General features: G+C 35.4%; 49 protein-coding genes, 2 tRNA genes and 1 other annotated feature (2 of these 52 cut by a window edge). Of the genes, 18 read left to right on the top strand and 33 right to left on the bottom strand.

Features of this window, described 5'->3' with window-relative positions; genetic code table 11:
* The 3 genes from G6O73_RS09875 to G6O73_RS13085 all read right to left on the bottom strand — a co-directional run.
* Nucleotides 1-749 carry the 5' portion of a methyl-accepting chemotaxis protein gene (locus tag G6O73_RS09875; RefSeq protein WP_057884871.1) on the bottom strand. Its footprint begins 232 nt before the window's first position, so 749 of the gene's 981 nt are visible here — the first part of the coding sequence; it begins with the start codon at nucleotides 747-749; its stop codon lies beyond the left edge, outside the window.
* Nucleotides 749-1,798 carry an FIST signal transduction protein gene (locus G6O73_RS09880; RefSeq protein ID WP_057884872.1) on the bottom strand — a complete coding sequence of 350 codons (1,050 nt, stop codon included), beginning with the start codon at nucleotides 1,796-1,798 and terminating at the stop codon, nucleotides 749-751. The genes G6O73_RS09875 and G6O73_RS09880 overlap by 1 nt, the downstream gene beginning before the upstream one ends.
* A 156-nt stretch (nucleotides 1,799-1,954) precedes the next feature.
* Entirely contained in the window at nucleotides 1,955-2,209 is a 255-nt protein-coding gene (locus G6O73_RS13085) for a MoaF-related domain-containing protein (RefSeq protein WP_390624794.1), read from the bottom strand.
* Between the two features lie 443 nt (nucleotides 2,210-2,652).
* Here G6O73_RS13085 and leuB point away from each other — a divergent pair, with 443 nt between their 5' ends.
* From leuB to G6O73_RS09905, 4 genes are read left to right on the top strand one after another with little or no spacing between them, the layout of a single operon-like run.
* Nucleotides 2,653-3,705, top strand: coding sequence for a 3-isopropylmalate dehydrogenase (gene leuB, locus G6O73_RS09890; protein WP_057884873.1), 1,053 nt, complete (start codon nucleotides 2,653-2,655; stop codon nucleotides 3,703-3,705).
* An 8-nt stretch (nucleotides 3,706-3,713) separates the two neighbouring features.
* A complete protein-coding gene (leuC, locus tag G6O73_RS09895; RefSeq protein WP_057884874.1) occupies nucleotides 3,714-5,090 on the top strand; it encodes a 3-isopropylmalate dehydratase large subunit in 1,377 nt (458 codons plus the stop codon).
* Nucleotides 5,091-5,092: 2 nt separating this feature from the next.
* Nucleotides 5,093-5,674, top strand: coding sequence for a 3-isopropylmalate dehydratase small subunit (gene leuD, locus G6O73_RS09900; RefSeq protein ID WP_057884875.1), 582 nt, complete (start codon nucleotides 5,093-5,095; stop codon nucleotides 5,672-5,674).
* A gap of 22 nt (nucleotides 5,675-5,696) precedes the next feature.
* Nucleotides 5,697-7,046 carry an MFS transporter gene (locus G6O73_RS09905; protein WP_057884876.1) on the top strand — a complete coding sequence of 450 codons (1,350 nt, stop codon included), beginning with the start codon at nucleotides 5,697-5,699 and terminating at the stop codon, nucleotides 7,044-7,046.
* Between the two features lie 191 nt (nucleotides 7,047-7,237).
* On the opposite strand, the gene G6O73_RS09910 is transcribed toward G6O73_RS09905, so the two are convergent.
* A complete protein-coding gene (locus G6O73_RS09910; RefSeq protein ID WP_057884877.1) occupies nucleotides 7,238-9,346 on the bottom strand; it encodes a putative ornithine decarboxylase in 2,109 nt (702 codons plus the stop codon).
* A gap of 244 nt (nucleotides 9,347-9,590) precedes the next feature.
* On the opposite strand from G6O73_RS09910, the gene G6O73_RS09915 reads away from it, so the two are divergent.
* Together G6O73_RS09915 and G6O73_RS09920 are read left to right on the top strand one after the other, a co-directional pair.
* Nucleotides 9,591-11,030 carry an APC family permease gene (locus G6O73_RS09915; RefSeq protein WP_057884878.1) on the top strand — a complete coding sequence of 480 codons (1,440 nt, stop codon included), beginning with the start codon at nucleotides 9,591-9,593 and terminating at the stop codon, nucleotides 11,028-11,030.
* A 143-nt stretch (nucleotides 11,031-11,173) separates the two neighbouring features.
* Nucleotides 11,174-11,830, top strand: a complete 657-nt coding sequence (locus tag G6O73_RS09920; RefSeq protein WP_057884879.1) for a histidine phosphatase family protein — start codon at nucleotides 11,174-11,176, stop codon at nucleotides 11,828-11,830.
* Here G6O73_RS09920 and G6O73_RS09925 read toward each other — a convergent pair.
* From G6O73_RS09925 to yycF, 12 genes are all read right to left on the bottom strand, one after another.
* The gene (locus G6O73_RS09925; protein ID WP_057884880.1) at nucleotides 11,820-12,941 is read right to left on the bottom strand and encodes a DUF3114 domain-containing protein; all 1,122 of its coding nucleotides are present in this window, start codon (nucleotides 12,939-12,941) and stop codon (nucleotides 11,820-11,822) included. The two genes, G6O73_RS09920 and G6O73_RS09925, sit on opposite strands and share 11 nt — an antisense overlap.
* A gap of 182 nt (nucleotides 12,942-13,123) precedes the next feature.
* Nucleotides 13,124-13,864, bottom strand: a complete 741-nt coding sequence (gene yaaA / locus G6O73_RS09930; protein ID WP_057884881.1) for a peroxide stress protein YaaA — start codon at nucleotides 13,862-13,864, stop codon at nucleotides 13,124-13,126.
* Between the two features lie 1,009 nt (nucleotides 13,865-14,873).
* On the bottom strand, nucleotides 14,874-15,716 hold the full coding sequence (locus G6O73_RS09935) for an alpha/beta hydrolase (protein ID WP_057884882.1): 843 nt from the start codon (nucleotides 15,714-15,716) through the stop codon (nucleotides 14,874-14,876).
* Entirely contained in the window at nucleotides 15,709-16,962 is a 1,254-nt protein-coding gene (locus tag G6O73_RS09940; protein ID WP_157056635.1) for a hypothetical protein, read from the bottom strand. Before G6O73_RS09940 ends, G6O73_RS09935 begins: the two co-directional genes overlap by 8 nt.
* A 634-nt stretch (nucleotides 16,963-17,596) precedes the next feature.
* Nucleotides 17,597-18,076, bottom strand: a complete 480-nt coding sequence (gene rlmH / locus G6O73_RS09945) for a 23S rRNA (pseudouridine(1915)-N(3))-methyltransferase RlmH (protein WP_057884884.1) — start codon at nucleotides 18,074-18,076, stop codon at nucleotides 17,597-17,599.
* A gap of 406 nt (nucleotides 18,077-18,482) precedes the next feature.
* Nucleotides 18,483-19,937, bottom strand: a complete 1,455-nt coding sequence (locus tag G6O73_RS09950) for an amino acid ABC transporter substrate-binding protein/permease (protein ID WP_057884885.1) — start codon at nucleotides 19,935-19,937, stop codon at nucleotides 18,483-18,485.
* Nucleotides 19,938-20,122: 185 nt separating this feature from the next.
* Entirely contained in the window at nucleotides 20,123-21,412 is a 1,290-nt protein-coding gene (locus G6O73_RS09955; protein ID WP_057884886.1) for a S1C family serine protease, read from the bottom strand.
* A 139-nt stretch (nucleotides 21,413-21,551) separates the two neighbouring features.
* Entirely contained in the window at nucleotides 21,552-22,364 is an 813-nt protein-coding gene (locus G6O73_RS09960; protein WP_057884950.1) for an MBL fold metallo-hydrolase, read from the bottom strand.
* A 39-nt stretch (nucleotides 22,365-22,403) separates the two neighbouring features.
* Nucleotides 22,404-23,204 carry a two-component system regulatory protein YycI gene (locus G6O73_RS09965; RefSeq protein ID WP_057884887.1) on the bottom strand — a complete coding sequence of 267 codons (801 nt, stop codon included), beginning with the start codon at nucleotides 23,202-23,204 and terminating at the stop codon, nucleotides 22,404-22,406.
* Nucleotides 23,205-23,215: 11 nt separating this feature from the next.
* Nucleotides 23,216-24,565 (bottom strand): YycH family regulatory protein, encoded by a 1,350-nt coding sequence (locus tag G6O73_RS09970; RefSeq protein ID WP_057884888.1) that lies wholly within the window; start codon nucleotides 24,563-24,565, stop codon nucleotides 23,216-23,218.
* Nucleotides 24,555-26,414, bottom strand: coding sequence for a cell wall metabolism sensor histidine kinase WalK (gene walK, locus G6O73_RS09975; RefSeq protein ID WP_057884889.1), 1,860 nt, complete (start codon nucleotides 26,412-26,414; stop codon nucleotides 24,555-24,557). The genes G6O73_RS09970 and walK overlap by 11 nt, the downstream gene beginning before the upstream one ends.
* Before the next feature lie 32 nt (nucleotides 26,415-26,446).
* Nucleotides 26,447-27,163 carry a response regulator YycF gene (yycF, locus tag G6O73_RS09980; RefSeq protein ID WP_057884890.1) on the bottom strand — a complete coding sequence of 239 codons (717 nt, stop codon included), beginning with the start codon at nucleotides 27,161-27,163 and terminating at the stop codon, nucleotides 26,447-26,449.
* Nucleotides 27,164-27,385: 222 nt separating this feature from the next.
* Here yycF and G6O73_RS09985 point away from each other — a divergent pair, with 222 nt between their 5' ends.
* From G6O73_RS09985 to G6O73_RS10005, 5 genes are all read left to right on the top strand, one after another.
* The gene (locus tag G6O73_RS09985) at nucleotides 27,386-28,240 is read left to right on the top strand and encodes a PfkB family carbohydrate kinase (RefSeq protein ID WP_057884891.1); all 855 of its coding nucleotides are present in this window, start codon (nucleotides 27,386-27,388) and stop codon (nucleotides 28,238-28,240) included.
* Nucleotides 28,241-28,253: 13 nt separating this feature from the next.
* Complete coding sequence (locus G6O73_RS09990; RefSeq protein ID WP_057884892.1) at nucleotides 28,254-28,808, top strand: ECF transporter S component; 555 nt, start codon at nucleotides 28,254-28,256, stop codon at nucleotides 28,806-28,808.
* A gap of 97 nt (nucleotides 28,809-28,905) precedes the next feature.
* Nucleotides 28,906-28,978: transfer RNA gene (locus G6O73_RS09995), tRNA-Lys, on the top strand.
* 465 nt (nucleotides 28,979-29,443) lie between these two features.
* Entirely contained in the window at nucleotides 29,444-30,283 is an 840-nt protein-coding gene (locus G6O73_RS10000; protein ID WP_057884893.1) for an aldo/keto reductase, read from the top strand.
* Nucleotides 30,284-30,402: 119 nt separating this feature from the next.
* Nucleotides 30,403-30,474, top strand: a tRNA-Asn gene (locus tag G6O73_RS10005).
* Nucleotides 30,475-30,725: 251 nt separating this feature from the next.
* Here G6O73_RS10005 and nhaC read toward each other — a convergent pair.
* Entirely contained in the window at nucleotides 30,726-32,132 is a 1,407-nt protein-coding gene (gene nhaC, locus G6O73_RS10010) for a Na+/H+ antiporter NhaC (protein ID WP_057884894.1), read from the bottom strand.
* 126 nt (nucleotides 32,133-32,258) lie between these two features.
* Nucleotides 32,259-32,456 (bottom strand) — a binding site (T-box leader).
* A 160-nt stretch (nucleotides 32,457-32,616) separates the two neighbouring features.
* Between nhaC and G6O73_RS13090 the strand changes: the two genes are divergently transcribed.
* Nucleotides 32,617-33,108, top strand: a complete 492-nt coding sequence (locus tag G6O73_RS13090) for an acyl-CoA thioesterase (protein WP_083478431.1) — start codon at nucleotides 32,617-32,619, stop codon at nucleotides 33,106-33,108.
* A gap of 357 nt (nucleotides 33,109-33,465) precedes the next feature.
* Here the strand turns inward: G6O73_RS13090 and G6O73_RS10020 are convergent, their stop codons facing one another.
* From G6O73_RS10020 to dnaA, 13 genes are all read right to left on the bottom strand, one after another.
* A complete protein-coding gene (locus G6O73_RS10020; RefSeq protein ID WP_057884895.1) occupies nucleotides 33,466-34,758 on the bottom strand; it encodes an adenylosuccinate synthase in 1,293 nt (430 codons plus the stop codon).
* Between the two features lie 171 nt (nucleotides 34,759-34,929).
* Entirely contained in the window at nucleotides 34,930-36,312 is a 1,383-nt protein-coding gene (dnaB, locus tag G6O73_RS10025) for a replicative DNA helicase (RefSeq protein ID WP_057884896.1), read from the bottom strand.
* 34 nt (nucleotides 36,313-36,346) lie between these two features.
* Nucleotides 36,347-36,796: a 50S ribosomal protein L9 gene (rplI, locus tag G6O73_RS10030; RefSeq protein ID WP_057884897.1), complete on the bottom strand. Its 450-nt coding sequence runs from the start codon at nucleotides 36,794-36,796 to the stop codon at nucleotides 36,347-36,349.
* Nucleotides 36,797-36,815: 19 nt separating this feature from the next.
* Nucleotides 36,816-38,825: a DHH family phosphoesterase gene (locus tag G6O73_RS10035; protein WP_057884951.1), complete on the bottom strand. Its 2,010-nt coding sequence runs from the start codon at nucleotides 38,823-38,825 to the stop codon at nucleotides 36,816-36,818.
* A gap of 167 nt (nucleotides 38,826-38,992) precedes the next feature.
* The gene (gene rpsR / locus G6O73_RS10040) at nucleotides 38,993-39,229 is read right to left on the bottom strand and encodes a 30S ribosomal protein S18 (RefSeq protein ID WP_057872175.1); all 237 of its coding nucleotides are present in this window, start codon (nucleotides 39,227-39,229) and stop codon (nucleotides 38,993-38,995) included.
* 18 nt (nucleotides 39,230-39,247) lie between these two features.
* Entirely contained in the window at nucleotides 39,248-39,787 is a 540-nt protein-coding gene (ssb, locus tag G6O73_RS10045) for a single-stranded DNA-binding protein (RefSeq protein ID WP_057884898.1), read from the bottom strand.
* A 32-nt stretch (nucleotides 39,788-39,819) separates the two neighbouring features.
* Nucleotides 39,820-40,107, bottom strand: coding sequence for a 30S ribosomal protein S6 (gene rpsF / locus G6O73_RS10050; RefSeq protein WP_057884899.1), 288 nt, complete (start codon nucleotides 40,105-40,107; stop codon nucleotides 39,820-39,822).
* 181 nt (nucleotides 40,108-40,288) lie between these two features.
* The gene (gyrA, locus tag G6O73_RS10055; protein WP_057884900.1) at nucleotides 40,289-42,784 is read right to left on the bottom strand and encodes a DNA gyrase subunit A; all 2,496 of its coding nucleotides are present in this window, start codon (nucleotides 42,782-42,784) and stop codon (nucleotides 40,289-40,291) included.
* A gap of 56 nt (nucleotides 42,785-42,840) precedes the next feature.
* Nucleotides 42,841-44,793, bottom strand: a complete 1,953-nt coding sequence (gene gyrB / locus G6O73_RS10060) for a DNA topoisomerase (ATP-hydrolyzing) subunit B (RefSeq protein WP_057884901.1) — start codon at nucleotides 44,791-44,793, stop codon at nucleotides 42,841-42,843.
* Nucleotides 44,790-45,935, bottom strand: a complete 1,146-nt coding sequence (recF, locus tag G6O73_RS10065) for a DNA replication/repair protein RecF (RefSeq protein ID WP_057884902.1) — start codon at nucleotides 45,933-45,935, stop codon at nucleotides 44,790-44,792. The genes gyrB and recF overlap by 4 nt, the downstream gene beginning before the upstream one ends.
* Nucleotides 45,935-46,165, bottom strand: coding sequence for a S4 domain-containing protein YaaA (yaaA, locus tag G6O73_RS10070; RefSeq protein WP_057884903.1), 231 nt, complete (start codon nucleotides 46,163-46,165; stop codon nucleotides 45,935-45,937). The genes recF and yaaA (G6O73_RS10070) overlap by 1 nt, the downstream gene beginning before the upstream one ends.
* A 273-nt stretch (nucleotides 46,166-46,438) precedes the next feature.
* Nucleotides 46,439-47,575 (bottom strand): DNA polymerase III subunit beta, encoded by a 1,137-nt coding sequence (dnaN, locus tag G6O73_RS10075; RefSeq protein WP_057884904.1) that lies wholly within the window; start codon nucleotides 47,573-47,575, stop codon nucleotides 46,439-46,441.
* 163 nt (nucleotides 47,576-47,738) lie between these two features.
* Nucleotides 47,739-49,094, bottom strand: a complete 1,356-nt coding sequence (gene dnaA / locus G6O73_RS10080; RefSeq protein WP_057884905.1) for a chromosomal replication initiator protein DnaA — start codon at nucleotides 49,092-49,094, stop codon at nucleotides 47,739-47,741.
* Nucleotides 49,095-49,614: 520 nt separating this feature from the next.
* Here dnaA and rpmH point away from each other — a divergent pair.
* Genes rpmH through yidC form a run of 3 tightly spaced genes read left to right on the top strand, consistent with a single transcriptional unit; the run spans nucleotide 49,615 to nucleotide 51,018 of the window.
* Nucleotides 49,615-49,749, top strand: coding sequence for a 50S ribosomal protein L34 (rpmH, locus tag G6O73_RS10085; protein ID WP_003701411.1), 135 nt, complete (start codon nucleotides 49,615-49,617; stop codon nucleotides 49,747-49,749).
* A 59-nt stretch (nucleotides 49,750-49,808) separates the two neighbouring features.
* Nucleotides 49,809-50,168 (top strand): ribonuclease P protein component, encoded by a 360-nt coding sequence (gene rnpA, locus G6O73_RS10090; RefSeq protein WP_057884906.1) that lies wholly within the window; start codon nucleotides 49,809-49,811, stop codon nucleotides 50,166-50,168.
* 16 nt (nucleotides 50,169-50,184) lie between these two features.
* Entirely contained in the window at nucleotides 50,185-51,018 is an 834-nt protein-coding gene (yidC, locus tag G6O73_RS10095; RefSeq protein WP_057884907.1) for a membrane protein insertase YidC, read from the top strand.
* 42 nt (nucleotides 51,019-51,060) lie between these two features.
* Here the strand turns inward: yidC and G6O73_RS10100 are convergent, their stop codons facing one another.
* Both G6O73_RS10100 and G6O73_RS10105 read right to left on the bottom strand, forming a co-directional pair.
* Nucleotides 51,061-52,965 (bottom strand): M13 family metallopeptidase, encoded by a 1,905-nt coding sequence (locus G6O73_RS10100; RefSeq protein ID WP_057884908.1) that lies wholly within the window; start codon nucleotides 52,963-52,965, stop codon nucleotides 51,061-51,063.
* A gap of 102 nt (nucleotides 52,966-53,067) precedes the next feature.
* Nucleotides 53,068-53,922, bottom strand: a complete 855-nt coding sequence (locus G6O73_RS10105; RefSeq protein WP_057884909.1) for an aldo/keto reductase — start codon at nucleotides 53,920-53,922, stop codon at nucleotides 53,068-53,070.
* A gap of 309 nt (nucleotides 53,923-54,231) precedes the next feature.
* Here G6O73_RS10105 and G6O73_RS10110 point away from each other — a divergent pair, with 309 nt between their 5' ends.
* Nucleotides 54,232-54,693, top strand: coding sequence for a MarR family winged helix-turn-helix transcriptional regulator (locus G6O73_RS10110; protein ID WP_057884910.1), 462 nt, complete (start codon nucleotides 54,232-54,234; stop codon nucleotides 54,691-54,693).
* A 57-nt stretch (nucleotides 54,694-54,750) separates the two neighbouring features.
* Nucleotides 54,751-55,380 (top strand): TetR/AcrR family transcriptional regulator, encoded by a 630-nt coding sequence (locus tag G6O73_RS10115; RefSeq protein WP_083478426.1) that lies wholly within the window; start codon nucleotides 54,751-54,753, stop codon nucleotides 55,378-55,380.
* 464 nt (nucleotides 55,381-55,844) lie between these two features.
* Here G6O73_RS10115 and G6O73_RS10120 read toward each other — a convergent pair whose 3' ends face one another.
* Nucleotides 55,845-56,165 (bottom strand): ArsR/SmtB family transcription factor, encoded by a 321-nt coding sequence (locus tag G6O73_RS10120; protein ID WP_057884912.1) that lies wholly within the window; start codon nucleotides 56,163-56,165, stop codon nucleotides 55,845-55,847.
* A gap of 774 nt (nucleotides 56,166-56,939) precedes the next feature.
* Here G6O73_RS10120 and gltB point away from each other — a divergent pair.
* Nucleotides 56,940-57,671, top strand: partial view of a glutamate synthase large subunit gene (gene gltB / locus G6O73_RS10125; protein ID WP_057884913.1) — the start only. It continues 3,738 nt past the right edge of the window; only the first 732 of its 4,470 coding nucleotides appear in the window; it begins with the start codon at nucleotides 56,940-56,942; its stop codon lies off the right edge, out of view.

A 57,671-nucleotide genomic window follows, 5' to 3' on the forward strand; every position in this document is an offset into this window, starting at 1 on the left:
GCTTCACTGATGGTTTCCATATCCTGATTAGAACGACTAACCATCTGATTAGCTTCAGTAACGCTAGTTTTACCCTGTTTAACCTGTTTTTCTAATCCGCGAACTAATCCTGCTAACTGTTCCATTCCATCGAGGATTTCCTTTGAAAAATCTTGTGTTTCCTGTGAAAGTGCAGTCGTTTCACGAGCTACAACAGCAAATCCTCTACCAGCCTCACTTGCTTTGCTAGCCTCAATCGAAGCATTTAAAGCTAATAATGAAGTACTCTCAGCTATTTCGCTAATGTTTTTTACTTTATCTTCAATTTGATTAAACTCTGTTCCTAACTTAGTAATAATTGTTGAGAAGCCCAATAAAATATCAGTTAGTTGATTAAAATGTTCTAGTGTCTGATTAAAATTTTGTTGGGAAGATTCAACTGTTTCACTAGTTAAGTCCAATTGGTCAGACATGTTAGCAATTTGTTGTTGCAAGTGATCGTTTCCTTGAGAAACTTGAATAACTTGTTGAGAAACATTTTTAATTTCACTAACAGTTTGTTGGTTGCCGTTTGATAATTCATTCAATCCTAACGAGGTAACGCCTTCTTTGTCTAATAATTCTTTAAACTGTTGTTGAGTTTGATTTGCTAATTCTTGAACTGCCAATAAATCTACTGAATCAGCAATTTTTTTCTTGGTTAATTCTGGTGTCACTGTTACCTGATTAGCTACTGCAGGAACCTTTTTTTGATTAGCGTGAAATAACATTAATCATCACCCATTTCTGTATTTTCTTTAATGGCTAATAAGACCATTGTTTGATTAAGATGTTGCCAATTAAACTGTTCACCATTACTGACAAAACCAATTTGTTGTGTTGCAACTTGGTTTAATGAGGCCAAAACCTTCCCCCATTGCTGACTTTGGGTTAAGTAACGACTTCTCAAGGTACAATGAATTGAGAAAAGCAATTCTGCCTGACCTATTTGTTGACGTGTTTTCGTCAGAATCTGATCGATCTTTCCAGGAGTTAAAATTTCCACAAAAGTGTTGGGAATAATCTGTGCATAAAAACTAATTGAATGATCATCATTTATTCTTTGAGGGGAATTGATATAAATATCCTCACCGCGTTTCTTACCTATCGGATGGCGAATAAAACTAGCTGTCAATTCAGCAACACTAATTCCTAATTGGTTAGCGTATTCTTCAGCCGCCGGTCGGCCGTTAAATGTGTAAACTACTCTTTTTAGAGGATCCGCTTTCGTAACCAACAGTCTTTTTCCAATTGGTAAGTAAAGATTTTCTTTAATAAGCAAAGTTTTAGCTGGTAGACTAAAGAAAATTGCTAAATTCGGAATTTTTTTATTTCCTAGAGAAATTACAGTTTGACCTTTATTTTCGTCAGCTGCACTACCGCCAATCATCTTAAAGTGCGGATCTAAAAAATAAAAACTAGTTAAAATCATTTCTTCATGTGCTTGACAACCATCACATAATAATAGCAAAAATGCATTGGGATCTGCTGCGACTTGCTGATAGGCCTGCTGCAAACTAGCTAATGATAAAATTGGTGGCTCGTCGATTGGAACCAATTCAGTATATTGACTGGCAACAACTAAACCAGAAAAACCCGTTTCACTAACTCCCGTACTCGATACCAGTCTTTCAGTTGAACAAAGAACAACATTTTCTGGCATTAACTCAATTGCAGTCGTAACTAATTGATTTTTTCCGAAAAGAATTAATGTTTGGTCACAATGTTTTAAAGCATACTCTTTAATAGAAACCGCATTAGAAAATGAGATCGTTTTCATCATTATCTCCTATCGTCTTATTCTTGATTTATCTTTTATATCGTCTAATATCAATAAAATTAAATATTTTCTCTTAAATTAATTTAAGCCAAACAAAATAAATTAAAAAAATAGAACCGAATAAATTTTTATTTGTCCAGTTCTAACTTCAACTATCTAATGTTTAATTGTTCCCTTTAACCGCCAAAATTGATTATCCGGCACATTTGTAATATTGGTATATGCTACTTTCGCAGTAAAGTCGTCAACATGACTAACTGTATTCCCGCTATCAGGCTCTGTCCAAGTCAATAAATACAGATCATCACGAACCTCTGTCATTTCAATCGTAAAATGATTAACTATGCCAGATTTAAAATAGCTATCAGCTACAACTTTAACTTCAAGCTCAGTTTCACTTTTAAACTTAATTTGGCATTCTCTCCAAAATCAAAAAGATATTCATGACCAACAATTTTATATTTTCCCATTAGATAACCTTCTTTAGTTTAATTTACTATTTTTTATTATACTACTGATTGTTTTATTAGCTGGCTTTAATGAAAACGCTATCTAGACTTTTTTGGAATTTTTATTAATTAATTGTTGACACTAAATTAAAAATGCGTTAAATTATCCTTAAATAAAGCGGAAGGGAGTTCTTCAAATGGTAGTCAATACAACTAAAAACTTTATAATTGTATTTGCCCTACTACTATAGCTGAGGACTCTGACATTTTAGTCGAGTCCTATTTAAGTTATAGAGTGGGGCTCGAGCAAACAGCAAGCGTCTCATTCTGAATGAATGAGGCGTTTTTCTTTTTGTCTTAGCCGTTTTTAATTATCCAAGAAAGTTTAATTTAGAAAGGAACTTAATTGTGAATACTAAGAATATTGCAATTTTACGCGGTGACTATATTGGACCGGAAATCATGGATGCCGGTTTAGCCGTCTTAGCTGCTGCCGCTAAGAAAAGTAGTTTTTCATACCAAACAATTGATTATCCCTTCGGAGGAGCCGCAATTGATCAAACCGGAACTCCTTTACCAATTGCAACTATTGAAGGCTGTCAAGCAGCTGATGCCGTCTTGTTGAGTGCAATCGGTGGTCCAAAATGGGAGCAAGCTTCCAAGCGACCAGAAGCAGGTTTGCTGGAGATCAGAAATAAACTTGGTTTATTTGCTAATATTCGTCCAACTAAGATTAATTCCATTTTAGCGAAACGTTCACCAATTAAAGCTGAAGTTATTGCAGGAACTGATTTTGTCATTGTTCGTGAATTAACTAGCGGAATTTATTTTGGCAAACCAAGAAACCAAACTGCCACTGCAGCAATTGATGCTTCTACTTACACTGTTGAAGAAATCGAACGAATTGTTCGCGTAGGTTTTAAAATGAGTCAGCATCGGAAGCAGCATGTCACAATTGTCGACAAAGCTAATGTTTTGGCAACTTCAAAGCTTTGGCGCCAAGTCGCTGCCAAAGTCGCTCAGGACTATCCTGAGATTACCTTAGACTATTGCTATGTAGACGCTGCTGCTATGAAAATCATCTCTCAGCCAACCTTCTTTGATGTTATTATTACTGCTAACTTATTTGGAGACATTTTAAGTGATGAAGCTTCTGTTTTAACTGGTTCACTAGGAACTATCCCATCAATGAGTGCTGGAAGTACTGGGCCAAACCTCTATGAACCAATTCACGGTTCCGCGCCTGATATCGCTGGAAAAGGTATTGCTGATCCAATCTCAATGATTCAAAGCATTGAAATGATGCTTCGTGAGTCATTCCAGGAAAACCAATTAGCAGACCAAATTGCTCAAGCTGTTCAAAAAACTATTGCAGCTGGAATTTTAACTCCTGATCTTGGTGGAACTGCCACCACTCAAACAGTCACCACAGAAATTATTAGAAACTTGGAAGGATGAATTTTAAAATGGGAAAAACTTTATTTGATAAGCTTTGGGAAAAACATGTGATTAGTGGGCAACCGGGTGAACCACAGTTAATTTATGTTGATCTGCATTTAGTGCATGAGGTTACCTCGCCGCAAGCTTTTGAGGGTTTACGAACCAATCAACGCCAAGTTCGTCGACCAGATAAAACTTTCGCAACAATGGACCATAATGTACCAACAAAAGATATTTTCAATATTCAAGACCAAATCTCCAAAAAACAAATTGAAACTTTGCAGCGTAACTGCCAAGAATTTGGACTTCGATTAGCAGATATGGGCAATGCTGATCAAGGAATTGTCCATGTCATCGGTCCACAACTAGGTTTAACTCAGCCTGGCCAAGTAGTGGTCTGCGGTGACTCACATACAGCGACTCATGGAGCTTTTGGTTCAATTGCTTTTGGGATTGGAACTTCAGAAGTTGAACACGTCTTAGCTACCCAAACAATTTGGCAGCTGAAACCTAAAACGATGGGAATTCATCTTCATGGTAAGTTGCAACCTGGGGTAGCAGCTAAAGATATTATTATGGCTTTAATTGCTCAAAATGGGGTCGATTTTGGAACTGGTTATGCGGTCGAATTTTTTGGAGATACTTTACAGCAATTATCAATGGAAAATCGGATGACTATTTGCAATATGGCAATTGAAGGTGGTGCCAAAATGGGCATGATGAAACCCGACCAAACAACCTTTAATTACCTGCGTGGACGTAAATATGCCCCCAAAAATATGGATAAAGCTATCGAGTATTGGCAGCAATTTTACACTGACAACCCCAACGATTATGATCGCGTAATTGATTTTGATGTCAGTCAATTAGCTCCATATGTTTCATGGGGAACAAATCCAGCGATGGCTGTCCCAGTGACTGGAACCTTACCCCAAATAACAGATATGAATGTCCAAAGAGCATATGACTATATGGACTTAAAACCCGCTAGCAAAGCGACGGATATTCCAATTCAATGGATCTTTATTGGTTCTTGTACGAACGGCCGATTATCTGATATGAAAGAAGCAGCACAAATTTTAAAAGGCAAAAAAATTGCTGCTGGGGTTACTGCTTGGATCGTTCCCGGATCACGCGCTGTCAAAAATGCAGCCGAAGATCTTGGCTTAGACAAAATTTTTAAAGCTGCTGGTTGTGAGTGGCGTGATCCTGGCTGTTCTGCTTGTCTGGCAATGAATCCTGATAAAGTTCCAGCTGGAATTCACTGTGCGTCTACCACCAATCGGAATTTTGAAGGACGCCAAGGAAAAGATGCACGAACTCACTTAGCTAGTCCTGCCATGGTGGCTGCAGCAGCAATTCATGGTCATTTCGTTGATATTCGCCAGAAGGAGGCAATTTAAACATGGAAGCTATTACGATTCATCAAGGAACAACCATCCCGTTAATGAACAATAATATAGATACCGATCAGATTATTCCTAAACAATTTCTGAAAAACATTTTAAAAATTGGCTATGGCAAACACCTTTTTAATGATTGGCGTTATTTGGATGATGGAACGCCAAATCCTGATTTTATTTTAAATGCACCTGAGCGGAAAAATTCCACCATTTTAATCACTGGTGATAACTTTGGTTGCGGTTCTTCTCGTGAACATGCTGCCTGGGCTTTAAAGGATTGGGGCTTCAAAATTATTATTGCTGGAAGTTACAGTGATATTTTCTTTATGAATTGTACTAAAAATGGATTGTTGCCAATTACTTTGCCACAATCCGCTCGAGATTATTTAGCACAATTAGCTCCTGATCAAACAATTACCATTGACTTGCCACACCAAAAAGTCAGTTGTCCCAGTAAGACCTATTCTTTTGACATCGATGCTACTTGGAAAGAAAAATTCATTCAAGGAATTGATGACATTGACCTAACTTTGCAACATGCTCAAGAAATTCATGATTTCGAGAAAAAAATTCGAGTCTTTTAAGCATCCAGGGGGGAGTAATGTTATGGAAGAAACAATCGACTTTCAAACTAGTACTAGTTCAATTCAAGCATTTGAATTAAAAAAACGGATGGACCAAATCCAACCGACTAAAACTTTTTATCGAATCTTTATATTAGTTTCAGCTGGAATGTTTCTCGATGCAATCGATGTTTACTTAGCTAGTGGTGTCAGCAGCTATCTACTTAAATCTAGCTGGTCAACTTTGCAATTTAATTCAATTTTTCTGTCTGTTGGTTTTTTCGGCTTGTTCTTGGGTTCCGTTTTTGCTGGACTAATTGGCGATTTCTTCGGTCGAAAAAAAGCTTATCAATTAAATTTGTTAGTTTTTGGATCATTTACGTTGTTAGGCTCATTTGCATCAAATATGTACTTCTTAATTGTTTGCCGCTTAATTGCTAGCATTGGTTTAGGGACTGAAATTGTCACTGGTTTTTCAATAATTAATGAATTTGCTCCGATTAAAAGTCGTGGTCGCTGGTGTGCATTAACTTCCTTTATCGCTAACTGCGGAGCCCCAATTACGATGCTCTTATGTACGGTGTTGATCCCCTTGTTTTCTTGGAGAATTATGTTTGTAATTTCTGGAGGTGCTGCTTTAATTTTGTGGTATTTTCGTCGTAACTTACCTGAATCTCCCCGTTGGAGCATCACACATCAAAAATATCAAGACGCTCAGGATGTCATTGCTAAATTGGAAACTGAAATGACCTCAGCTGGAATTGCTAAAGCAGCTTTGCCAAATGAGAAAAATGCCGAACAAACCGCTAAAAATGTTAATGCTCATTTTGGACGAAACTTATTCGTTGCAATTTTCGCTGTTTCAGCAGCTATCGTCTGTCAGTATACCTTCACTTCTTGGGTACCAACTCTGTTAGTCAAACAGGGAATTAATATTGTTTCTTCTTTAGGTTTTACAACTGTCATGATGCTGGGTGCACCCGTTGGCGCATTTTTAGGCTCACAATTAGTTGATCGAGTCGGCCGCAAACCAACAATCGTTACGGCTTTTGTTGCTGCAGCAGGACTAGGGTTACTTTACTCGCACCAAACTAGTGCTGCAATAGTCATGTTCTTAGGCTTTTTATTAACAACTTGTTTTTATGTTTTAATGGCCTCAGTTGTTGGTGTCTATGTTTCTGAACTATTCACCACCAAGTATCGGTTTCGTGGATCGGGAATTGCTAATGGAATTTCCAAGTTAATCACTGTTGGAATGCCATTAGTTGTTTCTTGGCTGTTAAGTGTATCTAATCCTAGTATGATTTTCACTTTAATTAGTGGATTTGCAATAATTGCTGCTTTAATTGTTTTCTTTTTTGGACCTGAAACCAACAATCAAATTCTGGAATAGAAATTTGATTCTAGAAAAAAATAGTATCAGCACGTAATTTTGTGCTAATACTATTTTTTTCACTTTATTTGGTTAATTTCGATTTTTGACTGCCAACTTTGACTGGAAAAAGCCATGAAAACAGCAGTCCCATTAATAAACCAAAGAAAATTCCCAATCCATTTTTCATTTATTAATACCAACTTTCTATATCACTCATCTAAAACATAAATTTTTGCTTTGGTTGGCTCAGTTAATTGATAATATACTCCTTGGACTTCCGGTTCAAAACCTGGAAACTTGGCTGCTGCTCCTAATAGAACTTCAAAATAATGTTGGGCCGCTAGCGACCAACGCTCACCTGGTGCAACTACAAAAACACCAGGTGGATAAGGCAATGCTCCTTCTAGAGCAATTTTTCCAGCTGCCTCACTCAATAAACATAATTTACCATGGTTACCCTTAAATTGCTGTTCAGCTGCTTGCGGTGAAAGGACATAGTTTGGTTCAAAAGCAGCTGCTTGAAACAAATATTTTTGTAATTTAAAGGTTTCGGCATCCCGATAGTACTGATGCATTTCTTGACATAATTGTTGAAGTCCGTAGTTCTGGTAACGTTTTTGATTTGCCTGATATAATCTTGGTAAAACTTGCTTGATTGGTGTATTAGCAAAATACAGTCGTTCAAATTCCAATAGTTTTTCTAACAACTGCTGAAATTGTAGTTGATCATCTCCAGGTGTTAATAAAAACAAAAGTGAATTCAAATCATCCTTTCCTCTAACAATTCCATTTTCCATTAAAAACTCTGCTACAATCGCTCCTGAAATTCCTTGATTCCGATAAGTTGCATGTTGATAATCAATTCCAGGTGTTGTGATAGTTAATTTAAATGGATCTAACCGAACTTGGTTAGTCGCCACCATTTTAAATCCATGCCATTTATCATTTGGGTCAATTGACCAATATTTTTTCTTCTGCGCTAACTCAGTTGTTGAAATATTTTCCCATGATTGACCTGCAACTTTTTCTGGAACCCATGGACGAAATAATTGTGACTTGTTTAATAATTCTTTTCGCCAGTTAATTCCACGGATTAATAACTGTTGCCACCACTGAGAATTAGCTTGACTGGTGGCCATCGCTGCATTAACCGTTAATGAAGCATACAACGGATAAGAATAGCTAGATGTCACATATTTTAAGTAGGCATGATTAAAATGCTTATGATCAATATAACGTTGCTGTCCTATTAAATGACGGTCTTTTTTTAAGATTTGCGATGTCTGTCCCATACCAGCTTGTTGTTTATGAATTGATTGAGTAACTAAAATTCCCGGATCTTGCGCCTGATAATGACGATTTAATGGAGAAAGATCTTCCAACAAAGGTGAAAACTGTTCGTAACCACCCCAAGCACAATCAAAAAGAATATAATCACACAGATGTCCAATTTTTTTAAGAATCCAGTCTGCTTGATAAAAAACACCATCATAAGTTTCTAACTGTAAAATTGCTAACCGAAATGGTCGTTTAGCTTGGGCTTTTTGCGGAGCTTTTTTGGCAATTTGTTGACGCAGCTTCTCTTCAACGAAAGCTTGAGGATCAGTTTCACCAATCAACCCCAAAGAATTACGATCTGTTGGCAAATAAACCGGCAAGGCTCCGTTCATCAGCAAAGCGCTATTATATAAAGATTTGTGATTGTTGCGATCAAACAAAACTACATCTCCTGGGCTTAACAACGCGCTAGCACAAATTGAATTAGCGCTCGTTGTACCGTTAGTACAAAAATAAACCTTGTCTGCATGATAAGCTTGTGCAGCTTGCTGTTCAGCCGTTAAAGGTGTTCCTGTGTGGGTCATTGTATCTCCCAGCTCACCTACTGTGTCACTAGTATCAGCGAATAACAGATTTTTACCGAAAAAACGATTAAAAACTATTCCGGCTGGATGTTTAGTATAATAATTGCCATTATGGTGTCCAGGAGTAGTAAAGCTTATTGGACGGTTAATTGCAAATTCAATTAAATCACTTAAAAAAGGCGGAATCATTTTGTTAGTATAATGTTCAGCTTGTTGCTTAACTACTTTTCGAATCAATGCTACTGACTGAGTATAATTAATTTTAATAACCGGCACAGGAAGTTGTGATGATTGCTTAATTATTTGAGCCTGCTTCACTTGTTCGGGTTTAGCAATATTAACCACAATTGCTGCCAACTCTGCGGCTAGCGGCTCCGAATCTAGAGTCACTTTCTCCCACTCAGATGGTAACTGTTCCCAAAGCTCCCGAGCAGCAGCTATTTTCAAATATTTCATTTTATTTTCCTTTCTTTTCATTGGTTTTCAAAAAAATCTGTAGTATTTCATTTTTATAGGCTACAATTTAAAGTTAGGTGCAATTGTTGTTTAATCTAAGTGATTTTTGATTTTGTTTTTATTATATAACGTACGAGGAACGATACAAGTGGGACTAATTATTGCCAAAAATCTGCATAAACCGCCAAGTAAAATCTTTTATCATTGACTTTGTTAAATTATTTTATTTTTGGAGGAAATTTTGATGCCTAGTAATCTTTTACAATCAAAAAAACACTATATGAGCTGGCCAGTTATTGCCCTATTAGACTTTGTTACCATTATTAGTTTTGAAAACATTTTTTATCCTTTTCAAAATCAAGGCTTGTCAGTTGTTGTATCTTGGATTTTTTTATTATTTGCCTATATTATTCCATATGAATTAATTGTTAGTCAGCTTAGTTTAACCTTTGATAATCAAAGTGGTGGTTTAGCCTCCTGGGTACGCCGCGGTAGTAATGATACCCTAGGTTATTGGACCTCTTGGATGTACTGGATTCAAAGCGTTCCTTACATTGTAGATGTTTCTAACTCAGTAATTGTTTCATTTAGTTGGATGATTTTAGGGAATAATACTTTAGGTCAGCGAATGTCAACTTTTGAATTTGGCATGTTAACCTTTATTATTATTTTATTATTTATTCTCTTAGAAAATTTAATTAAGAATTCCTTGGAAATCTTATCGTTAATTGGTGGTGGTGCCATGTTCATCATGTCGGTGCTGTTTGTTCTATTGGCTGGATATGCTCTTTTACATGGAGCAAATATTGCAGCTCAACCTTTTAACTTGCATGCCTTTTTGCCAAACTTTAGTCTAAAATATTTTTCAACAACTGGTCTGTTAATCTTCGCAATGTCTGGAGCTGAATTGGCTGCACCTTATATTATCCAAATGCGTGATCCAAAACATGAATTTCCCAAAGCTATGTGGCTGTTAGCCATTATGACTGCCTTCTTGACAATTTTTGGAACCTTGTCTTTAGCCGTTTTCTTCAATGCTAATCAGATTCCGCATGATTTTAAAATGAATGGTCCATACTATGCTTTCTCCTTGCTAGGTCATGAACTAGGTCTAGGTAAAATTTTGATGTATCTATTTGCGGTTGTTCAAGCTATTTTTATGATGGCTCAATTAGCTGTTTTATTAGATGCTTCCAGTCGTGTTTTTGCTGGGGATGTTGCCGATAAATTCATGCCCCATTGGCTGACTAGGAAAAACAAACAAGGTCGACCCGTGAATTCTTACTTGATGACTACTGGGCTTAGTTTGTTCTTATTACTATTAACAGGCACATTGCCGAATATCAACACTATCTATAATTGGCTGTTAAATATCAATGGAATTGTTTCACCATATAAAACCTGTTGGGTTTTCTTTCCCTTTTTAGCTATTCGCTGGCGTCAAAAAGATTTTCACTCTGATTATATCTTTATTCGCAACCGAACCAGCGCTCTATTAGTTGGTAGTTGGTGTTTAGCCTTTACTTTCATCTGTGCCACTTTAGGGTTTATTCCGCAAGAAGCTGCTTTTGGTACCCATGCTTTCAATCATCAATTATTATTAAATTTTGTTACGGTCTTTATATTATTGGGACTAGGATTTTTATTGCCACTATTGCGTAAAAGAGAACTTAAAAACCAGTAAACGGTTGTTTAAAAAACTGTGATAAAAAATATTATCACAGTTTTTTTAGTTCATCAATGATAGCGCTTAATTTATTACAACTACCATGATTCAACGCCTAACTTTACTGTTATAATTAGGACAAAAAGATTGGAGGAAACGAAATGCGTCAATTCACACTATATTTAATTCGCCACGGACAGACCTATTATAATATCTACAATAAATTACAAGGATGGAGTAACTCACCTTTAACTGAAAAAGGTTGGCAAAATGCGCAAACTGCCGGTGAACGATTAAAAAATATTGAATTTGCAGCTGCTTTTTGCAGTGATTTACCACGAGCTGAATTAACCGCTCGCGAAATTTTAAAACACAATCTACAGTCAAGTCCCAAGGAGCCCATTGTTTCACCACTATTTCGTGAACAATTCTACGGTTACTTCGAGGGGACGGATATGAACCAAGCCTGGTATGTAGCAGGTGCTCCTCATGATGTCCCAAGCTTTAAAGAAATTGTAGAAAAATACTCACTTGATCAAGCGAAAGACTTTTTAAAAGCAGCGGATCCGTTCCATCACGCTGAAAACCATCAAGAATACTGGCACCGTTTAAATCAAGGAATTGAATTAATTAGGCAAACACCAACAATTCATAATAATAGCAATGTTTTACTAGTCAGCCATGGAAATACATTGTTGAGTTTAGTTGAACGATTTGGTAAGGGTAAATTTGATGTTACAAAAAGACCAGCAAATGGCAGTTTAACCAAATTAGCCATTTCTGATCAGCAAATTAAAGTAATCTCTTTCAATAAATAGTCTGATAATGTTGCCAAAAAAACGCAAATCCAGGATTTTTTTTCGGTAATCTTTTCCGACAGCTTACTACAAAAGCCTGATAAATTTCTTTTTTTTGATCCAGTGGTACTTGCTGCCAAGCAAGAAAATCAACTGGACCTTTTTTAACGATATCAGCATATCCACCTTTCGAATCCTTTAAATATGTTTGGGGACTTTTCCAATAGTAGTGGGAAGCTTTCGCGTGATTAAATTGATAACGCAGTTGCGGATCAGTTGGATGTTTTACATCTAATAATTGATGACTATGAGAGAATCGTAGCAGCCAAGCATACTTTCCCTTAGGCAATCCATAGTTAAAAGAGCCCGTATTAGCAACAGCAGCCCCAGCACTTACTTGATAATCCGCTAAAACTGCATTAATATTTCCATTGGCTTGTTGTTGGTAAAAATCCCATTCTGAAACAAATTTTCCAGTCTCTAAATTAACAATAAATTCCGACATTCTCCGACATTTCGTAACTTGAATTTTCATGTTTTGCGGATAAGTAAAGTCTTGATTACTCAGATAGCGATTATGCAATCTAGCATCTGTACTGTAATCAAATTTTATTTTAGCTTGTCGCTGGTAATTTTGTAGTTTTTCCCAATCAGTATTTCCTGGGAAATATTGCCGCACATACCACAAATTATGTCGATCAAGATAACTGCGAAACAAATGGATTTTTATCGCTAATTCATTTTTCCTTTTACTTTGATAAACTGGTCGTAAACCCTGCGGCAAAAAAGTCTGACGGACTGCCTTACGAAACAATTTTAAAAATCGGCCATGTGGTGGCATACTGGGAGACAATCGATAATCCCCGGCCAGCTGTAAAAAACCGTTTTGATCAATTTGAGCTTGCATTTGTTTTAAAACTAACTCTAGCTTTTCCATTGGCAATAGCCGCGACTTGGTAAACAGTCTAGTATAACTGTCAGAACCAATTTGTTCTAACTGCAGCAGCAAATCTGCAGTTGACCTTTTGCAAGCTTCTTTTTTGATGATTTTTTTCCATGCTTTAATTGCATTTGTATCCCAACCGGCTGCTACTGCCGCCGTTATTAATTTTTGCTCAGTCAAATTCTTCATTAAAAAAAAACACCTCCCTTAACAATTTTATTTTACCGCCAACCAAAAAACATCGCCGGATCTATGTCTGACGATGTCCTAAGAACTATCTTACTGAAAAGCATACTCATTAATTACCTGCTGACATTTTTAATTTTTACTTATTTGGTCTTTACCTGAATTATCAAGTATCCAATCTTTCACTACTTAAGAAAAACTAATTCCTTCATGGTTGATAATTCAGTTGAAAACCTATATCCTTCAATCGAAAAACTTTTCAAATCAACTACTTTTCTAATCTCATTTTCAACAATAAACCGTACCATATTGCCCCGAGCACGTTTAGCTGCTGTTGCCAATTGTCGCAACTTTCCATTGTGAGCTTCTTTAAAAACACACGTAACCCAATTATCATCTGGACGTAAATATTTTTCAATTGTCTTTGCATATTCTTTAGATGCAAGGTTAACGACCGGTTCATGAGAGCTAAACAGTTCTCGATATAATTTATCGCCCCAAAAATCATATAAATTTCTGAATTCTCGTAAATGAATCTTAGCCTGCATCTCTAATCGATAAGGTTTTATTCCCTCCATCGCCCTTAAAAGGCCATAAAATCCAGAAAGAATATATAAATCATTTTGACAGCGCCTTAGTGCTTTTTCTGTAAACAACTGTGGCCCCATTGCCTGAAATTGAATTCCATTGTAACTCATGACGGCAGGTGTTAAAACTGGTTCTGTCAAAATCAAAGTTTTTATATTTTGCCAATTAAGCTGAACAAGTTTGTCACTACAGCGCCAAACCTGTTTAAGTTCAAGATAACTCAGCGATTGAAGCCAGTTTAACAGTTGCTGCGTATCCGCTAAGAACTGCGGTTGTCCAATGTAGTCAAAGTCGTCATCAACTACCATTTTTTTGGCAGGAGAAATAACTATTTTCATATCTATTGCTACTGATAACTCATAAAAGGTTATAGATTATTCTTGCCTCTTTCCTACCCTGCCTCGTCAAAAATTCACTAATACAGTTGCTATGATAGTCCATAAGCGTAAATTTCCGACTAGCCATCGGTACATACTTTGAGGCCTTCTTGGCTACTCACTGTGGTTTGGTTCTCACCACAGTAAAAATAAACTTATTTTGATAATCTTTCTGAATGTTTTGAAGATGTTAATATCAGCCTTGCACTTTAAGCTGCGTTTTGGCTAGATTTAAATCAGTAGCAGATTTCCCTTCTTTCTGTTTTCTAGCCTTAAGTGCAAGATACTGGCGGGACATTTTTCTTTGCAGTCTTCTAAAACGCTTTCTAACACATCTTACTTGACTGCTTTTGTTCTTATTATGATACAAAGTACTATCATTAGGATAGCAAATCCTTTTAAACCAAGGTCAATCCCAATAGGATCACCTATCAACTCTGGATTTACTAAATCAGCTTGTTCAACTAAACAGGTTAAATAATACCTTCCTGCATGGAATTTGATTCTCCCTTGCTGATTATAAAATGTTCTGAATCAGTAGGAAGATAGCCAAATTTTTTTAGCGTATCCAGCCAAGTCTTGGTAGTTTAATACGATAACACTCGCAAACAATAATTTGTGTCTTACTATTCTTAACAAAATAATAACTTTCTTGACTTCATTTAAACGAACGCCAATGAGGAAAACAGCTTTGCTTCCTAAAGAACCATTTCATTGAGGTATCAGCATCAATAATTGACTTAGTATACAAGTCTTTAACCCAAAACTTTCAAATAGTCTTCCTCAATGTGTAGCAACTATTCGTTTGGCTGGTAATTTTCCAATTTCTTATGGTAGTAGTAATTATCCCTAAAAATTCCGCCATTCCTTTTGGTTTCATAATAGATCATCTCAGTAATAGTATAATATTTTATAACTACTTGTAGATAATTACATTAAATTAATTGATATTTATTGCCCGTTCGCTAAATTATTTACGCTCTACTTGTGGATTCTGATTTTCTAAAATGTTTTGTTTGATTAGTTTAATGATTTGCTGGTTTTGAGGCAAATCCGAATGCTCAGTATTATTCCCAGTAACTGTAATTCGAGTATAGTGGGCTACCTGTCCTTGAAAAATATATTTTCCAGTTGCCACACTTTCAGCCGATACCAAACCATCCGTTGTATAATTGATACTTCCATTTATTGAATAGACAGTTAAATGCTTTGGTAATTTTTTCCTCCCGTTTATCAGTTCTTTTAAAATATTAGTTTGTTTCTTGGGATTACGTTCTTTAAAATTATAAGGGGTTCCAATGGTCATTAAGCGATCAATCGAAAACCGATTTTGATTAAAGTATTTTTCTAGATATAGTGTCCAAATTAAGCCACCATTTGAATGGCCGATACCTGAAAAACGATTAAATCCATATATTTTCTCAAGCTGGTTAACAGCGATATTCATCCAAGCGGCCTGACGCTGCACCGGTTGATATCCATCTGCATTGTCTGCAAATGCAATCACCATAAATGGTCGATGATCATGATTCAATAGTTTGCCACTAATCCGCAATTTATTATTCCGTTCAACCGTTACTTTAATCAAGCTATGCGGTCGAGCTGATCCTTGATTAATAATTTTCACTAAACTATCAAAACGATTTTGTGTTGCACTAGACCCCGGCACCATAATTACTGGGTCAAGCGCCGAACGATGAGCAGCTCGATCTGATTTAACTTCTTTTTTCATCCAAATTGCTGAAGGAATCCCTAGAATTACTGTAATTATAATTAAACTGATTAACCAGATTAAATTTCTTTTTTTAAGCAAATGTTGCCGCCTCCTTTAATGTTTGACGGCTAAGAGTTGCTTTAACAAATGGATAATATATCAGCATACTAATTAGCAAAAGTAACAATGTAAACACTAAAACTCGCCAGCTACCATCAGTCCCCATAAAAGCACCCAAAAGAGCCGGAGTGCTATTCGGAATTGGATATACTGCCGGTGGTAAGAAATTAAAATTAATTGCTGCTGCTGCTAACCAAATGCTGGCCAGCGGAGCTAACAGCAATGGGCATAAAAGTTGCCAGTTAAAAAAGATGGGTAAACCTGCCAAAAAGCCACTATTTAAATTAAAAAAGACTGGAATAATGTTAAGTTTAGCAATTTTTTGTTGTTGCTGCTTTCCAACTAATAATACTACTAATAATAATGCTAACAGTTGACTCGTGCCACCTAACAAAGCATAAGACCCTAAAAGACTATGCAAGTTAAGCGGTTGAGGTAAATCCTTCAAACTATTCTTAGTTAATGCAGCAGCTAAATTAACACTATTAGCTGCATCATCACTAAAATCAGCCGCAATATTTCCCGGACTAATTGCCCCAACCCATAATAATAATGTATTTAAAATCGATTGACCGCTGGCGGTTACTATTCCTGGCAATTGATAGTTACCTAAACTCAGCCGACTTAAACTACTTGCAATAAACCAATGATCATATTGTAAAAAATGATTTACCTCTCGAATTAAACCACCTTCAAGTAATGCCGCTAAAGTAATTTGCCAAAGTTGTAACGTCCAATTTTTACGCTTAAATAACCGATGCAAGCCGTAGCAAGTCCCAGCACCTAATAATCCGACAAGAATTGACTCAAGCAAAGTTGCTTGCCCACCTAACCAGTTAAGACCAGCACCAATTGAAAAGATTCGATGCGAATAACTAATCGTCAATAATAATAAAACTGCCGCTAAAGAACTCTGCAACATTTCTGAGCGATTACTTACAATACTACGGCACTGTTGCATTTGAAAAGATGCCGTTGTCATGCATAAAAATAGCAAAAATGCACTAAAACAGATTTGACTTAAAGCACTTGTAGCTGCAGCTACTTCAATTAACCAGTGCCATTTCCGCAAATTAAGTATTTGGTAAAAAAAACTACTTGGCTGCAAACAACTGCTATTTAAAGCTTCAAAAAATAGGCCTAATACTAATAATGGTGCACTTAACTGCAAGCTTTGCCAACAACTTTGACGCCAATGTATTAAAAAAATAAATTTTTTTCTCAATTTAAAACAATGAAAACTCATTGCTGCACCCTCTTACACATAAAATCAGTTCTAATTCTACTCTTTAAACCTAGCTATGGGATAAATTTTACAACAGTGGCTGCAACAAGTCGACTTTAAAATAGTTAGCTTATTTTTCATCTGCCATTCTAAATGTATTATCTAAATAAGCGCTTAGTTTTTATATAGTTCTCTTGAAAAGATTTGCTAATTAAATCAATCGCAATACATGCCGTAAAGACGATCATACTCGTAATTAAATCTGAAAAAATACATTGTATAATTGTGGTCTAGTGCCATTTTTTTAAACACCAAGAATTGTCCAATAACATTTCAACCCGAAAGTAAACTGTTCTTGCTCAAAAAATAACGACTATAGTGAAATAACGTTTGATTCGATTCATTCAAAAAGCTCGGTAAGTCAACTGACAAAAACAAAAGACTTTTTGTTAATAACTCATTGAACTTAAAAACATGTCTCCCAGCAAACCGATACTTGTCGGCCTTTTTAAAAATAAAAATTCACCCACCATTACTAAACCCGGTTAACAATTCTTAGTAGTTCGTAATTTAAAAATGCTTTTTTGTCATTATAATACCACCTCAAATTTAACGTTACTAAGAATTACACTCTTCACTTATGATACGGACTTCCTGAATTAATCATAAACGAGCGATAGATTTGTTCGACCAACACTAGCCGCATTAATTGATGAGGCAAAGTAAAACGACCAAAAGAAATTTGGGTATTTGCTCTTTTTAAAACCGCTGAACTTAAGCCCAAAGACCCACCAATTACAAACGTTAGATCGCTATGTCCGTATGTCGTCAACTCTGATATTTCTTTAGCAAACTCTTCAGATGAACGTTCTTGTCCTAAAATTGCTAATGCAAAGACATATTCCCTATCTTTGATCTTGTCTAGAATTCTTATTCCTTCCGTTTGTTTAACTTGTTCCATTTGTGCTGCGCTCAATTTTTCAGGAGCTTTTTCATCAGCAACTTCAATAATATTTAATTTACAAAACTTGCTTAATCGTTTAGCATATTCTGAAATTCCTTGTTTTAAATACTTTTCTTTCAACTTACCAACGACTATTAATTTAATGTTCATAACTTGCCACCTTTTCACATTTTATCCACCGAGTTATCCACATATCCACAATTAGTAACTCTATATATTGTTGCGAACAAACTTTCGTCACAACATTTATTTAATTCACTTTTGTCAATATCTAATTAGTTATCCACAACTGCTAATTGTTTTTCTTTTAGAAATTAGGTTCCTTTTTCACTATACTACCGGCTTTCTATAACTTGAAGTTCAACCTATTTAAAAGTTAATCACAGTTATTTACAGTTTCTGTGGATAACTTTTAAACCTGCGAAAACTTATTTTCGTAACGATTCTTCTGGTTTTCAACATGTTAATAATAACTTATAAACAAGTTTTCCACAGATGAAAAATTATCCAAAAAAAGCTGAACTCCTAGTCCAGCAATTTTAATCATTAATTACTATTAACCCTTAATTCGACGTTCAATCATTTTCGACAATAAGGTCAACAATGTGATTAGTAGTAGGTAAATTACCGCAATAATTGTCCAAATACGAAAACCTTCTAGGTTCCGGGCAATTATGATTTTCCCAGTTTGGGTCAGTTCCAATATGCCAATAATCGACAAAATTGAAGTATCTTTTAAAGTAATAATAAATTGATTTACAAATGATGGGATCATAATTTTAATTCCTTGTGGTAAAATGATTCGTCGCATTGCTTTACCAAAAGATAAACCCAAGCTACGAGCAGCTTCCATCTGACCTGGATCAACTGCTTCAATTCCTCCCTTAACAAAAGCGGCTGTATATGCTCCTTCATTTAGCATTAAAGTAATAATTCCAGCGTTAAAGGCCGAAATTTTTACCCCTGTTAAACTTGGCAAACCATTGTAAATAAAGAGCGCTAAAACTAGCAATGGTAGACCACGAAAAATATAAATAATTGTTGCAGCAATTCCTTTAGCTATCTTATGCGGCAGCACACCCAGCAGACCTAATAAAATACCAAAAATCGTTGCACAAATAATTCCTAATATTGTTAATTGAACTGTTTTTGCTAGCCCTTTAAATAAAGCACCTTGATTTTGTTTTAATAGGCCCCAGAATGTATGATTAGCCGCTTTGGTAGCTGAATTCTCATCCCGTTCTTTTTTGGTAGCAGATGAATCAAGGTACTTATTAACAATCTTTTGGTAGGTTCCATCTTGTTTTAGTTTCACTAATCCTTGATCAAATTTTTTTAGCAGTACTTGATTTTTTCCCTTCATTACTGCAAATCCATAATAACCAGATTGCGCAGGTTTCGTAGCGATTTTCAATTTTAACCCAGTTTTAATCGCATATTGCATTACAGGGTAATCCTCAAAACACGCAACCGAGTTGCCATTAACCACATCATTATACATCGTATCAGAATCATCAAAAGTTACGGTTTTAAATCCATATTTAGCTTGGATCGACTGTGCATACGCGGCTGCAGCTGTACCTGTTTTCAAAGCTACTTTTTTACCTCTTAATTGCCTGAAACTTTTAATTTTACTATCTTTGGCCACTGCGATAATTACGCCCGTTTTATAGTATGGTTTCGAAAAATCAAATGTTTGTCGACGAACAGGGGTAATCGCCATTCCTGCCATAACACCATCAATTTGACCCGATTCTAAGGATTGCACTGCCGCATTAAAACCAATTGGTTTAATGTTAACTTTGAAGCCCTCCTTCTTAGCAATTGCATTCATTAAGTCAATATCAATACCGACGTATTTATTTTGATCATTGGCAAATTCAAATGGCGGATAAGTTACATCGGTTCCAATTTGATAAACTTTGTCGGCTTTAGCTGAAGCAGTTAACCCAGACATTAAAAAAAACATCACCAAAAGTGATAAAACAATTGCTGTACCTCTCTTTTTCATCAAAAAATCCTTTCTAATTATATTCTTAATAATTCTCTAAATTTCTTAGCGAAATTTTAAATACTTTTATATCGTACCATAGATTCATTCCAAACGACAATAAACCTAAATTTTTAGCAACTAGTTGCAAACACAAAAAAACTAGTCGGAGTTTCACCAACTAGTCTTTTATCTTAACTAACTTTTTAATTTCCAGAATCTGATGAAGTCGTTGTATTTTTGTCAGTTGCTTCCAATGTTAATTTAACATTAGCTGTCTTTAGTGATCCATCATGATAATACTGAATTTGAACAGTGTCACCAACTTTATGTTCATATAGAGCTTCTCGTAAACTTGCCAATCCTTTAACTTTTTTACCGCCTAATGATGTAATTACATCATATTTTTCCAAACCAGCATTTTTAGCCGGTGAGCTACTTGAAACCTTCAAAACAACTACACCACCTGTTACACTGGTCGGTAGTTTTAGAACCGACTTTTGATCAGAAGAAGAAATATAACTTAAATCAACTAATGAAATTCCTAATGCCGGTCGACTAATCTTTCCGTTTTTCACCAATTCATTGATTATCTTGACAACTTCATTACTTGGGATGGCAAAGCCCATTCCTTCTACTGAAGTTGAGGAAGACGTGCTACTACTTGAAGCTGTAGAAGCTAATTTCATTGAATTAATCCCAACTACTTGACCTTCCAAATTAATCAATGGTCCACCAGAGTTTCCTGGATTAATTGCGGCATCTGTTTGAATAACTGTTGTTTGTCCAGTTGTCATCCCAGAACTATCTGTCGTATCAATTGTCCGTTTTTTTGCTGAGATAATACCTTGAGTCAATGAAGTTGCATAAGTTGACCCTAATGGTGAACCAATTGCTAGAGCCGTCTGACCAACTTGAATGTTATTTGAGTTTCCAAACGATGCTACTTGTTTAACATATTGAGCATTAATTTTTAATACTGCTAAATCTGTAATTGAATCATGCCCTACAACTGTTGCTTTTAGTTTTTTCCCACTATTAAGTAAAATTTCAACTTTATCTGCTCCTGAAATCACATGATTGTTAGTAACTATAAAGGCTGTATTCCCAGTTTTCTTATAGATTACACCAGAACCTTCGCTTTCACTTTCGGTTGTGCCACTGCTGGAATCTGATCCAAATAACCCTTCCAAAGAGCTGCTGCTGCTACTTTCAGAGTAAGCTTCAACTGAAACAACGGCATTTTTAATTTTATTGAACGCTTTTGTCGATTGAGTGCTAACATTGACTTTTACATTGCTAACTTTAGTTGTTCCCTTTGAATTTTCAACTGTCGCAGAATTATTCTGGTAATACTGATACCCGCCAAAAGCAATTCCACCTCCGAGAACTCCACCAACTAAAGCAATTAAGAAAATTTTACCATAGCCAAAACGTACTTGCCGTTTTGCTGTCGTTTCTTTTACCCCATTATTTTCTTGATTATCATCATTCATGAGTCACGGTCAAACTTCATTTGAAGTCCAACCTTCCCCCCTTCTCTCAATTTTAATCTTAACATCTTCATTTTACCGATAAATTTTGAAAAAATCATGAATTAAAACCTATAATTAATTTAAAGGAGTTATGACTATTTTAAATAATGGTTAATTTAGTTGCCTTTTCTGGTTCAGTATCAAATAATTGAAAATCATGATCCACTGATAGATCATGTTCTTTCATAATTGAGGCAACTGTTAGGTGTGCTAATTCCTTAATGTTATTATCTTGACTTCGATGCCCCAAATAGATTTTCTTAGTGCGATTTCCTAAAACATCAATTAAAGCTGTGGCACCATCTTCATTTGACAAGTGACCAGTATCACTCAAGATTCGCTGCTTTAGTGACCATGGATATGCACCCATTTGTAACATTTCAGGATCATGATTACATTCGATCAAATAACCACTAGCATTTCTGATTATACCCTCTACTCGATTCGACACATAACCAGTGTCAGTTAGCACGACAAAGGAATGACCATTGTGATGTAGTTGATAAAATTGTGCTGCCGCTGCATCATGTGAAACTCCAAAACTTTCTACATCAAGATCTCCTAATGTTTTAGTTGAGCCCATTTCAAAAATATGACACTGTTCAGCTGGAATTTTACCAATTTTTTTTGCCATTGCCTCCCAGGTTTTACCATTAGCATAGACGTTCAAATGATACTTGCGGGCTAGTACACCTACTCCTCGACAGTGATCACTATGTTCATGCGTAACTAGCAAATCGTCAACATTGTCTAAGTTACGTCCAATTGAACTCATCAGATTGGCAATTTTTTTTCCACTCAGACCTGCATCAACTAATACATGTCTTTGAGGAGTTTCAATATAAGTAACATTCCCACTACTACTGCTTGCCAAAACACTTACTTTCAAATTATCTTCTTGTTTAGCTGTCAAATCTAGCAACGACCTTCCCCATTCTTTTCTTTAAGATAATTAGTTTTGTTCCATAAAAGCACCGGTAAAAGCATTAATTCGTCGATATTGAATACTCCCAGATGAATTACTCTCAACTGCTAATACCCAAGTAGGAATATAAATTACACTCCCATTAACCGTTAATAACCGTGTATAAGCCAAATGTACCCATTTAACCGTGCTATTATTAACAAGCTTATTATACTGGTACAGCCAAATAAGTGCTCGCTTTTGACTAATAATTGGTTTTTGTTCCTTAAGCACTTGTACATTAGATAAATAGCTTTGACTATAATTTAATACATACCCATTTTTGATATTGAACCGAATCTGACCATTAGTTGCATATACTGGCAACTTTCTGATCTTTTGTGTATATACTACCACATTTTTAGTTGAGAGCGATTTGCTATAAACATAGTCTTCTCCGTATAAAACTCTTGTCTTATCTTTTATTAAAATATTCAATGTTGTTTGCGGATTTTTAACATTCTTTAATTTAACACTGTTATCAAAAGAAACTGTTAACTTTTGATCGTTATAAGACCAAAGAACATCGTGTAGTCGAGCCGCTTCATTGCGCAAAGTGTTTTTGACTGGGCTTGCTAAATAGTATCCACTGCTTTTTTTGGTTGATAAGCTACTATATGATATCTGATCATTTTTAATGCTTTTCATAATAGAATCAGTTGTATTATTTGAAAAAGTATTAACTGTTGACTCAACTAAATCATCTTTTTGCATATAGGAGGTAAACAGGAATATATCTAGCACAATAAATGCTATAAAGAAGATCAGTTCAATCTTTTTAAAATTCATTCTGCTACCTCCTAACGCGTATTGCTGGTATCCGTATTTTCTAACAAACTTGAATAACTGCTCCATTTTCCATTAATATTTACAAAATAACTCGGAATCAAGTCGGCAACTAATTTTGACGAATGATTTGTTTGCCAACGATAACCAATTTTTATTCCTTTGATTTTTGCTGGAGCATACCCTGCTTGGATCAATGATTGATAAACCTGAGCAGTCGCTGGTAGAGTTAATTGTCTGCCACTTGAAGGAACCATTACCTGCAAACTATAGATCGAAAAGTTATACTGTTGCCCACCAGCATTTAAAATCTGTATTCTAAACCCACCATAATCATTACTATTGATAATCGGAAAACCTGCCACAAAGCTATGAAAAGTAGCTGTTTCACTTGTTGAATCAAATCTATCAAAACGCACATCATCCAATGAATTTCCGATTGAATTGATTCGAATAAAACTTTGTTTAAGCAAATCACTGTAGCTTAGACTTTCCACATGACTTCGTTTTGTCCCGGTATAGTAGTTTAAATTCGAATAACTAGAAAAAGTTACTTTACCAGTTTTATTACTGATAACCATTCGATTATCTCCACCATCGGAATAAACTGTCTGATTTTTCTGAACCTTAGTAGTAATCGTTGACTGTCCATCTGAGTTTAATAATTCAGGAACTAACGAACTAGCATTAACTTTATTAATTAAATAGCTATAACTAGGTAAAGTTATAGCCTGCTTATATGCAAGCTGATATTGTGAATTTTCCAATTCATACTCAACTGGTAGCTGTTGAATATTTTTATTCTTTAGTTGCTGTTTGATCTTATTCCAAATTAATTGTTTAAAAGTTATTTGGAACACGTTCTTATCCGAATCATTTAGTAAGTAGATTACACCTTTACTATTTAAAGGAATCAGAATTCGATTATATTTTAGATTTTGATATTTAGTAATTTTTTGCTTAAATGCCTGATTAAACAATCGAATTGTCACTGGTGAACCGTAATTCAAAACAATTGCATTGTTTTGCTTTAAAAAAGATTGATAGTCAGTTAAATTTTTATGCCGAGATATCTGTTGCACTTTTTGTTTAGTAATTTGTTGCCGAAAACTCTGCACTAAATCTACATGGCTGCTAACTAACTGATATAAATTATTTGATTCGCTTAGAACCACTTGGGTTGGTAAAAAAACATCACCAATTTCCTTGTGATCGTTATTTTGTAAAGTATCTCCTGTAGCTGTCGTTGCTTTTGAATTATGCTGAAAAGTTGCCGGGTTAAGCCAAATAATTGCCGTCAATAAAATACTAATGATAACCGTAATTATTAGTCCGCTATGCAGCAAAAAATTCCTAAGCTTCATCCCACAGATCCTCCTCATATTCTTGATATGGCAACGAAATGTAGAATGTCGATCCTTTATTCTCAATGCTATCGACCCAAATTCTACCGCCGTGCATTTCAATAACCTCTTTAGAAATTGCTAAGCCTAATCCAGTTCCACCCTGAGCTCGAGAACGAGCCTTATCAACGCGGAAGAAACGATCAAAGATATGTCCAATGTCTTTTTTAGGAATTCCCAATCCTTGATCTGAAATACTCAAAATCACGTGACTGTGAGTTTCCAATAAACGACAAGTAATAACGCCACCATCAGGGGAATATTTAATCGCATTATTCATGATATTATCAATTACCTGGATAAATTTATCCGTATCAATCTCAACCCAAAGTTCTCGTCGTGTAAAGTCTCGTTTAATACTGTAATGTTTATTTTTCTTACTATCTTCAGGTTCATTTTTCAACATCATGTCAAAACGATCTAAGATATAATTATACAATTCGTTTAAATTGACTAACTCCAGCTCTAATTTAGCTGTGCCAGAATCCATTCGTGATAAGCTTAAAAGATCATTAACCATGCGAATCATTCGATCTGTTTCGTCTTGAGTAACTTTCAAAAAACCAGGGGCAACTTTTTCATCTCTCCAAGCCCCGTCATTTAGCGCTTCAATATAGCTGCGCATACTTGTTAAAGGGGTGCGCAATTCATGTGAGACATTAGAAACAAACTCTCTTCGTTCTCGATCAATTCGCTGTTGCTCAGTTACATCATGTAAAACACAGACTAACCCACTAATAAAACCAGATTCTCGTTGAATTAAGGAAAAGTAAGCATTCAAAATTTGGTCATGATTTTCATCTGATAAATCAATAATAATTTGATCTTGATTTTCCAATAAATCTCGCAAAGTGTAGTGCCCGCGAATATTTAAAATATCTAGAATGGATTGTCCTTCCGCAATATTAGCCGCAATATCTAAATCCGCCGATGCAGTTTCATTCATAATGATAACGTTTCCACGCCGATCGGTTGCAATAACGCCATCAGACATATGTGATAAAACACTGTCTAATCGTCGTCTTTCAGCTTCGGATGCTTCTTGAGCTTCCTCAACTCGAACAGATAAATTATTAACTGCCTGAGCTAACTGCCCCAACTCATCTCGACCATAGATTCTGACTTGACCAGAATAATCTCCACGAGCAATTCGCGCTGTTTGTTTTTTCATATCATCAATCGGTTTGGTAATTGCACTTGAAATTAAAATCGCTAAAAACAGCCCTAAACCAGTTGCAATTAGTGAGGCTGTGGCAAAGATAGCTGTCACCTTGTTGAGAGAATCATAGACTGGCTCTAAACTCGCTCGTAAATAAACCGCACCGACCAAGGTATTGTTGTTCCCTCCTGCACTGAATAGCGGAGTAATAGAAACATAATACCGTTTATTATCGGAACGATCATATGTCAACTTTGTGTAGGTTTTGGCATTATACAAAACTTGTTTGATGTCAGCATCTGTCGTCTTTTGACCAACTAAATTTTGATTATTAACGTCGCTGTCACCACGAACGCTTCCCTTAGTGTCAACTACCTGAACCTCGGTAATATTTGAATTGTTAATATCTTCTAACAAATCGCGGATTCGATCATTAGCTTGAGTTACTGAAGATTTAGTCAAGTTATCAATCAGTGAGTTATCTACATAACTGGATAATTCAATTTGCTGTTTAAAAGTTTTTAAATCATCTCTTTTTAACTGTTGCAAAAAATAAGCCCCGACAATTTGAAAAGTAATTAATAACAAAAGTGCAAAAACCAAGGCTATTTTAAAATGAATCGATTGAAAAAAATGTAATTTTTTATTCATGAAAACTCCATAATGATTAATTCAAAAAAGAATTATTCCGCTTCTGGATTACGCAGATAATATCCGACTCCCCGCCGTGTAACCAACCAAACTGGTCGACTTGGGTTGTCCTCAATTTTTTCTCTTAATCGTCGAACAGTGACATCAACTGTCCGAACATCACCAAAATAATCATAACCCCAGACTGTTTGAAGCAAGTGCTCACGAGTCATGACCTGTCCAATGTGTTTAGCTAAATAATAAAGCAGTTCAAACTCTCGATGAGTTAGCTCAATTTTCTGATCACGTTTTGAAACCATATATGCTTCAGGATGAATAATCAAATCACCTATGGCAATATCACTATTCTTATTTTCTTCCTCTTCTTGCTTTGCATTTGCTGCAACTGTTGATTGTCTCCGAAGGTTAGCTTTAACTCGAGCAACTAATTCACGGTTAGAAAATGGTTTAGTAACGTAATCATCAGCTCCCAACTCTAGGCCCAAAACTTTATCAATTTCAGCATCTTTAGCTGTTACCATAATAATCGGCATGTCGTATTTTTTTCTAACTTCCCGTGCTACTTCTAAGCCATCAATTTTAGGTAACATGATATCTAACAAAATCAAATCCGGCTTTACTTCCTCAACTTGATCCAATGCTTCTTGACCATCATACGCTGTATAAACATCAAATCCTTCTTTGGTCAAATTAAATTTGACAATATCTGAAATTGGTTTTTCATCATCAACTACTAGAACTTTTTTCAACTGTCCAAACTCCCTTCTTTTTTTTACAAGGGGAAACCATTATTTTTTTAATCAGCCACTTTATAAACAACAGTAATCGCTACCGCAACTTTAAGCCGTTGGCAATAAAGTTCGCCTTCTATATTATAACCTATCTCTAAATCAAAGCAAAACCACGCTTTTTTTCTGTTAACTGCATGCTATAATGGCTTCTAAATACTTAAATGTCAGGTGGGGATCCTTTTGCTTCAAAAATTATTAATTATACAAGATTTTTCTTGTGCTGGACAAGTTTCATTAAGCAGTGCCTTACCTATATTAGGTGCCGCTGGTTTTCAGCCAGCTGTTTTACCAACCGCTCTGCTATCTACCCATACTGGAGGCTGGGGAAAGAACTCCTTTTATGATCTAAGTACTGAGTTAACTAAAATCATTACCCACTGGTCAACAATTCCTCTTAGTTTTTCTAATGTGTACCTAGGCTATTTAGGTGAGTCTGCTCTTTCTGTAATACTAGATCAACTTAATAAAGTTTTGAGTTCCAACCATCCTTTTATCTTGCTTGATCCTGTAATGGGTGATCACGGTAAACTTTATTCGGGCTTTAGTAAAAAATATCCGCTAATGCTAAGTCACCTAGCAAAAAAAGCCTCCTTGCTTACTCCTAACCTAACTGAAGCTGAACTACTATTAAATCGTAAACTAAGTTCTGGTACTGTTGAAATTAATTATGCTCGACAACTAGTTGTTGAGCTTCAAAGAAAATTTCCTGATGCAGCAATTTTACTTACAGGTGTTAGTCTTGCCCAACAAAAAGTTGCCGTATTCGGTAGTGAAAATATTTCCCGGGAAATTTGGCAACTATCAACCCCCCGATTGCCTGGAAATTATTTTGGAACCGGAGATCTTTTTGCTAGTGCCTTAACAGCTGCTATTCTCAACAATATTCCCCTAAAAAGAGCTGCTGAAATTGCTATGGAATTTATTAATATTAATTTAAAGCAGCGCTGCGCTGCTTCACAGCAAATTGATCTAAGAATTGGACTTGATTATTCTGCCGGTTTGCCATTATTATTAAAACAATTAAAAAAAATTTAAGGGAGGACTTTCAATGCGAGAAAAACCTAACTCATTAAAAAGTATTATTTTTACTGGACTATTTGCAGCAATCATTTATCTTGGCATTTTCATTCTTAGAATTCCAATTCCTGCTATGGTTGGACGACCGTTTATCCACTTTGGAAATACCTTAGCTGCTTTGGCAGTTTTATTTCTTGGTTTTCGCAACGGAACACTTGCGGGTATTATCGGTCTTGGAGGCTTTGATATTTTAAATGGATACGCCGCAACTTCTTGGTTAACAATGCTAGAAGTTATCATCGTTGCAAGCATTATCGAATTGCTCTTTCGGTTCTTTAAATATCAAGACAAACAAAAACAAATTGCTATTATTGCACTTGCTGCTGGAATAACCAAAATTTTCACTTCTTATTGCACTTCGATTATTGAGGCTTTAATGATTGGAACAAACTTCAAGACAGCAATTGTTGCTTCGTTTTTAAGCCTACCTGCAACTGTCATCAATTCTATTTCAACGGCTATTTGTGTTCCAATTCTCTACTTTTTAATAAAAAGGATCTTGCTTACTAGTCATTTTATTGATTAGGCTGTTATCTTTTTTCAAAATTTTACAATTTTTTTCGATTTGCTATTGATAAACCCGATTCATTTATGATATTATACTTCTTGTTGATAAACGAATTGGGTGGCTAGCTCAGCTGGCAGAGCAACGGACTCTTAATCCGTGGGTCCAGGGTTCGATCCCCTGGCCACCCATCAGATAGTACGTAACCAGTAATCATTAGGTATCAAGAATACCGTGGTTGCTGGTTTTTTTGTACTTTAAAATAGATTTATATTACATATAATATCATTAACATTCAAAAAAGTTAGTCAAAAAACAACTTGCGTGGGGCAGTGGCTGTTACGCAGTTTTTTAGTGCAAGTTCAACGATAGCAGCCTAAATCAGCCCTCTTTCGTCCCATTAAACCGGTGTAATTTTAACAATTATGTAAACTGATTATCGATGTCTGTATAGTTTATATGCTTCACAACCTATTTCCTCTCTCAAAATTCCACTTTCATCAGCTAAGGAAGAACTATACCTGCTATTTGTATCATATTTAGTTTGTTTAACATTAATTAAATTTGAATTTTCCACTGGTTCAAGTCACTTTATTTCACAAAAATTATTTTTAAGCATACTCTAAGATTACATTTAATATTTAGGAGGCATTTACATGAGTATACCAACTATTGAACTTAATGATGGACATTTGTTGCCTGCTATTGGTTTAGGAACTTACCAAATTCGTGGTGGAAAAGGAATTGATCAAGTTCTTTCAGCTATTAACGACGGCTATCGCTTACTTGACACCTCAACAAACTATGATAGTGAAGGAATTGTCGGTGAAGCTATTCGTCGTTCTGGAATCCCGCGATCAAATTTTTTTGTTACTACTAAGCTTCCTGGAAAGTATCATCATTTTGATGATACTTTAATGAGTATTCAAGAATCTCTCTGTCGTATGGGCCTCAAGTATTTTGACCTTTATCTAATCCATTGGCCTCTGCCAAAACGTGGGCTTTATCTTGAAGCATGGAAAGCAATGATTATTGCACAAAAGATGGGATTAATTCGCTCAATTGGTGTCTCAAACTTTGAACCAGATCATTTGGATCATTTGATTAATGAAACAGGCGTTACACCAGCTGTTAATCAAATCGAAGTTCACCCTTATTGGGTACAAGAACGAATGCTGCAAGCAAACAAGGATCGTAAAATTATTACTGAAGCGTGGAGTCCTTTAGGTCGTGGCAGTCAGTCCATGAAAGAAAAGGTCATAACTGATTTAGCTGAAAAATATCAAAAATCGCCTGCGCAAATTATCCTTCGTTGGCATCAACTACGAGGAATCGTACCAATTCCTAAATCTAGTAGTTTAAATCATCAACGCCAAAACCTTGATATTTTCGATTTTCAGTTAACTAATAATGAGATCAAGGACATCAATAGTTTAAGCCAAGTTAATGGACGAATCGACAATCAAGACCCCAATGAGTATGAGGAGTTTGAATAACTCTAAATTTAGTTGCCCATTAAATATATCCTTACTACTGAACTTTTTTATTAAATTTCAAGAAAAGTGTTTACAAAACACTAAGTATATGATTTAATTATATACGTTGATAATTTAATTGCTCAGTAGTTCAGTGGTAGAATAATTGACTGTTAATCAAGAGGTCGCAGGTTCGAACCCTGCCTGAGCAGCTAGCTAAAGCATGGTAAAAATTACCATGCTTTTTTTAATATCTCAATTATTTCCACATTGTTTGTAATAATTTAAGCTTTAGATGTTTCACATGAAACACAAAGCAATACTACAAAGACTTTTAATAACAGCACAGCTTATTAGCAAAACAATGCAGATCCGTTAAACTAAAACTTAACGGATCTGCATTGTTCATTTATAAAATTTCTTTGGTTTTAAAGTGAAAAATTTAATATCATTCTAGCTACAATTAAGCTTGTGTCTTAATTGCTTTTTCCAGATCTCGTTTTTTATCTACCGTTAATAGCCCCCAACCTGTGATTTCACTAATTATTGAAAACACTGGACATAATAAACTAAAGAAAACGAACGGTAAATAATTAATAGTTGTCACACCCAAAGTATTTGTCAGAAACACTCCTCCGACACCCCAAGGAACTAAGTAGTTAATAACAGTCCCCCCCTCTTCTAAAACTCGACCTAGAGCATCATTGGACAATCCTCCCTGATTATACGCAACTTTAAAAGCTCTTCCAGGTAAAATAATTGATAAAAACTGCTCACCAACAAAAATGTTTATTCCTAAACATGCTGCTAACCCAGCAACAATTAATTTAAGTTGATTATCTAAATGCTTGCTTAACGGATTCATTAAGGCAGTGATTAAACCGAATTTTACCAATAATCCTCCCAGTGAAAGAGTCAAGACAATTAATGCAACTGTCGGCATCATGCTAACAATCCCACCTCTTGATAATAAAAGATTGACTGATTTACTTGTCGTTTTGGCTACATATCCATCAGTAATGATGTTTGCCAATTTTGCTAGGCCAAGTTGCGGTTGTTGAACTAAAATTATTACGCTGGTAACAAAAATATTCAACAGCATTGTTGGAATTGCAGGCATTTTAAATCCTGCACAAACAAAGACTAAGACAATTGGTAATAAAACCCAAATTGCCAAATCAAAATTAGTCTGCAAAATATGGACTGTTTGATTAATTTTAGTTAAGCTTGCCTGTGAATCATCATGTCCAATCAAAATAAACAATAGTAAACTAATAAAGCCGGCCGGTCCCATTGTCCATAAAAGATCTTTAATATGCTGAAACAAATCAGTATCTACTACCGCTGCAGCCAAGTTATTTGTTTCTGATAGCGGTGAAAGTTTATCACCAAAAATTGCGCCCGCAATTATGGCACCGGCAACCATCGCAGGATTAAGATTCATCGTGATTCCCATGCCCATAAAAGCAATTCCTACTGTTGAAGCTACTGTAAAAGCACTTCCAACTGCACTTCCAACCAACGTACAAACAATAAAAACTGATGGTAAAAACCAGCGAACACTAATTAATTTAAAGCCGATAACCATCAATGTCGGAATCGTTCCTGCTGCGATCCAAGTACTAATCATTGCTCCAATCAAGATAAAAATAAAGATTGGAACAATTCCTTTTTCGATTCCATCTCTTATACCTTCATTGACATTTAACCAATCAAAGCCACGAATTCGTGACCATAAAATCACAAAGCTCATTGCTAACATTACTGGCACCTGTGGTGATAATCCGAAACCAATAACCCCTACTCCCATAATAACCAGCACAATTGCTAAAATTACAGCTGCTTCAAGTCCTTTAATTTTAATTTTCATTTTCTTCTTCCTCTCAATTAAAAATTTAATAGTCTAGCTAATCAATCATAAATATCGTGGAAGTCCGCCAACCTTTATCATAAAAAAACTCCTTTAGTAACAAAAAAGTCCCGATTGCTTTAAAGCAATCGGGACGATTTTCCGTGGTACCACCCAAAATTAAAACTATTTATCAGTTTTCTCTCTTATGACAATTAACGATGTCAACCGTTATTCAAACTCAACTGTGGTATTTCATCATTTTGCCCTGATTGGTTCGCAGCAACCACCAACTTTCTGACACCCAAACAAAACAACTACTAATACAATTTTCAACGCTTAATTATTAAATTAACATTAGATTAGCATTTTATAATTAAACTGTCAACTAATTATAATAAGCTGAGGTTTCACATGAAACATTCTATCTTTTTTATTACTTGCACAACTACTCAAAAAGTATCAGAATGTAAGTAATTTATTATTTTAAAAGGAGTGTATTGTTCTGTCAGTCACAATAACATGTCAAGATACTTTAGCAATTACCGAACATCGTATTATAAATAGTGATTTAAATGAACACGGCACCGTTTACGGTGGACGTTTATTAGAGTTACTCGATGGTACTTCCTCAATATCAGCTGCCCATTTTGCTCGCCATTTAACTGTTACAGCTGCTGTTGATCAATTCAATTTTATTGCTCCCCTAAAATTACATGACTCATTCAAAATAATTTCTTATGTTAGTGGTGCAGGTAAGCGTTCAATTGAAGTTTTTGCAAAAATTATTGGAAGCCAAGATACTTTTGGTGAAAAATTTCTATCGGCAACAGCTTTTCTAACTTTTGTTACTCCCAAATTAGTCACTCTTCCAACTCTTGTTTCAATCAATGAAGAAGAACAAGTAATTTGTAAAAATTATCAACAGCGTCATTCATTACGTCAACAACAGTTAGCAGCAAATAAAGAATTTTATTCTGTGATAAATTTAGATTAATTTATCAATTTTGCTTTTCAAGAAATTTAATCAAAAAAGCGACGGCTTCTTCATATGAGCAAGATTTTTGTTTCATAACCAGCTCCACTGCTTGTTTAGTTGTTTTCGAAAAAGCCATAAAAATCTCTCCTTTAGTTTATCTGAGAATTAACTCACTCTAAATGTTATTTTATACCGTGCCCTTTAAAAAAACGAGCTTTATTTATTGCTAAATTATTTTAAAATCAATAAAAGGTTGCTAGTTGTGGCCATTTTAGCAATTAAAACTTTTTTATTACAATTTCATTTGGTGTTTAGCTCAAAAAATAGGAGTAAAAAGGATTATTTCCTTCTTACTCCTATTTCTATGCCTTGCAGTTAGATTTTAGCCCAAATATTATCTAAAACATTCGTTTGATTACGATCTGGACCAACGGAGAATGTTGAAATTTTAACTCCAACTAATTCTTGAATACGATGAATATAGTTGCGAGCATTTTGTGGTAAGTCCTCTAATTTTTTACAGTGTGTAATATCCTCTTTCCAACCTGGTAAAGTTTCATAAATTGGTTTACACTGGCTTAATTGTTTCAAACTAGCTGGATAATGATAAATCCGTTTCCCATTTAAATCATAAGCTGTACAAATTTTGATTTCATCTAGTCCTGTTAAAACATCAACACAATTTAGACAAAGATTGGTTAGTCCTGAAACTCTCTTCGAATGACGTAAAACAACACTATCAAACCAACCAATACGACGTGGTCGATGTGTAACTGTTCCATATTCATGACCAGCTTCTCGAATAAAGTCCCCAGTAGCATTTTCTAATTCGGTTGGAAATGGTCCATCACCAACCCTTGAAGTATAAGCTTTGCAAGCACCAACAACTTTATCAATTTTTGAAGGGCCTACTCCACTACCGATAGTTACACCTCCAGCCACAGGATTTGATGAAGTTACAAAGGGATAAGTCCCCTGATCAATATCTAACATTACTCCCTGTGCACCCTCAAAAAGAACTCGTTTTCCACTATCTAAAGCATCGTTTAAAACAACAGACGTATCAGTTACGTACTTTTTAAATTGCTGACCATATTCAAAATATGGTTCAAAAATATCATCAAAATTTAGCGGCTCATGGTCGTAAAATTTAATTAATTCTTGGTTTTTTTCCGCTAAATTCCGCTGCAACTTTTCTTCAAAAACTTCTTTGTCCAACAAATCCGCTACTCGAATTCCAATTCTCGCCGCTTTATCCATGTACGCTGGACCAATACCTTTGTTAGTCGTCCCAATTTTGTTTTCTTTTTTTGCTTTTTCTTGTAAACCATCAAATAAAATATGGTAAGGTAAGATAACGTGCGCCCGATCAGAGATTCTTAAATTATCAGTTGATACACCACGTTTGTTAAGATAACTTAACTCTTCAACTAGTGATTTAGGATTAAGGACAACCCCATTACCAATTACACTAATTTTGTCACTGTAGAAGATTCCAGATGGAATTAACCTCAATTTGAAAGTTTCTCCATTAAAAACAATCGTATGACCAGCATTATCTCCACCTTGGTAACGAGCAATTACTTCAGCATTTCGACTTAAAAAATCAGTTATTTTACCTTTTCCTTCATCGCCCCATTGACTACCAACAACTACTACTGATGACATTTAGCTTCACCTCATTGTTTTTTTTAATACAAATTATTAATCAACCTCGATAATTGTAACAATGAAGCCCTATTATTTCAAGTAAATTCCGAAGATTAATTCTTATATTTTAATGTCAAGCAAAAAATAGCGAACTATAGTTAGAATCTAACTATAATTCACTATTTCATCTTATTGTTGATTAGGCACATAAGCAATTGAGGAAAATTTATTATATGATTTTACAAATAGCAACTTGACTGTGCCACGGGGACCAGAACGATTTTTTTCAATAATTACCTCTACTTCCCCAACATCTTGCGTTTCTTCATCTTGTTGCTGTTGATTATCATCATCATCAGAACGCTCATAATAATCATCACGATACAAGAATGCCACAATATCCGCATCTTGTTCAATTGATCCAGATTCACGAATATCCGATAAAACCGGCCGCTTGTCTTGTCGCTGCTCAACACCACGTGACAACTGTGATAATGCAATTACTGGGACTGAGAGTTCCTTAGCTAGTTTTTTTAACTGACGTGAAATTTCTGAAACTTCTTGTTGTCGGTTTTCTTTATTACTTCCCTCAATAAGTTGTAAATAATCAACAACAATTAAGCCCAGATTTCCATTTTCTTTAGCCAACCGCCGACTTTTGGCACGGATTTCTGACATTTTAATTCCGGGAGTATCATCAATAAAAATTGCTGTCTGTGATAATGATCCCATTGCAACAATTAAATTATTCCATTCCTCATCATTTAATTGACCTGTTCGCAAATGATTAGCATTTACACTGCCTTCTGCACACAACATACGATTAACCAATGATTCCGCACTCATTTCAAGTGAGAAAATAGCAACAGCTTTATCCGTTTTTGTACCAACATTCTGTGCAATGTTTAAAGCAAACGCAGTCTTCCCGACAGCTGGCCGAGCAGCTAAAATAATTAAATTATCGGGTTGCAATCCAGCTGTCATTTTATCTAAGTCCTGATAACCCGTTGGTAACCCGGTTATCTCCTCTTTTTTTTGATATAATCGATTTACTTCTTCAATTGCACTATTTAAAACATCCCTTATTGGACGAAAACCATTACTGCTCCGCTGCTCTGAAACCTCCATAATTTGTCTTTCAGCATTATCTAAAAGACTGGTCACGTCATCATCTTGATCATATGCCTGAGAAACAATATTAGTTGCAGTCGTTATTAAATGCCGCATTAATGATTTTTCTTGGACTATTTTGGCATAATAGCCAACATTGGCCGCTGTCGGCACAGCATCAGCTAATTCTGCAATATAACTAACACCACCAACATCCTCTAATTGATTTTGTTCGGTTAGCCGATTGTTAACCGTAACAACATCAATAACTTCATCTTGGTCATTTAGATCGACCATTGTCTGAAAAATTACTTGATGTGCACGGCGATAAAAATCAGCTGGCTGAACATATTCCATCGCATCAACTAAGGCAGCTGTATTTAAAAAAACAGACCCTAAAACAGCCTGTTCCGCTTCAATGTTTTGCGGCGGTAATCGATCTGTCAACAGATTTTTAGCCATTCATTTTCACCTTTCTATCCACTACAACTAAATATTATTTTTCAGCAATATGCACTCTAATTTTAGCTGTAACTTTTGGATGCAACTTAGTTGGAATATTAACATACCCCAAAGATCGAATCGGTTGATTCATTTCCATTTTCCGTTTATCAATTTTAAGACCATACTGTTTTTCTAAAGCTTGCACTACCTGTTTACTGGTAATTGATCCAAACAATCGACCATCTGTTCCAGCTTTAGCCTGTAATTCAACAATCATTTTTCCTGACTCTAACTTTTCTTTTAATTTTTCTGATTCAGCTAATAAAGCAGCGTCTTTCTTTTCTTCTGCCTTCTTTTGTCCCTTTAATTGACTCATTGCTTGTGCGGTTGCTGGCTTAACTTTATGATCTTTAATCAAAAAGTTGGCAAAGCCATCTGGTAAATTTTTGATTTCCCCACGCAAACCTTTTCCTCTAACATCTTGTAAAAAAATAACTTTCATTTTTATCCTCCTTTTAGTATTACAAATCCTTATTCTGTTGCAAAATTTCTACTAATTTCTGCTGAACTTGTTTAACTGTTGTATCATCCATTTGTGTCGCTGCATTTGATAAGTGACCACCGCCACCCATCTCTTCCATTACAACTTGTACATTTTTGGTTCCGTTGCTGCGAGCCGAAATACCAACTTTGCCATCCTGACGCTTAGTTATCACAAATGAAGCTTCAACTCCGCTAACATTTAATAATTCATCAGCTGCTTGGGCGGCTGTTACTGGATCATAATTTCGATCAGCTTCCCCAGTCGACAGAGCTAATTCAGAACCAATAAACTCAACTCGATCAATTAGATGGTTACGCTGCATAAAACTATCAACATTTTCTTTCATGAAGTGATGTGTCATCGTCAAATCAGCCCCTACCGAACGAAGATAGCTAGCAGCATCAAATGTCCTCGTTCCGGTCCTGAGTGAAAATGACTTGGTATCAATAATAATCCCAGTCAGCATAGCCGTCGCCTCAATTTTATTAATTGGATCGCTATCCCGTGACTGATACTCAAACATCTCCGTAATTAATTCACAGGTTGAAGATGCATATGGCTCAATATAAACTAGTACTGGATTCTCAGGAAACTCTTCTCCTCGTCGATGATGATCTATGACCATTACACGGTTGGAAAGTTTCTGATATAGTTCTGGGCTAACTGAAATTGATGGTTTCGAGTGATCAACCATTAGAAGCAGACTGTGTGAAGTAGCTTTTTCCAATGCCTCTTCAGAAGTGATAATCCTTCCTTTGATTTCGGGATACTGAGCTAATTCATCCATTAATCGCACAACATCTGAATGCAATGCTGTTTGGTCTAAAACTATCCAACATTCTTTTTGATTCATCTTGGCAATTCGTCTAATTCCCAAACAAGCACCAATGGAGTCCATGTCTGGTCTTTTATGCCCCATAACAAAAACTTGATCAGCTTGGTGAACTAACTCTTGAAGTGCTTGAGCAATCATTCTAGCTCGCACTCGTGTCCGCTTTTCCATTGGATTAGTTTTGCCGCCATAAAATCTAGCTTGTCCGTCTGGAGTTTTAACAACTACCTGATCTCCTCCACGACCTAAAGCTAAGTCTAAATTACTTTGAGCTGTCTGAGCAAGTAAAGACAAATCATCATCACCATATGCAAGACCGATACTTAACGTTAGAGGAAAATTTTGCTTAGAAGTACGTTCACGAATCAAATCTAAAATTTTAAATTTTTCTGTTTCCAGTTGCTGTAAAACTTTAGTATACGCAATAACAAGAAAATGATCGTTATCTATTCGTTTTAAAAACATCTCATATTTACGAGACCAATTAGTCAATTCATTCGTAACGTAATTATTTAAATTGGAAATTGTTTTATCAGTCATTGATTGGGTAATTTCATCATAATTGTCTAAAAAAATCTGACCTAAAACAACATCAGTTTCTAAATCATGTTGTTTGATTCTTGAATACTCAGAGATATCCATTAAATAAACAGCATGAATCTCTTTTTGGATTAACAACTGAAAACTTTTATCGCCCCAAACTACTTCTACTGGATGTTTTTTATCAAAATTTTTCTCGATTAATTTTGCTAGTTGATCGTCAATTGTTTGCAGATTCTTTCCTAGAACTTCCTGCTTGCCAAAATATTTTTGTAAATACGGATTAATCCACTCGACTTCATTTTGAGCATTAAAAAATAAAATTCCAATTGGCATTTTAATCAATGCCTCTTGTTCACCTCGTTTAATTCGATAAGATAAGTCCGAAATATATTCATTCGTATCCTCAGTAATTTCTTTGAGCGTCAGAAATGCTGCACCGATAGTTAAGCAAACCAAAATTAATAGAACAAATCCCAAAATAAAGTTAAGTAAGAACGCCATTATTTCACAGACAATTGCCAATCCTAACAAAAAAGCTGCAATTAGTCTTAACTGACTATTTTTCATAAAACTGGGTAAATGCCAGAAGTTTTTCGAAAAGACTTTTTTCATGACTTTTTTTCCCCACATTCATTTCTTCTTAGCAATTAATTATCCTTGCCACAAATTTATTAAACCATTTGAATTCAATTTTATCACAAACAACTAAACTTTACTAAAGCAAAAACGCTGATCAATACCGATAAAAATCGGTATTGATCAGCGTTTTTGACCAACTATTAATCTTCTGTAACAAATGGTAAAAGACCCATAATTCTTGCCCGTTTAATTGCAATTGTTAAACGACGCTGGTTTTTAGCACTTGTGCCAGTTACTCGACGAGGAAGAATTTTTCCTCTTTCAGAAACAAATCGTTTTAATAAATCGGTATCTTTGTAATCAATGTATTCAATATGATTAGCCGCAATAAAATCGACTTTACGACGACGGCGACCGCCTCTACGCTGTTGTACCATTTCACAAACCTCCTTTGTTTAAAATGGTAAATCATCATCTGAAATATCAATCTGTTGTCCACCATCAGCAAAAGGATCTACGTTTTTTGTTGAATTATTGTTGCTACCCTGACTATTATTTGTCGCAGAAGCACCACTACCAGCTGGACCAGCAAAATTATTGCTTGGCTGATTGACATTCGATTGGGTACTAGAAACTTGATCATTAGGATGCTGTTGTCGATATTGCTCAGATTGCGATTTCGATTCTAACAAAGAGAAGCTGTCAACAACGATTTCTGTAACATATACTCTAACTCCTTGCTGATTCTCATAAGATCTAGTCTGAATTCTACCATCTACTCCCACTAGTGAACCTTTATGAGTGAAATTAGCAAAATTTTCAGCTGCTTTTCTCCAAATTACACAATTAATGAAATCCGCTTCGCGATCTCCTTGTTGATTAGTAAATTGACGATTAACAGCAAGTGTAAAACTAGCAACCGCGACTCCACTTGATGTATATCTTAATTCTGGATCACGCGTTAAACGACCAACTAACACCGCTCGATTGATCAAAGTTCAGTTCCCCCTTCGGAATTTAAATATTATTAAGCTTCACGTTTAACAATCATATGACGCAAAATGCCATCACTGAACTTAGCCAGACGGTCAAATTCATCAATTCCGCGAGCATCTTCAGCTTTAACATTTACGATATGGTAAATACCTTCAGTAAAGCCACCGATTTCATATGCGAAACGACGTTTAGACCAGTCTTTTGAATCAATTACTTCAGTCCCATTATCTTTCAAAACGTTATCAAAACGTTCAACTAAAGCTGCTTTAGCAGCTTCATCCAAAGCCGGGCTGATAATATAAGTAATTTCATATTTCATGACTGTTTACACCTCCTTATGGACTTATGGTTCTTAAACTTAAGAACAAGGAAAGTAATCCAAACTATTTCTAGTTAGATACTAACAAGCTTAAAGTTTAACATTATTTGATTCAGATTGCAAGACTCAGTTCATGATTTTATTCAGCTAATATTAAATACGCTAAATAAATCTGTTTTTTTTATTCTTCTGTTGTCGAAGCACTTTCATCAACTTCGTTTTCATCATCAATTTCTTCTACAGCAACTTTAGCCATCGTTGCTACACTTGTTTCATCAGCAACTTTAATTAAGTGCACTCCTAAAGTTGCGCGTCCAGTTGTCGAGACACTTTGAATGTTAAATCTGATCATAACGCCCTTGTCAGTAATTAACATAATATCTTCATCACCTTGAACTGTTGTTAAGCCAATTAATGGGCCATTTTTAGCTGTAACATTGGCTGTCTTGATACCTTTTCCCCCACGTCCTTTAATTGGATACTCTGCAGCTGAAGTCTGTTTACCATAACCTTTTTCGCTTACAATAAAGACTTTACTATCAGCACTCAGAATTGCTGCTCCAACAACATAATCATTCTCTCGCAGACGAATACCGCGAACCCCGCTAGCTGTCCTTCCCATTGGTCGAACATTTTCCTCAGAAAAGCTGACCGCATAGCCTTGGTGCGTTCCAATAATCAAATTACGCTGATCATTGGTAATTAAAACACTGATTAGCTCATCATCATCTTTTAAAGTAATTGCCTTGAGACCATTCTTTCGGATATTGCTGAATTCATCAACAACTGTTCTTTTTACTGTTCCCTGTTTTGTCGTAAAAAACAAATAGCTTTGATGTTGAGCATGACTTTGTTTTATTTCCCGGGAAACATTAATAATCGTCTGCACTTTTTCTTTGGCATCAATTCCTAATAGATTAATCACTGGAATTCCTTTAGCCATCCGACTATACTCGGGAATTTCATATCCTTTCATTCGATAAACCTTACCTAAATTCGTAAAGAATAACAATTCATCATGAGTGGATGTGCTAATTAAATGCTCAATAAAATCATCGGCATGAACCCCCATGCCCTGAATTCCACGGCCGCCACGATGCTGTGTTTTAAACTCACTGGTTGCTAGTCGTTTAATATAGCCATTATGGGTTAACACTACCATCACATTTTCTTCTTCAATCAGGTCTTCATCTTCAATGCTGAGAACTTCCCCAACCATTAATTCTGTCCGCCGTTGATCCCCAAACTTCGATTGAATTTCAAGCAGCTCTTCATAAATAATTTGATCAATTCGCTCATTATGCGCTAGAATGTCTTGATAATCAGCAATAGCTTCCAATAATTTCTGATACTCATCCTCAATTTTTTCACGTTCAAGTCCAGTCAAACGAACCAAACGCATATCTAAAATTGCTTGTGCCTGTTTATCCGATAATGCATAATTATCAATTAATTTATTTTTAGCAATCTCTCCACTTTGTGAATGGCGAATAATATTAATGATTTCATCAATATGATCTAATGCTATCCGTAATCCTTCTAAAATATGAGCACGAGCCTGTGCTTTTTTTAAATCAAACTCAGTCCGCCGGCGAATAACTTCTTCTTGGTGTTTGAGATAATAAACTAAAATTTGTTTTAAGGTCAGAATTCTTGGAGTACCATTAACAATTGCCAACATATTAAAATTGAACGTTGTTTGCATTAATGTTAATTTGTACAAATTGTTTAATACTACAGATGCACTCATATCTCGACGCACATCAATTGTAATCCGCATTCCTTCACGATCTGATTCATCATGGATATCAGTAATCCCGTCAATTTTCTTTTCACGGGCTAAATCAGCTATTCTTGTAATCAATTTTGCTTTATTTACCATGTAAGGAAGCTCGTTAACAATAATTTGTTCACGGCCATTCTTTTGAGTTTCAATTTCAACCTTCGCTCTCAAAATAACGGTACCCTTGCCAGTTTCATAAGCTTTTCTAATTCCTGATTTTCCCATAACAATTCCGCCTGTAGGAAAATCTGGTCCCTTAATTGCTTCCATCAAATCAGCAGTAGTTGCTTCTGGATTTTTCATTAAAATATGCAAGCCAGAAATAACCTCTGTTAAATTATGTGGTGGAATATTGGTCGTCATTCCAACAGCAATCCCAGTTGCCCCATTGACTAATAGATTTGGAAAACGAGCCGGTAACACAACAGGTTCTCTTTCCGAGCCATCATAGTTAGGAATAAAATCAATTGTGTTTTTATTGATATCCCGCAACATTTCCATCGCAATTTTGCTCATTCGGGCTTCCGTATAACGCATTGCTGCAGCCCCATCTCCGTCAACTGAGCCAAAATTTCCGTGCCCATCAACTAACATATAGCGATAGCTGAAATCTTGTGCCATCCGAACCATCGATTCATAAATTGCAGAATCTCCATGAGGATGAAATTTCCCCATAACATCCCCCACAATTCTGGCAGACTTTTTATATGGCTTGTCAGGCGTAACACCTAATTCGTTCATTCCATAAAGAATTCGACGATGAACGGGTTTTAACCCGTCTCTAACATCTGGCAATGCTCGTGCAACAATGACACTCATTGCATAATCCAAGAAAGATTTACGCATAATTCCAGACAAATCTGCCTGTTTAATACGATCTGGTAAATCTACCAAGTTTTTGACCTCCCCATTTTTAAACCCTCGGTTAATTTAATATTTCCCAGGAAATATTAAACATCAAGATTTTCAACAAAAGTAGCATTTTTTTCAATAAATTCGCGTCGTGGTTCAACTTTGTCACCCATCAACATTTCAAAAACTTGATTTGCTTCTTCAGCATCTGATAATTCTACTTGCAACAAGCGCCGATGTTCTGGGTCCATTGTCGTTTCCCAAAGCTGTTCTGCATCCATTTCACCTAAACCTTTGTAACGCTGAATTGTTGGTTTAGGGGTTGGCGGCAGCTGCCCCACAACTTGATCAAGTTCTTCATCAGTATCAATGTATCTAATCATCTTTCCTTGACGAACTTGATACAGTGGTGGCTGCGCAATAAATACATATCCATGATCAATCATTGGTCGCATAAAGCGATAAAACAGTGTCAATAATAACGTCCTAATATGAGCTCCATCAACATCAGCATCAGTCATAATTATCAATTTGTGATAATTAGCTTTTTCAATATTGAAATCATTGCCAAAACCCGTCCCTAAAGCAGTGAAAAGTGAGCGAATTTCTTCATTAGCCAATATCCGATCAAGTGTTGCTTTCTCAACATTTAAGATTTTCCCTCTAATTGGTAAAATTGCTTGCGTCAATCGTGAGCGTCCCTGTTTCGCTGAGCCTCCCGCAGAATCACCCTCAACAATAAATAATTCTGAGATCGCTGGATCTTTACTGGTATTATCCGCTAACTTGCCCGGTAAGTTACTTATTTCCAGACCATTCTTTTTCCGTGTGACTTCACGAGCTCGTTTTGCGGCTACCCGGGCTTTAGATGCTAACATTCCTTTTTCAACAATTTTTCGTGCTACCGTTGGATTTTCCATCATAAATTTAGAAAAGTGTTCTGAAAAAAGTCGATCCGTTGCTGTACGCGCATCTGAATTTCCCAACTTAGTCTTTGTTTGACCTTCAAACTGGGGATCTGGATGCTTAATGCTAATCACAGCTGTCATGCCTTCTCGAACGTCTTCACCAGAAAGATTATCTTCATTTTCTTTCATCAACTTATTTTTACGGGCGTAATCATTAATAACTCTTGTCAAAGCAGTTTTGAACCCGGCTTCGTGCGTCCCACCTTCATAAGTGTGAATATTATTTGCAAAAGTCAGTAAATTTGAATGAAAGTCATTGGTGTACTGTAATGCAACTTCAACTGTTATTCCTTTTTGCTGTCCTTCCAAGTAAATCGGTTCCTCAAATAAAACTTCTTTCTTTTTATTTAAGAATTCAACGTAATGCTTTATTCCGCCTTCATAGTGAAATTCTTTATAGGTCGTTTTTTCAGGTCGTTGATCACTAATTGTAATTTTTAAGCCCTTATTTAGAAAAGCTAATTCCCGAATTCTCGTCGTTAGAACATTAATATCGTAGTTTGTTGTTTCGGTAAAGATATCTGGATCTGGCACAAAATGAACAATTGTCCCATGTTCATGTTCACCACAATTGCCAACAACCTGCATTTCATGGTCAACTTTTCCTCTTCGAAAGTCCATTGCATAAACTTTACCGTTTCGTTCTACTTTAACATCTAAGGTAGTTGCCAATGCGTTAACAACTGACGCACCAACACCATGCAAACCACCAGAAACCTTATATCCGCCACCGCCAAATTTACCACCAGCATGTAAAATTGTGAAAACAGTTTCTAAAGCCGGTCGCCCAGTTTTAGGTTGGATATCAACCGGTATTCCTCGACCATTATCTTTAACGGTAATACTATTGTCCTTTTCGACAGTTACATTAATTTCATCAGCAAATCCTGCTAAAGCTTCATCAATCCCATTATCAATAATTTCCCAAACTAAATGGTGGAGTCCTTGAGAACTAGTTGAGCCAATGTACATTCCGGGACGCTTACGAACTGCTTCAAGTCCTTCAAGAACTTGAATTTGACTTGCATCATATTCTTTAGCTTTCTGTTCTTTAGCAAGTTCTTGTTTTTCTTTATCTGTCACTCTTTATTTTCCTCCTTTGGTACTGGTTCACTAATTTTTCCTTGATTGATAATAAAGACTTTTGGATCTTTAATTAACTGACGTGCAACATCATTCAAACTCGGTGTTGTCAAAAATGTTTGCACGCGATTCTGAATTGATTTAATTAAACTCGTTTGTCTGGCTCCATCCAATTCAGACAAAACATCATCTAGTAATAAAATTGGATATTCTCCTGTTTCTTGATGCATTAAATCGACTTCAGCTAATTTTACTGACAAAGCAGCTGTTCGCTGTTGACCTTGAGACCCATAAAGTTGGACATTTTTTTCATTAATTAGAAAAGCCAAGTCATCTCGATGAGGTCCACTTAATGTCGTTCCTTGAAAAATTTCTTTTTTTTGTTGCTGTCTATATTGTTCTTTGAGCTTTTTGTAAATCCAATCTGTTTTAATCATCTTTTGATCTTCAAGATTAATTGTTGAATCATATCTCAACTTTAAACTTTCTTGCTGATTTGTAATCTGCAATTGCAATTTAGCTGCAAACTTGCCTAGCTTTGTAAGAAAGCCCAATCGACGAATAATAATTTCAGCTCCAAAAGCAGCTAATTGATCTGAAAAAACATCAAGCAACAGTAAATCTGTAACCTTTTTTTGCTGTAATTGTTTTAGGTAACGATTTCTTTGTTTTAAAACAGCTTTATATTGGGATAAATTATATAAATAATTCGCATCGATTTGACCAAACTCCATATCAATAAATCGACGTCGAACGGCAGGAGAACCCTTTACTAGGGATAAATCTTCAGGAGCAAATAATATTACGTTCATTTTACCAATATATTGTGAAAGTTTTGCTTGCTCTAATTGATTTACTCGTGCTTTTTTACCTTTATTGCTTAAATCTATTCCTAATTTAGTTTTACCTAATTGATTAATCAAAGTTCCTCTAATCGTTGCTGAATTAGTTTTAAAACGCAGTAACTCATGATCATTATTTGTCCGATGACTACGGGTCATTGCTAGCACATAGATCGCTTCTAACAAGTTTGTTTTCCCTTGGGCATTTTTTCCAATCAAAATATTAGTCGCTGGTGAAAATGTTAGCTTTGCTTCTGAATAATTGCGAAAATTATTTATAGACAATTCTTCTAAATACATTAGCTACTCTCTTCGCTTGAACTCAAACGCCAAGTTCCAATATTCGGAAGATCTATCTGATCACCAGAATATAATTTTCTTCCTCTTCTGTTCTCATGCTCATTGTTAACTAACACATCATTTTCCTGTAAAAACCATTTTGCTTGTCCGCCGGAACTGATTACATCAATATGTTTTAAAAACTGGCCTAAAGTCATATATGGAGTTTTTAATTTTATAAGCTGTTTCATCTGCTTCACCCACCTTTGAAAACATCTAGAATAATTATAACCTTTTTAGCAGTTAATGACAATTTGAATCGCTATTTTGGGCGTTTTAAGCAATTTTATTGCAAGACAATATCCTTTAATCTGCAATAGCTAAAATTGCTCAGAATGTAAGTATATGGCCTGTAAAAAAATGAATTACTTTTTAAAGTACTGTCCGAAGATAATTAATAATTACAAAAGAAGCCATAACAATAATAATTTTGTTATGGCTTCTTTTGCCTAGCCTAAATGCTATTAAAAGGTTCTAACTGGTGTAATCAATTGAATAAAATCATTTTTATTTTCACTAGGAATTAAAATAAACGGACGTAATGGTTGAGTAAAATCAATTTTAACTGTTGACTGTCCAAAAGATCGTAATGCATCTTTCATATAATCAGGATTAAAAGAAATTTCTAGTTCTTTTCCTGTTAACTTTTGAAATTTTAATTTTTCCTCGACATTTCCAATTTCTGGTGTATTCCCGAAAATCTGAGCCGTCTGTTGTTCAGGAGCTAATGTTAATTTAACAATATTGTAATTACCTTCATGTGATAACAATGATGCACGTTCAATTGCAGCTAAAAACTCCACTGCGTTAACTTCTAATTCTGTTTCTGAATTTTGAGGAATTAATTGAGTGGTATCAGGATAGTTTCCTTCTAATAAACGAGAATAAAAAACCGTTTGGGCAAAAGAACATAAAATTTGATTTTCAGAAATTCTTAACTCTATTTCAGTTGTGCTATCTGGGAGCATTTTAGCTAATTCAATTAATGAACGACTTGGAACAATAATATCGTAGCTCGCTGTTTGATTTTCTAATGGGATCTTTCGTTGACTAAGTCGATGACTATCAGTTGCAACAGCTGTTAGTTGCTGATTTTCAATTACTAAGTGAACTCCTGTTAAAATAGGTCGACTTTCTTGATCAGAAGCAGCAATTGTTGTTTGATTAATAACTTTTTTGAATAAATCAGCAGGTAACGTTAATTGTTGTGAACTTTCTACTTCAGGTAAATGCGGGTATTCAACTGCATCTAGTCCATTAACAGTAAACGAAGCAGGCCCAGATAGAATTGTTGTTTGCAAATTTTCATTAACTTCTATAGAAAAATTATCTGTCGGTAGTTTTTTGACAATTTCGCTAAAAAATCTAGCTGGTAAAACAACTGAGCCAGGTTGCAAAATTTCTAATTGTGCATTTTCATTAGTTGTTGAAATAACTGTTTGAATTGAAATATCTGCATCACTACCAGTTAATGTAAGTTTATCTGCTGTTAATTCCAGTTTTAACCCCGTTAAAATAGGAATTGTTGTTTTTGTAGAGATAGCTCTTTGGACATTATTTAGTTGCTGTAAAAAAGCTGATCTTTTAATAGCAAATTTCATAGAAAATCCTCCTAAAATAATATTAATTAATAATAGAATTTATAGTAATAGTAGTAGGGCCTGTTAATCTTGTGGATAACATTTATTTGATCGGCTTTAGAGGTTATCCACCTGTTGATAACTTGTTGATAACCTGTCATACTTATCCACAGTAATCCACAAGTCATTTTTTCAAATCGGCTTTTAAATCTGCCACCGCTCTTTGTAATTCAGTATCTGCTGGCAGGGAATCTGAAATTTTTTCATGAGCATGAATAACGGTCGTATGATCTTTCCCACCAAATTCTTGTCCAATTTTAGGCAAAGAAGCATCTGTTAGTTCCCGAGCTAAATACATCGCAATTTGTCGTGGAATAACTATATTTTTAACACGCTTTTTTCCTTTTAAATCACTTAAAGAAATATGAAAATATTTAGCAACTCGATCTTGAATTACTGAAATAGAGATTTCATTTGACTTGCCATTTAGTTTCAAGTTTTTCAAGGCATCGGCGGCCAAACTAGTTGTAATTGGCAAATGTGTCAATGATGCATAGGCTTGAACTCGGACTAGAGCGCCTTCTAATTCACGAATATTGGAATCAATTTGTCCGGCAATATAGCTTAATGTGTCATCAGGAATCGCTAGTTGGTCTGCATCAGCTTTATTTCTCAAAATTGCAATTCGAGTTTCTAAATCAGGTGGTGTAATATCAACTGATAGTCCCCATTTAAACCGTGAAACTAGCCTTTTTTGCAGTTTAGGGATTTCATTTGGCAGTCGATCAGACGAGAGGACAATTTGTTTTTTGTCATCATAAAGTGCGTTAAACGTATGAAAGAACTCTTCTTGGGTGCCTTCTTTGTCTGCAAAAAATTGAATATCATCAACTAGCAATAGATCAACACTGCGATACTCTTGTCGAAATTCCTCTTGTCGTTTTGTTTGGATTGAGTTGATGAAATCGTTGGCAAAAGCCTCACTTGTGACATATTTAACCTTGGCTTGCGGATTATTGGCTAACATTTGATGACCGATTGCATGCATTAGATGCGTTTTTCCCAATCCAACTCCTCCAAAGAAGAACAATGGATTGTAAAGTGCACCAGGTTCTTCGGCTACGACTAACGCAGCGGCATGTGCCATTTGGTTTCCTTTCCCGATAACAAAAGTTTCAAATGTATACTTATCATTTAATTTTGTTTCCCGCATAAAAGTCGGCTTTGCCTGTTCTTGTCGGTAAGCTGTTTCCTTGCGGTTGATAGGTTTGTTATTTTGGAGTGGGTTTGGTTCAGTTGGCAACTTTACTATAACCTTTATTTCTTGTTTAATACTGGATTTTATCATTGTTATTACTTGTGCGCTTAAATTCGCTGTCCAGTAATCTTTATGTAAAGCAGTTGGTACCTCAATCACGAGGGTGTTTTTTTCAAAGGCAATTGGTTTTGCGGCCTTTAACCACGTATTAAAACTAATTGATGATAATTTTAATTTAAATTCATCGCAAATATACTGCCATAATGTTTCTAGGTCAGGCACTTGTTTTCCCCCCTTTATTCAGTAAGTGATCACTTATCCATTCTAGCATGATACTTTTTAGTTTTCCACAACTGTGAATAAAAGAATCCAAAGAATTCACTTGCTGTTCAAAATGTTTTCCACAGTAAGTGCAAAATTAAAAATTACAGAATAATTTTGAGTTATCCACACCAGAACGGTTAGTTACTGTGACTGGTTTAATGGTGTTTTTAAGAGTTATTAACAGCAGTGAAATCGATTGTGGATAACTTGTTAACAGCATGTGTCTTTGTGTAAAAAGCCTGATTTTGTTTGTGGAAAAAATTCTGCTAAAACAAATAATCCACAGACTAACTAATAGAAAATTGTCTAGCTGTGGATAACTTTGAGAGAACGAATGAAAAAATATCTTTAAAGTCGCAGAAAATTATGCTATTATGAAAAAGTATTGTGTGACTTGACAATTGATTTTTTCTTTACTAAAATGATGGTTATTATTGTTAAGTATATTTTATAAGAAGTTAAGGAGGTGGAATTCTTTATGAAGAGAACATACCAGCCCAAGAAGCGTCATCGTCAAAGAGTACATGGATTCCGTAAACGTATGAGTACAAGTAACGGTCGTAATGTTTTAGCACGTCGACGCCGTAAAGGCAGAAAAGTATTGTCTGCATAGACCACTGACCGTCAGTGGTCTTTTATTTTAGGCGCTAAACCGGTATTTGGAGATGAATTATGCGAAAATCATACCGTGTTAAAAGAGAAGCTGAGTTTCAGAAAGTTTTTAAACAAGGTAAATCATACGCTAATCGTCAATTCGTGCTTTACGTCCTTGAAAAACCAGGTCAATTGCACTTTCGAGTGGGAATCTCAGTTGGAAAAAAGATTGGGAATGCTGTTGCCCGAAATTGGGTTAAGCGGCGAATCCGCCAAAGTCTGACAGAATTGAAACCTGAACTGAAACAAGATTGTGACTTTATTGTGATTGCTCGACCAGCGGTATCTGGTCTTCCAATGAAAGTTGTTAAAAAAAATCTAGTGCATGTATTGCATTTAGCTCAGTTAATGGTATGTCAAAGCAGTCACGTAGAGTGAGTGAGGGCACAGGCTTATGAAGAAAATTAAACGTTTCTTACTGTTCCTAAGTTCTGTATCATTAATATTTGTGTTGTCTGGGTGTGGCCGTTCAGCTGTTACAGCACATAGTACAGGATTTTGGGAACATTATATTGTCTGGAATTTTATTCGGGCAATTGAATTTTTGAGTCATCTGTTTGGTAATAATTATGGGTGGGGGATTGTTTTCTTTACAATAGCTATTCGAGTTATTTTGTTACCTCTGATTTTTTATCAAACAAAGAGCATGAGAAAAATGACCGAACTGCAGCCACAATTAAAAGCTTTGCAGTCAAAGTATTCAGCTAAAGATCTTGAGACACAAAATAAATTACGGCAAGAACAACAAAAGTTATATGCGGAAGCTGGAGCTAATCCGGTTGCGGGGTGTTTACCTCTAGTTGTCCAGATGCCAATTTTATTTGCTTTATGGCAAGCTATTTATCGGTCACCGGTTTTAAAAACGGGATCATTTTTTTGGATGCATCTGGGTGACAAAGATCCATATTTTATTTTGCCAATTTTAGCGGCAATTTTCACCTATGCGACATCTAAGTTAAGTATGATGTCCCAACCAGAGCAAAATGGAATGGGAACGATTATGACTTTAGGGATGCCTGTTGTTATTTTATTTAGTGCGATTAACTTACCGTCAGCTTTGTCACTCTACTGGGTGATTGCGAATGCTTTTTCTGTTGGGCAGACACTGCTGTTCAATAACCCGTTTAAAATTAACCAAGAGCGAGAAGAAAAACAACAGGTTGAGAAGCAAAGAGAAAGGGCTTTGAAAAAAGCGAAGCGGCGAGCAATTAAAAGTAAGAAAAAATAAAAAAAACTGATAAAATCAGTTTTTTTTTTTTAGTTGAGGTCACTACCAAATATTAACTCTTTTATCTGGTGCTAAGTACATTGGATCAGTTGAGTTAATGTCAAATGCTTGGTAAAAGTCAATTAAATTTTTAGGTTGAATATTTGCTCGTAATTCATTAGGTGCATGAACATCAATATTTAATAGTAACTTTTGCCGTTCAATTGAAGATTTTACACACCATACTCGTGCCCAATTAATAAAGAATGCTTTCAAATCAACATCAGCTTCATTCTTTGCTGCTTCAAGAGCACAGCTTAAGCCACCAGCGTCAGCAATATTTTCAGAAACAACTAATTTACCATTAACTTTCCCAGCAGGGGTAGTTAGACCATCAAATTCCGTAATCATTTTTTGAGATAGTTTCTCAAAGTGAGCTAAATCATCTTTTGTCCACCAATTATGCAGATTGCCTAATTCATCAAAATGAGCACCGTTATTATCGAATGCATGAGAAATTTCATGAGCGATTACAGCACCAATTCCACCATAATTTTCACTCGCAGTTTGTTTTAAGCTATAAAATGGCGCCTGCAAAATAGCTGCGGGAAAAACAATGATATTGTAAGAAGGATTGTAGTAGGCGTTAACTGTATGGGCACTCATTTCCCAACGTTTTCGATTAACTGGCTGATTCCATTTACTATAATGATCAAGGTTAGCAATTTTTTCAAAGTGCAAGACATTGTCAACAAGAGATGATCCAGCCACTTTGAATTTTTCGTATAGTGGGTCTAATCTATCAGGATAACCCACTTGGATTCCTAATTTGTCTAGTTTTAAAATAGCTTGTTTACGGGTAGCGGTGCTTAACCAAGTGTTATTTTCTAACCGTTTTTTATAAACAATAACCATCTTTTTAACCATATTGGTAACATCAGCTTTAGCTTTGGCACCAAAGTATTTATGTGCATAGTATAAGCCGACAACCTGATCAAATTGACCAGTTGCTAAATAAAAAGCACTTTTTTGTTGACTCATTGCTTCTTTGCTTCCAGAAATAGCTCGCGAATATTTTCCGCCAATGACGCGTAATTTATCAGATAATAACCCTGTAGCACCTAAAACCGTTTTTGCAAACAACCAGCTACGCATTATTTCAAAATTCTTATCATTTACAATTTTATTTAATGCTGCGTAATATTTAGGCTCACTAACAATTACTTGGTCTGGTAAAGTCCCAAGTAATTCCTTAAGATAATGCTCTAATGAAAATTCAGTACTGGTTGCGGTAAACTCAGTTAACTGGTATTTATTATAAGCTTTAACATAGTCGGCTAATTCTGTGCTGTCTTTAACATGAGGGACTAATAACTGGTCGAAAGCCAAGGTATCATCGATGATTTTTTGTATGAAATCTGTTTGGTACCCAGCTATAGTTAAAATTTCATTTAACATTGAGCTATAAATTTTTAACAAAGCATCAGCAGATGAATTTTTTTGAGAATAATAGGTCTTGTCAGGTAAGATTAAGTTGGGAACGCCAGCCCAGAGGGCGTATCGAGAAGTGTTTTTCATATCTGGTTCAACAAATACGGGTACGGGGCTAGGGTATCCCAAAATGGTCAAGTTGCTTAGCTGCTTAGCCCAAGACTGTAAATCTTTGAATTCTAAAATTTTTTCTGCATATTTGCGAATTGGTTCAAAGCCGGCAAGATCACGTTGCTTAAAATCTGCAGCTAGATGATAGAATTTTAAAAACTCGATCATCGTTGGCTCTTTTGATTGAACTGATTGGGGATTTGCAAAATCAGCCATTAAAGTTTTTTCGATTTTATCAGCTAAATCTGCAAAACCACCGGTCAAAGGTTTATCAGCTGGAATTTTGGCCGTTTTTAACCATTCACCATTGACTGCTTGATAGAGATCTTTTTTTATTAGAGCACTGTTTATTTTTTTTGAACTCATTAGTGTACCTCTTTTCCTTTATTTATGCATAATTGTAATTCAAAAGGGAGTCAGTTGGAAGCTGAATAGAAAAAAATAAAGCAGTAAAACTGCTTTGTTTTTTTAGAAATCGACTGTGTCAGGATTAGGAGCATAACCAACAATTCCATCTAATTTATCAATTTCTTGCATATCCGCAGTGGACAGTGTGAAATCGAATAATTGTGTATTTTCTTCAATCCGATTTTCATGGATTGATTTAGGTAAAGGCAAAAATTTGTGCTGTAATGACCAGCGAAGGCAAACTTGTGCCACCGACCGTTGGTTTTTAGCGGCAATTTTTTTCAAAGTTGAATTACTAAAAATCTTTCCTGTTCCTAAGGGGCTATAAGCTTCGATTAATATATCATTATGTCGACAATAATCAATTGTTTCATGATCAACATCTCCAGGGCAAATCCTGATTTGATTAACCATTGGTTGGATTTTTTGACTATTTGACAAAACTTTAAAGTGTCGTGTTCGAAAGTTTGAAACACCAATTGATTTAATTTTTCCTGATTGGTAAGCATCTTCTAATGCTCGCCAAGTTTCTTGCAGATTCTTTTCCCAATCTTTAGTACGAGCAGGTTTCGGATTTGGCCAGTGAATTAAAAAAAGATCAAGATAATCTACTTGTAAGTCTTTGAGTGATTGTTCAATTGCGGCAGTGGCTGCTTGATAACTGTGAGCATGATTATTCAATTTGCTGGTTAAAAATATTCTTTGGCGTGCAATGCCGCTTTCTTTAATGGCAGCACCAACACTTTGTTCATTCCCATACATTTCAGCTGTGTCAATATGTCGATAGCCGGAAGTTAGAGCTGATTTAACTGCGATTTTTGCAACATCACCTGCCGGAGTTTGCCAGGTACCGAACCCAATAATTGGAATTCTTACCTTGTTAGTTAACTTGTAAGTATCAATTAAGCTCTCCATTAAAAAACCTCTCTCTTTGAAGAATTTGAATCCTATGAATTTATTCTACTACAAATTGAATTGAAAAAAATGACTAACGCAATTTACGAGAATACTCGTCCGGCTATTCTGGTTTTCAATGATATAATAGAACCAAGTAATTATCAAAAACAAAAAAATAAGCTAAAGCTAGTAAAGTCCGTTAAAAAGCTGTAACATTTATAATTATTAGTCTGTTGGTTAATGTGCACTGCTGCACTAAACACTTGTTATCTTTTTAACATGGAAGTCTAGAAAACTATTAATTCAAAAGGAAAGTGGGAATTGACAATGGGGCTGGATCACAAACCAAATAAACTTGACGATGAATTGTGTTTTGCAATTTATACTACTCAAAAAATTTACAATAAATTTTACGTAGAATCTTTGAAAGAATATGGCCTAACATATCCACAATATATTACTTTGCTGTCTCTTTGGGAAAATAATGAACCAATGATGATTAAGGAATTAGGAAAGAAGCTTAATTTAGATAATGGTACTTTAACACCATTATTACGAAGAATGGAAAAAGAAGGCTGGGTTGATCGAAAACGTTCTAAAGAGGACGCTCGGAAAGTTTACATTTGTCTAAGTCGAAAAGCACGAATAAAAAAATGTGAAATTAAACAAAAAATGACATCTTGTTTTTCTTTAGTTGATATGACGGCTGATGAATATCGAAAAGATGTAAATCTGATTAAGTCAATTGGACAAAAAATTTCAGAAAGCACTGAAGTCGAAGGTAACTAGTTAGTGTTTCACATGAAACATCTTCTGATGTGAAACTGATATTATGTTAGATGAACTATGAGTAAAGTACAAGTAGGGGAGAGAATATTGACTGGCAAGAAAAATAATTGTCGTTCAGTTTGTACTCAACAACTAATTAGACAAACTTTTTTAGAACTGTTAAAGGATGAAGAAAAAGTAGAGTTAATCAAAGTTACTGATATTTGTCGAATTGCTCAAATAACTCGGGGTACATTTTATCGTTACTATCAGAGCGTTCCTGATTTGTTGGATAAATTACGAACTGAGTTGTTTCAACAGACAATGAAATTAGTTAAAGAGCGTTTTGAAAAAGGAGAAAGAAATCTCTTACCAGCTATTTTCGAGGTTATGAAGAGAAATGATACGAATTTAGTTCAGGCAACGATGAATCATGAATATGGACAATCTTTCCTAGAAGATGTTTTTAAAAGTTATCGGGAAGCAATTCGTCCAACTTTAAAAGAGAAAACTCCAAATTTAACGGATAATCAGTTTGATTATTATTATTCATATGTTTCCAATGGAGTTATTGGTGTGATATTGACATGGATTAGCAAAGGCATGTACCAAGACACAGATGTGTTAGAAAGTGTTGTGGTTGACATGATTCTTCGAAGTGAAGAACAATTAAGCCGAGAAGTGAAAAAATTAGCAGCGGATAATTAACATTTAGCGTGAAAAAATTCAGAAGACAACTACAAATAAGGTAGGCTGATTTTAAGTTGGTCTATCTTATTTGTAGTTATAGCGTCGTTTGAATTTTTATGGATCTTAAGAAAATAGTAATTGCAAAAGTTGCAACTGGTCCTTTTAAAGTTATTGTTTTCCGGAAAGAATTGATTGACGTGCAGTAAGAAAACTATGACCGAAAGTTACTGTCTTTATTGAAAAGTAGGGTAAGAGGTAGGCTGATTTTTCGATATTGAAATTTCAAATGAGCTCGGTATGAGGTTGGGGACAATTAATTGAAAGCTAGGATGAACCAGTTAAGGTGTTTTTGTTAATGAATATTAAAAAGACCAGGCAAAATTTTTGAACTGGTCTTTTATATTCTATGAGATGTTTCTTTAGATAGTCTGTAGTAATTTACAAAATTTAAGTGCTGTCAAATAAGGTAAAAATTACTTGAATTAATCATTACTCTTTTCTCGGACGTGTTCGCGAACTTGTTCAAAAATTGTAAAAATATGTCGATCTGAGAGTTGATAATTTATTTTTTGACCATCGCGAATTCCACGAACTAGTCCAGTTTGTCGTAATAGTTTTAGTTGATGTGAAATAGCTGATTGCGAAATGCCAACAATCTCTGCTATTTCATTAACAGGAAGACTTTTTTCTGCAAGCAAAAACAGAATTTTATATCGCGTTTGATCACCGAATGCTTTAAAAAGCTGAACACTTTTTTCCAATTCTGGCAATGATGGCAGTTGGATGTCTGTGGATTTAGTCATGAGGTTCACCCTTCACTGAATAAAAATAAAAACAAATTAATTGTCTAATTGTCATTATACTACCGAATTAAAAAAATATGAAACTTGAGTTTATGTCCAACAACCAGCCCTTGCTCCATTGATAAAAAATTGTTAAAACAAACAATCATAAAATATAAATTGACTTGGAGTTTGATTTGGATAACTTGTATTTGCGGTTAATTAAAATTGAGGCAGAAATCTCCTAATGTTTAATTAGGTAGCTGAATAACGAAAGTTATCAGAAACAACGTGAGCTTGTTACAACTATTCAACTCTATGTCGCCAATCGTCTTACATTTTGTTTCGATAACAATTAGCAAGAACTGCGATTTGGTTGTTGTTGAAGAATTAAGAATCTACTGTGAAATCAAGCGCTAGCCATGAGTGTTTTTGATATTGGTTAGCAGATATTTTTGAGTATGCTTACCTATAAAATTGAACTTTACGAAAAAATTATTACGGTTGACCTTAGAAGCACATTACCCAGATATGTCATAATTGTAGTTTTGTCACGGGTACTGGAACAACAACCACTCCTGACTTTAGTTGGAAATGATGGGCTTAACGTTGGATAACAAACTTTTGTAAGGCGAATTGTTTAATTTCCAAAGAATTGATAGGGGGAGCTTGTTATTTTCTGAATGGCCCTCTAAAATTAAAAGAACATTAGACCATTTTAAAATTATTATTATTTAAATGTTCGGAATAACAGGTTTGTGTGACTTGTGTGAGTGATAAAGTGGAGGAATAATAATGAAAACGGAAAATCAGACAATGTATAGTCCGTCTTTTGAACATGATGCTTGTGGGATGGGATTCATTACGCAAGTTGATGGCAAGGTGAGTCATGAACTTGTTGAACGGGCTTTGGTGATGTTGCAGCGGATGAATCATCGTGGCGGAACTGGTGCTGAACCTGATACCGGGGATGGTGCTGGAATTTTGCTATCGTTACCCGATAAATTTTTTCGAGAGTATGCGCAAAAAACTAACTTTTTATTGCCATCTGAGGGGGACTACGCTGTCGGAATGTTCTTTTTACCACAGAGTAAAAATGAAAAGCAAGCGATGCTGCAATCAGTCGCAGCAGATATTAGTAGCGCTGGGTTGCATGTCTTAGCGATTAGAGATGTTCCATATGTCTATGAGAGCTGTGGCCCGACAGCCCAACAAGCAATGCCTGGCTTTGCCCAAGTTATTATTCGTAAGCCAGATGATGTTGCTGCTGGTCGTCCGTTTGAGGATTTGCTATATCAATTGCGACGTAGATTGGAAGGAACTTTTTCTGCTGAAGAATTTGCAATTGTTAGTCTTTCAAGCCGAACTCTTTGTTACAAAGGTATGTTGCATGCGTATCAAGTCGGAGAATTTTATCCCGATTTGCATCAACCATCGATGCAAGCATCAATTGCTTTAATTCATTCCCGGTTTTCAACAAATACTTTTCCTAGTTGGGAACGGGCGCAGCCATTTAGATTTTTAGCA

It is taken from the genome of Liquorilactobacillus nagelii DSM 13675, assembly GCF_019444005.1.
GTDB lineage: Bacteria > Bacillota > Bacilli > Lactobacillales > Lactobacillaceae > Liquorilactobacillus > Liquorilactobacillus nagelii.

Bases quoted from the DNA above. Each gene is read 5' to 3' on its own strand.
- G6O73_RS09880 (WP_057884872.1), bottom strand. From the start codon at position 1,798: ATGAAAACGATCTCATTTTCTAATGCGGTTTCTATTAAAGAGTATGCT.
- leuC (WP_057884874.1), top strand. From the start codon at position 3,714: ATGGGAAAAACTTTATTTGATAAGCTTTGGGAAAAACATGTGATTAGT.
- leuD (WP_057884875.1), top strand. From the start codon at position 5,093: ATGGAAGCTATTACGATTCATCAAGGAACAACCATCCCGTTAATGAAC.
- G6O73_RS09905 (WP_057884876.1), top strand. From the start codon at position 5,697: ATGGAAGAAACAATCGACTTTCAAACTAGTACTAGTTCAATTCAAGCA.
- G6O73_RS09910 (WP_057884877.1), bottom strand. From the start codon at position 9,346: ATGAAATATTTGAAAATAGCTGCTGCTCGGGAGCTTTGGGAACAGTTA.
- G6O73_RS09915 (WP_057884878.1), top strand. From the start codon at position 9,591: ATGCCTAGTAATCTTTTACAATCAAAAAAACACTATATGAGCTGGCCA.
- G6O73_RS09920 (WP_057884879.1), top strand. From the start codon at position 11,174: ATGCGTCAATTCACACTATATTTAATTCGCCACGGACAGACCTATTAT.
- G6O73_RS09925 (WP_057884880.1), bottom strand. From the start codon at position 12,941: ATGAAGAATTTGACTGAGCAAAAATTAATAACGGCGGCAGTAGCAGCC.
- yaaA (WP_057884881.1), bottom strand. From the start codon at position 13,864: ATGAAAATAGTTATTTCTCCTGCCAAAAAAATGGTAGTTGATGACGAC.
- rlmH (WP_057884884.1), bottom strand. From the start codon at position 18,076: ATGAACATTAAATTAATAGTCGTTGGTAAGTTGAAAGAAAAGTATTTA.
- G6O73_RS09950 (WP_057884885.1), bottom strand. From the start codon at position 19,937: ATGAAAAAGAGAGGTACAGCAATTGTTTTATCACTTTTGGTGATGTTT.
- G6O73_RS09955 (WP_057884886.1), bottom strand. From the start codon at position 21,412: ATGAATGATGATAATCAAGAAAATAATGGGGTAAAAGAAACGACAGCA.
- G6O73_RS09965 (WP_057884887.1), bottom strand. From the start codon at position 23,204: ATGAATTTTAAAAAGATTGAACTGATCTTCTTTATAGCATTTATTGTG.
- G6O73_RS09970 (WP_057884888.1), bottom strand. From the start codon at position 24,565: ATGAAGCTTAGGAATTTTTTGCTGCATAGCGGACTAATAATTACGGTT.
- walK (WP_057884889.1), bottom strand. From the start codon at position 26,414: ATGAATAAAAAATTACATTTTTTTCAATCGATTCATTTTAAAATAGCC.
- G6O73_RS09990 (WP_057884892.1), top strand. From the start codon at position 28,254: ATGCGAGAAAAACCTAACTCATTAAAAAGTATTATTTTTACTGGACTA.
- G6O73_RS10000 (WP_057884893.1), top strand. From the start codon at position 29,444: ATGAGTATACCAACTATTGAACTTAATGATGGACATTTGTTGCCTGCT.
- nhaC (WP_057884894.1), bottom strand. From the start codon at position 32,132: ATGAAAATTAAAATTAAAGGACTTGAAGCAGCTGTAATTTTAGCAATT.
- G6O73_RS10020 (WP_057884895.1), bottom strand. From the start codon at position 34,758: ATGTCATCAGTAGTAGTTGTTGGTAGTCAATGGGGCGATGAAGGAAAA.
- dnaB (WP_057884896.1), bottom strand. From the start codon at position 36,312: ATGGCTAAAAATCTGTTGACAGATCGATTACCGCCGCAAAACATTGAA.
- rplI (WP_057884897.1), bottom strand. From the start codon at position 36,796: ATGAAAGTTATTTTTTTACAAGATGTTAGAGGAAAAGGTTTGCGTGGG.
- G6O73_RS10035 (WP_057884951.1), bottom strand. From the start codon at position 38,825: ATGAAAAAAGTCTTTTCGAAAAACTTCTGGCATTTACCCAGTTTTATG.
- rpsR (WP_057872175.1), bottom strand. From the start codon at position 39,229: ATGGTACAACAGCGTAGAGGCGGTCGCCGTCGTCGTAAAGTCGATTTT.
- rpsF (WP_057884899.1), bottom strand. From the start codon at position 40,107: ATGAAATATGAAATTACTTATATTATCAGCCCGGCTTTGGATGAAGCT.
- recF (WP_057884902.1), bottom strand. From the start codon at position 45,935: ATGTATTTAGAAGAATTGTCTATAAATAATTTTCGCAATTATTCAGAA.
- yaaA (WP_057884903.1), bottom strand. From the start codon at position 46,165: ATGAAACAGCTTATAAAATTAAAAACTCCATATATGACTTTAGGCCAG.
- dnaN (WP_057884904.1), bottom strand. From the start codon at position 47,575: ATGAAATTTGCTATTAAAAGATCAGCTTTTTTACAGCAACTAAATAAT.
- rpmH (WP_003701411.1), top strand. From the start codon at position 49,615: ATGAAGAGAACATACCAGCCCAAGAAGCGTCATCGTCAAAGAGTACAT.
- rnpA (WP_057884906.1), top strand. From the start codon at position 49,809: ATGCGAAAATCATACCGTGTTAAAAGAGAAGCTGAGTTTCAGAAAGTT.
- yidC (WP_057884907.1), top strand. From the start codon at position 50,185: ATGAAGAAAATTAAACGTTTCTTACTGTTCCTAAGTTCTGTATCATTA.
- G6O73_RS10100 (WP_057884908.1), bottom strand. From the start codon at position 52,965: ATGAGTTCAAAAAAAATAAACAGTGCTCTAATAAAAAAAGATCTCTAT.
- G6O73_RS10105 (WP_057884909.1), bottom strand. From the start codon at position 53,922: ATGGAGAGCTTAATTGATACTTACAAGTTAACTAACAAGGTAAGAATT.
- G6O73_RS10110 (WP_057884910.1), top strand. From the start codon at position 54,232: ATGGGGCTGGATCACAAACCAAATAAACTTGACGATGAATTGTGTTTT.
- G6O73_RS10115 (WP_083478426.1), top strand. From the start codon at position 54,751: ATGAGTAAAGTACAAGTAGGGGAGAGAATATTGACTGGCAAGAAAAAT.
- G6O73_RS10120 (WP_057884912.1), bottom strand. From the start codon at position 56,165: ATGACTAAATCCACAGACATCCAACTGCCATCATTGCCAGAATTGGAA.